This window comes from Plastoroseomonas hellenica, from assembly GCF_018129085.1.
GTDB classification, from domain to species: domain Bacteria; phylum Pseudomonadota; class Alphaproteobacteria; order Acetobacterales; family Acetobacteraceae; genus Plastoroseomonas; species Plastoroseomonas hellenica.
In genome coordinates, this window is the sequence record NZ_JAAGBB010000036.1 from 1 (window position 1) to 53,611 (window position 53,611).

General features: G+C 70.1%; 58 protein-coding genes (1 of these 58 cut by a window edge). 39 read left to right on the forward strand and 19 right to left on the reverse strand.

Features of this window, described 5'->3' with window-relative positions:
- Window positions 1-302: 302 nt before the first annotated feature.
- Window positions 303-1,304 (forward strand): LLM class flavin-dependent oxidoreductase, encoded by a 1,002-nt coding sequence (locus GXW71_RS24270; RefSeq protein ID WP_211855278.1) that lies wholly within the window; start codon window positions 303-305, stop codon window positions 1,302-1,304.
- Between the two features lie 184 nt (window positions 1,305-1,488).
- On the opposite strand, the gene ribA is transcribed toward GXW71_RS24270, so the two are convergent.
- Complete coding sequence (gene ribA, locus GXW71_RS24275; RefSeq protein WP_211855279.1) at window positions 1,489-2,679, reverse strand: GTP cyclohydrolase II; 1,191 nt, start codon at window positions 2,677-2,679, stop codon at window positions 1,489-1,491.
- Between the two features lie 296 nt (window positions 2,680-2,975).
- Here ribA and GXW71_RS24280 point away from each other — a divergent pair, with 296 nt between their 5' ends.
- Window positions 2,976-3,683 carry a response regulator transcription factor gene (locus GXW71_RS24280; RefSeq protein WP_211855280.1) on the forward strand — a complete coding sequence of 236 codons (708 nt, stop codon included), beginning with the start codon at window positions 2,976-2,978 and terminating at the stop codon, window positions 3,681-3,683.
- A gap of 65 nt (window positions 3,684-3,748) precedes the next feature.
- On the opposite strand, the gene GXW71_RS24285 is transcribed toward GXW71_RS24280, so the two are convergent.
- Window positions 3,749-4,240: a DUF2244 domain-containing protein gene (locus tag GXW71_RS24285; RefSeq protein WP_211855281.1), complete on the reverse strand. Its 492-nt coding sequence runs from the start codon at window positions 4,238-4,240 to the stop codon at window positions 3,749-3,751.
- A 125-nt stretch (window positions 4,241-4,365) separates the two neighbouring features.
- Between GXW71_RS24285 and nth the strand changes: the two genes are divergently transcribed.
- The 4 genes from nth to GXW71_RS24305 all read left to right on the forward strand — a co-directional run bounded on the left by nth (window position 4,366) and on the right by GXW71_RS24305 (window position 7,453).
- A complete protein-coding gene (nth, locus tag GXW71_RS24290) occupies window positions 4,366-5,010 on the forward strand; it encodes an endonuclease III (RefSeq protein ID WP_211855333.1) in 645 nt (214 codons plus the stop codon).
- A gap of 260 nt (window positions 5,011-5,270) precedes the next feature.
- A complete protein-coding gene (locus GXW71_RS24295) occupies window positions 5,271-6,152 on the forward strand; it encodes a sulfite exporter TauE/SafE family protein (RefSeq protein ID WP_456315995.1) in 882 nt (293 codons plus the stop codon).
- The gene (locus GXW71_RS24300) at window positions 6,149-6,925 is read left to right on the forward strand and encodes a TIGR02186 family protein (RefSeq protein WP_211855283.1); all 777 of its coding nucleotides are present in this window, start codon (window positions 6,149-6,151) and stop codon (window positions 6,923-6,925) included. Before GXW71_RS24295 ends, GXW71_RS24300 begins: the two co-directional genes overlap by 4 nt.
- Before the next feature lie 21 nt (window positions 6,926-6,946).
- Window positions 6,947-7,453, forward strand: a complete 507-nt coding sequence (locus GXW71_RS24305; protein ID WP_211855284.1) for a universal stress protein — start codon at window positions 6,947-6,949, stop codon at window positions 7,451-7,453.
- A 176-nt stretch (window positions 7,454-7,629) separates the two neighbouring features.
- Here the strand turns inward: GXW71_RS24305 and GXW71_RS24310 are convergent, their stop codons facing one another.
- Window positions 7,630-8,205, reverse strand: a complete 576-nt coding sequence (locus tag GXW71_RS24310; RefSeq protein ID WP_211855285.1) for a nucleotide exchange factor GrpE — start codon at window positions 8,203-8,205, stop codon at window positions 7,630-7,632.
- A 278-nt stretch (window positions 8,206-8,483) separates the two neighbouring features.
- On the opposite strand from GXW71_RS24310, the gene murJ reads away from it, so the two are divergent.
- Window positions 8,484-10,022, forward strand: a complete 1,539-nt coding sequence (gene murJ, locus GXW71_RS24315) for a murein biosynthesis integral membrane protein MurJ (RefSeq protein WP_211855286.1) — start codon at window positions 8,484-8,486, stop codon at window positions 10,020-10,022.
- A gap of 209 nt (window positions 10,023-10,231) precedes the next feature.
- Here murJ and GXW71_RS24320 read toward each other — a convergent pair whose 3' ends face one another.
- Genes GXW71_RS24320 through GXW71_RS24330 form a run of 3 tightly spaced genes read right to left on the reverse strand, consistent with a single transcriptional unit; the run spans window position 10,232 to window position 12,019 of the window.
- Window positions 10,232-10,729: a L,D-transpeptidase family protein gene (locus GXW71_RS24320; RefSeq protein ID WP_211855287.1), complete on the reverse strand. Its 498-nt coding sequence runs from the start codon at window positions 10,727-10,729 to the stop codon at window positions 10,232-10,234.
- Window positions 10,726-11,268 carry a cytochrome P460 family protein gene (locus GXW71_RS24325; protein ID WP_211855288.1) on the reverse strand — a complete coding sequence of 181 codons (543 nt, stop codon included), beginning with the start codon at window positions 11,266-11,268 and terminating at the stop codon, window positions 10,726-10,728. Before GXW71_RS24325 ends, GXW71_RS24320 begins: the two co-directional genes overlap by 4 nt.
- Window positions 11,269-11,320: 52 nt before the next feature.
- Window positions 11,321-12,019, reverse strand: coding sequence for a glutathione S-transferase family protein (locus GXW71_RS24330; RefSeq protein ID WP_211855289.1), 699 nt, complete (start codon window positions 12,017-12,019; stop codon window positions 11,321-11,323).
- Between the two features lie 53 nt (window positions 12,020-12,072).
- Between GXW71_RS24330 and glpK the strand changes: the two genes are divergently transcribed.
- Together glpK and GXW71_RS24340 are read left to right on the forward strand one after the other, a co-directional pair.
- The gene (gene glpK / locus GXW71_RS24335) at window positions 12,073-13,578 is read left to right on the forward strand and encodes a glycerol kinase GlpK (protein WP_211855290.1); all 1,506 of its coding nucleotides are present in this window, start codon (window positions 12,073-12,075) and stop codon (window positions 13,576-13,578) included.
- On the forward strand, window positions 13,575-14,255 hold the full coding sequence (locus tag GXW71_RS24340) for a phosphatase PAP2 family protein (RefSeq protein ID WP_211855291.1): 681 nt from the start codon (window positions 13,575-13,577) through the stop codon (window positions 14,253-14,255). The genes glpK and GXW71_RS24340 overlap by 4 nt, the downstream gene beginning before the upstream one ends.
- A 42-nt stretch (window positions 14,256-14,297) precedes the next feature.
- Here GXW71_RS24340 and GXW71_RS24345 read toward each other — a convergent pair whose 3' ends face one another.
- Together GXW71_RS24345 and GXW71_RS24350 are read right to left on the reverse strand one after the other, a co-directional pair.
- Window positions 14,298-14,894 (reverse strand): malonic semialdehyde reductase, encoded by a 597-nt coding sequence (locus tag GXW71_RS24345; RefSeq protein ID WP_211855292.1) that lies wholly within the window; start codon window positions 14,892-14,894, stop codon window positions 14,298-14,300.
- 140 nt (window positions 14,895-15,034) lie between these two features.
- Window positions 15,035-15,601, reverse strand: a complete 567-nt coding sequence (locus GXW71_RS24350; RefSeq protein ID WP_211855293.1) for a NifU family protein — start codon at window positions 15,599-15,601, stop codon at window positions 15,035-15,037.
- 282 nt (window positions 15,602-15,883) lie between these two features.
- Between GXW71_RS24350 and dnaK the strand changes: the two genes are divergently transcribed.
- The 6 genes from dnaK to GXW71_RS24380 all read left to right on the forward strand — a co-directional run bounded on the left by dnaK (window position 15,884) and on the right by GXW71_RS24380 (window position 22,710).
- A complete protein-coding gene (gene dnaK, locus GXW71_RS24355; RefSeq protein ID WP_211855294.1) occupies window positions 15,884-17,794 on the forward strand; it encodes a molecular chaperone DnaK in 1,911 nt (636 codons plus the stop codon).
- 78 nt (window positions 17,795-17,872) lie between these two features.
- The gene (gene dnaJ, locus GXW71_RS24360) at window positions 17,873-19,006 is read left to right on the forward strand and encodes a molecular chaperone DnaJ (protein WP_211855295.1); all 1,134 of its coding nucleotides are present in this window, start codon (window positions 17,873-17,875) and stop codon (window positions 19,004-19,006) included.
- Between the two features lie 224 nt (window positions 19,007-19,230).
- A complete protein-coding gene (locus GXW71_RS24365; protein ID WP_211855296.1) occupies window positions 19,231-20,256 on the forward strand; it encodes an amino acid ABC transporter substrate-binding protein in 1,026 nt (341 codons plus the stop codon).
- A gap of 57 nt (window positions 20,257-20,313) precedes the next feature.
- Window positions 20,314-21,030 carry a protocatechuate 3,4-dioxygenase subunit beta gene (pcaH, locus tag GXW71_RS24370; protein WP_211855297.1) on the forward strand — a complete coding sequence of 239 codons (717 nt, stop codon included), beginning with the start codon at window positions 20,314-20,316 and terminating at the stop codon, window positions 21,028-21,030.
- Complete coding sequence (gene pcaG / locus GXW71_RS24375) at window positions 21,027-21,626, forward strand: protocatechuate 3,4-dioxygenase subunit alpha (protein ID WP_211855298.1); 600 nt, start codon at window positions 21,027-21,029, stop codon at window positions 21,624-21,626. The genes pcaH and pcaG overlap by 4 nt, the downstream gene beginning before the upstream one ends.
- Window positions 21,627-21,741: 115 nt before the next feature.
- A complete protein-coding gene (locus tag GXW71_RS24380) occupies window positions 21,742-22,710 on the forward strand; it encodes a 2-hydroxyacid dehydrogenase (RefSeq protein ID WP_211855299.1) in 969 nt (322 codons plus the stop codon).
- A 104-nt stretch (window positions 22,711-22,814) separates the two neighbouring features.
- Here GXW71_RS24380 and GXW71_RS24385 read toward each other — a convergent pair whose 3' ends face one another.
- The 3 genes from GXW71_RS24385 to GXW71_RS24395 all read right to left on the reverse strand — a co-directional run bounded on the left by GXW71_RS24385 (window position 22,815) and on the right by GXW71_RS24395 (window position 24,893).
- Window positions 22,815-23,030, reverse strand: a complete 216-nt coding sequence (locus GXW71_RS24385) for a hypothetical protein (protein WP_211855300.1) — start codon at window positions 23,028-23,030, stop codon at window positions 22,815-22,817.
- A 97-nt stretch (window positions 23,031-23,127) separates the two neighbouring features.
- Window positions 23,128-24,459 carry an MATE family efflux transporter gene (locus tag GXW71_RS24390; protein ID WP_211855301.1) on the reverse strand — a complete coding sequence of 444 codons (1,332 nt, stop codon included), beginning with the start codon at window positions 24,457-24,459 and terminating at the stop codon, window positions 23,128-23,130.
- The gene (locus tag GXW71_RS24395; RefSeq protein WP_211855302.1) at window positions 24,456-24,893 is read right to left on the reverse strand and encodes a PaaI family thioesterase; all 438 of its coding nucleotides are present in this window, start codon (window positions 24,891-24,893) and stop codon (window positions 24,456-24,458) included. The genes GXW71_RS24390 and GXW71_RS24395 overlap by 4 nt, the downstream gene beginning before the upstream one ends.
- Window positions 24,894-24,964: 71 nt before the next feature.
- On the opposite strand from GXW71_RS24395, the gene GXW71_RS24400 reads away from it, so the two are divergent.
- From GXW71_RS24400 to GXW71_RS24420, 5 genes are all read left to right on the forward strand, one after another.
- The gene (locus GXW71_RS24400) at window positions 24,965-25,558 is read left to right on the forward strand and encodes a TetR/AcrR family transcriptional regulator (protein WP_211855303.1); all 594 of its coding nucleotides are present in this window, start codon (window positions 24,965-24,967) and stop codon (window positions 25,556-25,558) included.
- 245 nt (window positions 25,559-25,803) lie between these two features.
- Entirely contained in the window at window positions 25,804-26,742 is a 939-nt protein-coding gene (locus tag GXW71_RS24405) for a tetratricopeptide repeat protein (protein WP_211855304.1), read from the forward strand.
- A gap of 7 nt (window positions 26,743-26,749) precedes the next feature.
- Window positions 26,750-27,412, forward strand: a complete 663-nt coding sequence (locus tag GXW71_RS24410) for an LON peptidase substrate-binding domain-containing protein (protein ID WP_211855305.1) — start codon at window positions 26,750-26,752, stop codon at window positions 27,410-27,412.
- A gap of 16 nt (window positions 27,413-27,428) precedes the next feature.
- On the forward strand, window positions 27,429-27,617 hold the full coding sequence (locus GXW71_RS24415; RefSeq protein ID WP_211855306.1) for a Trm112 family protein: 189 nt from the start codon (window positions 27,429-27,431) through the stop codon (window positions 27,615-27,617).
- A 189-nt stretch (window positions 27,618-27,806) separates the two neighbouring features.
- Complete coding sequence (locus GXW71_RS24420; protein ID WP_211855307.1) at window positions 27,807-28,181, forward strand: gamma-butyrobetaine hydroxylase-like domain-containing protein; 375 nt, start codon at window positions 27,807-27,809, stop codon at window positions 28,179-28,181.
- Window positions 28,182-28,185: 4 nt separating this feature from the next.
- Here GXW71_RS24420 and phhA read toward each other — a convergent pair whose 3' ends face one another.
- On the reverse strand, window positions 28,186-29,067 hold the full coding sequence (gene phhA, locus GXW71_RS24425) for a phenylalanine 4-monooxygenase (protein ID WP_211855308.1): 882 nt from the start codon (window positions 29,065-29,067) through the stop codon (window positions 28,186-28,188).
- Between the two features lie 95 nt (window positions 29,068-29,162).
- Between phhA and GXW71_RS24430 the strand changes: the two genes are divergently transcribed.
- Entirely contained in the window at window positions 29,163-29,633 is a 471-nt protein-coding gene (locus GXW71_RS24430) for an Lrp/AsnC family transcriptional regulator (RefSeq protein WP_211855309.1), read from the forward strand.
- A gap of 72 nt (window positions 29,634-29,705) precedes the next feature.
- Here the strand turns inward: GXW71_RS24430 and GXW71_RS24435 are convergent, their stop codons facing one another.
- Window positions 29,706-30,917, reverse strand: coding sequence for a UbiH/UbiF/VisC/COQ6 family ubiquinone biosynthesis hydroxylase (locus GXW71_RS24435; RefSeq protein ID WP_211855310.1), 1,212 nt, complete (start codon window positions 30,915-30,917; stop codon window positions 29,706-29,708).
- Window positions 30,918-31,124: 207 nt separating this feature from the next.
- On the opposite strand from GXW71_RS24435, the gene GXW71_RS24440 reads away from it, so the two are divergent.
- From GXW71_RS24440 to GXW71_RS24455, 4 genes are all read left to right on the forward strand, one after another.
- Window positions 31,125-31,463, forward strand: coding sequence for a P-II family nitrogen regulator (locus tag GXW71_RS24440; protein WP_211855311.1), 339 nt, complete (start codon window positions 31,125-31,127; stop codon window positions 31,461-31,463).
- A gap of 41 nt (window positions 31,464-31,504) precedes the next feature.
- Entirely contained in the window at window positions 31,505-32,833 is a 1,329-nt protein-coding gene (locus tag GXW71_RS24445; RefSeq protein ID WP_211855312.1) for an ammonium transporter, read from the forward strand.
- 274 nt (window positions 32,834-33,107) lie between these two features.
- Window positions 33,108-33,668: a hypothetical protein gene (locus GXW71_RS24450; protein ID WP_211855313.1), complete on the forward strand. Its 561-nt coding sequence runs from the start codon at window positions 33,108-33,110 to the stop codon at window positions 33,666-33,668.
- 87 nt (window positions 33,669-33,755) lie between these two features.
- A complete protein-coding gene (locus tag GXW71_RS24455) occupies window positions 33,756-36,380 on the forward strand; it encodes a DNA translocase FtsK (RefSeq protein ID WP_211855314.1) in 2,625 nt (874 codons plus the stop codon).
- 28 nt (window positions 36,381-36,408) lie between these two features.
- Here GXW71_RS24455 and GXW71_RS24460 read toward each other — a convergent pair whose 3' ends face one another.
- Complete coding sequence (locus tag GXW71_RS24460) at window positions 36,409-37,128, reverse strand: YopT-type cysteine protease domain-containing protein (protein WP_211855315.1); 720 nt, start codon at window positions 37,126-37,128, stop codon at window positions 36,409-36,411.
- Between the two features lie 135 nt (window positions 37,129-37,263).
- On the opposite strand from GXW71_RS24460, the gene GXW71_RS24465 reads away from it, so the two are divergent.
- The 10 genes from GXW71_RS24465 (at window position 37,264) to GXW71_RS24510 (ending at window position 45,628) form a co-directional block, all read left to right on the forward strand.
- Entirely contained in the window at window positions 37,264-38,232 is a 969-nt protein-coding gene (locus tag GXW71_RS24465; RefSeq protein ID WP_211855316.1) for a Bug family tripartite tricarboxylate transporter substrate binding protein, read from the forward strand.
- A gap of 293 nt (window positions 38,233-38,525) precedes the next feature.
- Window positions 38,526-39,593, forward strand: coding sequence for a TauD/TfdA family dioxygenase (locus tag GXW71_RS24470; protein WP_211855317.1), 1,068 nt, complete (start codon window positions 38,526-38,528; stop codon window positions 39,591-39,593).
- A 144-nt stretch (window positions 39,594-39,737) separates the two neighbouring features.
- On the forward strand, window positions 39,738-40,370 hold the full coding sequence (locus tag GXW71_RS24475) for a DUF4412 domain-containing protein (protein ID WP_211855318.1): 633 nt from the start codon (window positions 39,738-39,740) through the stop codon (window positions 40,368-40,370).
- A gap of 76 nt (window positions 40,371-40,446) precedes the next feature.
- Entirely contained in the window at window positions 40,447-41,136 is a 690-nt protein-coding gene (locus GXW71_RS24480; protein WP_211855319.1) for a LolA family protein, read from the forward strand.
- Between the two features lie 339 nt (window positions 41,137-41,475).
- Window positions 41,476-42,279, forward strand: a complete 804-nt coding sequence (locus GXW71_RS24485; RefSeq protein WP_211855320.1) for a gamma-glutamyl-gamma-aminobutyrate hydrolase family protein — start codon at window positions 41,476-41,478, stop codon at window positions 42,277-42,279.
- A gap of 56 nt (window positions 42,280-42,335) precedes the next feature.
- Complete coding sequence (locus tag GXW71_RS24490; RefSeq protein WP_211855321.1) at window positions 42,336-42,593, forward strand: hypothetical protein; 258 nt, start codon at window positions 42,336-42,338, stop codon at window positions 42,591-42,593.
- An 87-nt stretch (window positions 42,594-42,680) separates the two neighbouring features.
- A complete protein-coding gene (locus GXW71_RS24495; protein ID WP_211855322.1) occupies window positions 42,681-43,367 on the forward strand; it encodes a fumarylacetoacetate hydrolase family protein in 687 nt (228 codons plus the stop codon).
- Between the two features lie 143 nt (window positions 43,368-43,510).
- A complete protein-coding gene (locus GXW71_RS24500; protein ID WP_211855323.1) occupies window positions 43,511-44,320 on the forward strand; it encodes an exodeoxyribonuclease III in 810 nt (269 codons plus the stop codon).
- A 187-nt stretch (window positions 44,321-44,507) separates the two neighbouring features.
- A complete protein-coding gene (gene tsaB, locus GXW71_RS24505; RefSeq protein WP_211855324.1) occupies window positions 44,508-45,173 on the forward strand; it encodes a tRNA (adenosine(37)-N6)-threonylcarbamoyltransferase complex dimerization subunit type 1 TsaB in 666 nt (221 codons plus the stop codon).
- Window positions 45,170-45,628, forward strand: coding sequence for a GNAT family N-acetyltransferase (locus GXW71_RS24510; protein WP_367617363.1), 459 nt, complete (start codon window positions 45,170-45,172; stop codon window positions 45,626-45,628). The genes tsaB and GXW71_RS24510 overlap by 4 nt, the downstream gene beginning before the upstream one ends.
- Window positions 45,629-45,665: 37 nt before the next feature.
- On the opposite strand, the gene GXW71_RS24515 is transcribed toward GXW71_RS24510, so the two are convergent.
- Entirely contained in the window at window positions 45,666-45,923 is a 258-nt protein-coding gene (locus tag GXW71_RS24515) for a sulfurtransferase TusA family protein (RefSeq protein WP_367615871.1), read from the reverse strand.
- 92 nt (window positions 45,924-46,015) lie between these two features.
- Between GXW71_RS24515 and GXW71_RS24520 the strand changes: the two genes are divergently transcribed.
- From GXW71_RS24520 to GXW71_RS24530, 3 genes are all read left to right on the forward strand, one after another.
- Window positions 46,016-46,465: a MucR family transcriptional regulator gene (locus GXW71_RS24520; protein ID WP_211855326.1), complete on the forward strand. Its 450-nt coding sequence runs from the start codon at window positions 46,016-46,018 to the stop codon at window positions 46,463-46,465.
- A 315-nt stretch (window positions 46,466-46,780) separates the two neighbouring features.
- Window positions 46,781-47,179 carry a Fur family transcriptional regulator gene (locus GXW71_RS24525; protein ID WP_246526853.1) on the forward strand — a complete coding sequence of 133 codons (399 nt, stop codon included), beginning with the start codon at window positions 46,781-46,783 and terminating at the stop codon, window positions 47,177-47,179.
- Window positions 47,179-47,985, forward strand: a complete 807-nt coding sequence (locus GXW71_RS24530; RefSeq protein ID WP_211855328.1) for a GNAT family N-acetyltransferase — start codon at window positions 47,179-47,181, stop codon at window positions 47,983-47,985. Before GXW71_RS24525 ends, GXW71_RS24530 begins: the two co-directional genes overlap by 1 nt.
- A gap of 135 nt (window positions 47,986-48,120) precedes the next feature.
- On the opposite strand, the gene GXW71_RS24535 is transcribed toward GXW71_RS24530, so the two are convergent.
- Complete coding sequence (locus GXW71_RS24535; RefSeq protein ID WP_246526854.1) at window positions 48,121-49,455, reverse strand: LLM class flavin-dependent oxidoreductase; 1,335 nt, start codon at window positions 49,453-49,455, stop codon at window positions 48,121-48,123.
- A gap of 122 nt (window positions 49,456-49,577) precedes the next feature.
- Complete coding sequence (locus GXW71_RS24540; protein ID WP_211855329.1) at window positions 49,578-51,158, reverse strand: ABC transporter substrate-binding protein; 1,581 nt, start codon at window positions 51,156-51,158, stop codon at window positions 49,578-49,580.
- Window positions 51,159-51,314: 156 nt separating this feature from the next.
- Between GXW71_RS24540 and GXW71_RS24545 the strand changes: the two genes are divergently transcribed.
- Complete coding sequence (locus GXW71_RS24545; RefSeq protein ID WP_246526855.1) at window positions 51,315-52,646, forward strand: LLM class flavin-dependent oxidoreductase; 1,332 nt, start codon at window positions 51,315-51,317, stop codon at window positions 52,644-52,646.
- Here the strand turns inward: GXW71_RS24545 and GXW71_RS24550 are convergent.
- Window positions 52,639-53,532, reverse strand: a complete 894-nt coding sequence (locus GXW71_RS24550) for a YihY/virulence factor BrkB family protein (RefSeq protein WP_211855330.1) — start codon at window positions 53,530-53,532, stop codon at window positions 52,639-52,641. The genes GXW71_RS24545 and GXW71_RS24550 overlap by 8 nt on opposite strands.
- Before the next feature lie 51 nt (window positions 53,533-53,583).
- Window positions 53,584-53,611, reverse strand: the final stretch of a protein-coding gene (locus GXW71_RS24555; protein WP_367617364.1) for a transglycosylase domain-containing protein. 2,183 nt of this gene lie beyond the right edge of the window; the window shows 28 of its 2,211 coding nt (coding positions 2,184-2,211); its start codon lies off the right edge, out of view; it ends in the stop codon at window positions 53,584-53,586.

A 53,611-nucleotide genomic window follows, 5' to 3' on the forward strand; every position in this document is an offset into this window, starting at 1 on the left:
GAGCGTGACCCGCCCGCAGACCACCGCGCCGGCCACCGCGCCCCAGACCCAGGCGCGGCCGGCGACGCCCGCGACCCCGGCCAGCCCGGGCACCCGCGTCAACTGAACGGAGCCGGCGGCGGGGCCCACTTCCTGCACAGGACTTTGTTGATCGCGTGATTCAGACTTTTCGGCCGAACCGGCCTCAAGTCATCACGCTCAGGTCCCGCCGCCACCCTGTGACCCGCCCGGCCGCGAGGCCGGGCGGTTTTCGTTCGGCCCGGCCGCGCCTCCCGCTCTTCGACGGCGCCCATATGGGCTGCATGATCCCGCTCTCGGTCCTCGACCTCTCCCCCGTGCCGGACGGCAGCGATGCCGGCCAGGCCCTCCGCAACTCCCTCGACCTCGCGCGCCATGCCGAGGCCCTGGGCTATGCCCGCTACTGGATGGCGGAGCATCACAACATGCCCGGCATCGCCAGTGCCGCGACCGCGGTCGCGCTGGCGCATGTCGCGGCCGGCACCAGCCGCATTCGCATCGGTGCCGGCGGCGTCATGCTGCCGAACCATGCGCCGCTGCTGATCGCCGAGCAGTTCGGCACGCTGGCCGCGCTGCATCCCGGCCGCGTCGATCTTGGCCTCGGTCGCGCGCCGGGATCGGATCAGATCACCGCCCGCGCCATGCGCCGCAACCTGGCGGGCGATGCCGACGACTTCCCGCGCGACGTCATGGAGCTGATGGCCTATTTCCGCCCGGTGCAACCGGGCCAGGCCGTGCAGGCGGTGCCGGGCGCCGGGCTCGCGGTGCCGGTCTGGATCCTGGGATCCTCCACCTTCGGCGCCCAGCTCGCGGCGGCGCTCGGGCTGCCCTATGCCTTCGCGTCGCATTTCGCGCCCGCCCAGATGGCGGAGGCGGTCCAGGTCTACCGCGCGCAGTTCCGCCCATCCGAGCAGCTCGCGGCGCCGCATGTGATGCTCGGCGTCAATATCTTCGCGGCGGAGACGGATGCGGAGGCGCGCTTCCTGTTCTCATCCCTGCAGCAGGCCTTCATCAACCTGCGCACCGGCCGCCCGGGCAAGCTGCCGCCGCCGGCCCCGGATTTCGATGCCGGGCTCGACCCTTATGCGCGGGCGATGCTGGACAATGCGTTGTCGTGCTCGATCGTCGGCGGACCGGAGACCGTGCGCAGCGGCCTCAAGGACTTCATCGCCCGCACCGGCGCCGATGAATTGATGGTGACCGCCCAGATCTTCGACCACACCGCCCGCCGCCGCTCCTTCGCCATCCTGGCCGAAGCGCATGGCGAGATGGCGAAGGCGGCGTAGCTAGCCAGTCCACCCGGCATTCGCTCCGCGGCCGCAGGCCGCTACCCGTCCCGGCGGGCTGCGAGGCGAAGCCGATGCAGACCGGGGCCGCGAATGCGGCCCCGCGCGCGAGCAACAGCCGCCGTCAGTGCTCCGCCGACAGCGCGAAAGCCAAGCAGCCGGAGGCTGCGCCGGCGCCTGAGGCCTACAATAAGTGTCCGAAGCGCCGGGCCTTGGTTTCCAGATAGTGGTCGTTGACGCCATTGGCCTCGAACTGATGGGCTTCGCGGCCCTCGATCTCGATGCCGCAGGCGGCGAGGCCGGCGAGCTTGTCGGGGTTGTTCGTCAGCAGCCGCACCTTCGGCACGCCGAGTTCCCGCAGCATGGTGGCGGCGACCAGGAAGTTGCGCTCGTCGGCGCCGTAGCCGAGGGCGCGATTGGCGTCGAGCGTGTCGAGCCCCTGGTCCTGCAGGGTATAGGCGCGCAGCTTGTTGACCAGGCCGATGCCGCGCCCCTCCTGCGCCAGGTAGAGCAGCACGCCGGCACCATCGGCGGCCATGCGCTTGATGGCGCCGCGGAGCTGCGGGCCGCAATCGCAGCGGAGCGAGCCGAGCAGGTCGCCGGTGAAGCATTCGGAATGCGCACGCACCAGCGGCGCGCCGCCCGCGGCGGCCACCTCCTCGACCCGGCCGATCAGGATCGCGAGATGCTCGATGCCACCATCGGCGGCGCGGAAGGCGACGATGCGCGCATCCGGCGCATCCTCGAGCGGCACCTGCGCCGAGGCAACGTGCCTGAGCGAGCTGGCCGCGGAGGCCGGATAGTCGAGCACGTCGGCGACCGACACGGTCAGCAGGGACAGGCGCTGGGCGATGCCTTCCGGTACCGGCGCAGCGATGAGCGCCGGCAGCAGCCGGCCGAGCTTGCCCAGCGCCAGGGCGGCGCGGGCGAGCGGCGGCAGCGGCGCCCGCTCTGGCGCTTCCGGCAGCAGGTCCTCGACCACTGGGTCGGCCAGCCGCCGCAACGAAACCGGGTCGAACAGCGCCGGCGGCAGGCGGATCGCCACCGCGCCGACCTCTTCAGCCTTGTCGGCCTGGGCCTGCGGCACCGGCCGGTGCAGGACCGCGGCCGCGCGCGCGGGCGCCAGCAACAGCACTGGCGGCGTCAATGCCGCCTCCGAGAGCGTCGCCAGGCCAAGGGCGCCGACGGTCTCCGCTGCCGCGACGAGCAGGGCGCCCTCGGCGCCGTGGATCAGCACAGGCGTGCCGCGTCGCAGGTCGGAAACCGCCCGATGCACTCCCCGGAGGGCCAGGATCTGGGGGTCCGGGCCCGTGGAATCAGCGTCACGCCGGGACGCGGCAAGGCTGCTGGAGGCGAGGTTGCCGGGGCTGGTCATGGTTATTTATGGCGTTCCATTCTGCACTATGCCGCTCCGCGAATGTGGCATCGCAACGGCAGAGGCCCAGGGGGGCGGGTGAAATATCGGGATGCCGCGGCGGCTCACGGTGGCGTGGGCCTTGCCCTGGCTTCTGCCGCAATGGCACCATTTTGCGGGGGCACCATATCTCTGCCCTGTCGCAACTCTGTGAGCGGCAGTCGCGTTGCGTTCGCATCGTTTGTGAAGCATGCCCGTCCGAGGCGCGTTAGCGTCGGGCCGGTGCACGCCGATCGCCGCTGAGGTAAGGAGTTCCAATGCCGGGTCCGAGGCCAGTCCTGATCGTGGATGACGATGAAGCGTTGCGCGGCACGCTCGCGGAGCAGCTCGCCATCGACCAGGAGTTCCACACGGCCGAGGCCGGCACCGCCGCGGAGGCGGAGGCCATGCTGACTGCGGCCGATCGCCGGTTCGACGCCGTGCTGCTCGATATCGGCCTGCCGGACGGCGACGGGCGGGAGCTCTGCACCCGGCTCCGCCGGCACGGGCTCAGGATGCCGGTCATCATGCTGACCGGTGCGGATGCCGAGGCGGATGTCGTCCGCGGCCTCGATGCCGGGGCGAATGACTATATCGCCAAGCCGTTCCGCCTGAACGAGCTGCTGGCCCGGCTGCGTGCGCAGCTTCGCGTCTTCGACAATTCGGAGGATGCGGTCTTCACCATCGGCCCCTATGTCTTCCGCCCCTCCGCGAAGATGCTTCTGGAACAGGCGCGCAACCGCAAGATCCGGCTGACCGAGAAGGAAGCCGCGATCCTGAAGTACCTCTATCGCGCGGGCGGCCGGCCGGTGCCGCGCCAGATCCTGCTGAACGAGGTATGGGGTTACAACTCCGCCGTCACCACGCACACGCTGGAGACGCATATCTATCGCCTGCGCCAGAAGGTGGAGCCGGATCCGACCGCGGCGCGCCTGCTGCTGACCGAAGGCGGTGGCTACCGCCTGGATCCGACCCCGGCCGAGTAGGACCCGCGTACCTATCAGTCTCGGAGACCGTTTGGAAATGGCGGCCGCTGTTTCCAAACGGCTTCTCAGCGCAATTGCGGGTTGTCGAAGTCTGGCCGCCGCCAGCGTGCCAGCGCCGCTGCCAGGGCATCGGCCAGTGCTTCGCGCTCCTCCTCCGCCAAAGGAAGCCCGATCGCCGTGCTGCGGTCCCGCTGCAGCAGGGCGGGGCGTCCGCCGGCATCGCGGCCGAGCCTTGCCCAATAAGGGTCGATGCGGATCGTCTGGCGCCGTCCCCGATGGTCGGTCCTGCTGATCGTCAGCCCGCCCCGGGTCAATACCAGCGTCTCGCTCACCCGGCGCGCCCCGCGGGCCTGCAGCGCGACGAGGCTCAGCACCAGCGCCACCTCGCCGCCCAGGAAGCCCAGCACCGGCCAGGCACCGAGCAGCAGGAACAGCAATGCCGGCACAGCGGCGCAAGCGATCAGCAGCACGGCCAGCACACGAAAGGCGCGCGGCGTCAGGCTGCGTGGCGGCGTGCAGACCGCCTCGAACAGGACCGGTTCCGGGCTGGCTGACATCGACCCCCATTCTAGGCTAGCTCCTGGATCACGCCACCATGTCGGTACCCCCAGCCCCAAGCCAGGTCCGCAAGCGCGCGAAGCCGCTCCATGGCAGTGCCGCCGCACCCCGCCGAGCCCGGATGATGGGGACGGAGCAGGCGGCCGCCTTCATCCGCGCCCTCGCCGACGCCAACCCGGCGCCGGAAACGGAGCTGCTCTACACCGATCCCTTCACGCTGCTGGTCGCCGTGGTGCTTTCGGCGCAGGCGACGGACGCTTCGGTGAACCGCGCGACGCCCGACCTCTTCGCCGCGGCGCCGACGCCGGACGCGATGGCGGCGCTCGGCGCCGAGGGCATCGGCCCCTACATCCGCCGCATCGGCCTCTGGCAGGGCAAGGCGCGCAACGTCGCGGCCCTGTCGCGCCTGCTGGTCGAACGTCATGGCGGGCAGGTGCCGGCCGATCGCGCCGCGCTGGAGGCCCTGCCAGGCGTCGGCCGCAAGACCGCCAATGTCGTGCTCAACGTCGCCTTCGGGGAGGAGGCGATGGCCGTGGACACGCATATCTTCCGGATCGGCAACCGCACCGGGCTCGCGCCCGGCAAGACGGTGCGCGAGGTGGAGGACCGGCTGGTCGCCCGCTGCCCGCCTGAGTTGCTGCGGGATGCGCATCACTGGCTGATCCTGCACGGGCGCTACACCTGCAAGGCGCGGACGCCGGAATGCTGGCGCTGCCCGGCGATCGCCTTCTGCAATTACCGCGACAAGGTGCTGAAGCCGGGCGGCTGAGCGACCGTCTGGAAACAGCGGCGGGTCGGTCTGGCGAGCGTTGCGCCGGATGACGATCATGAGAGACGCAACTCCCCGGTGATGCTCCCGCGCTACGGAGAAGCGCGCACTCCGGATGCAGCACGCAGCAACAATTTTTTCGCGTCACCGGGTTCCGCATCGGGTTGCGCCGCAGCGCCGACCGGTCCAAACCGGCCTCTTAGCTTACTCTAGACCCGAGCCGCACGCCCGCGATGCAGGTCTACCTGCCTATCGCTGAAATGACCGTCGATGCCCTGCTGCTGCTTGGCATCGGTTTTGGCGTGGGCTGGCTCTCGGGCCTGTTCGGCGTCGGCGGCGGCTTCCTGCTCACGCCGCTGCTGATCCTGATCGGCATCCCCGCGCCGGTCGCGGTCGCTTCCGGCGCCAACCAGACCCTCGGCGCATCGGTGTCCGGCCTGATCGCCCAGTGGCGGCGGGGCAATGTCGACCCGCGCGTGGGGGTCGTGCTGCTGTGCGGCGGGTTGCTTGGCTCGCTCTCCGGCGTGCAACTCTTCGCGGCACTCAGGCGGATGGGGCAGGTCGATCTGGCCGTGGCGCTGTTCTACGTCGTCGTGCTCGGCACCGTCGGCATGCTGATGGTGCGCGAAAGCGTGCGCGCCATCATCCGCCGCCGGCGGGGCACCGCGCAGAAGGCGCGCGAGCACACCTGGTTGCACGGCCTGCCCTTCAAGATGCGCTTCCGCAAGTCGCGCCTCTACATCTCCGTCATTCCCGTCGTGCTGGTCGGCTTCTCGATCGGCGTGCTCTCGGCGGTGATGGGCGTCGGCGGCGGCTTCATGCTGGTGCCGGCGATGATCTACCTCCTCGGCATCCCGACCGCGGTCGTGATCGGCACATCGCTGTTCCAGGTGGTCTTCGTGTCGGCCAACGTCACGCTGCTGCAGGCCTGGCAGGTCGGCAGCGTCGACATCGTGCTGACCATGCTGCTGCTGGCCGGCGGCGTCGCCGGCGCGCAGTTCGGCGCCGCGATGGGCCAGAAGCTGCGCGGCGAGGAGACGCGCGTGCTGCTCGGCCTGCTGGTGCTTGGCGTCGCGGCCGCGCTGCTGATCGATCTGGTGCGGGTGCCGGCGCACCTCTTCGTCATCGGGCCGCTGCCGTGAGGGGGCTTTTCGCACTGCTCCTGCTGCTGCTCCTGCCCGGGCTCGCCGCCGCGCAGGCGCTCGAGGCCCCGCAAGTGCCCGACACTGCGCGCCCGACCCTCGCGGCCGGCATCTCGACCCGCCTGGTCGAGGTCACGACCGGCTTCACCGGCGCCTCGATCCTGGTCTTCGGCGCGGCCGAACGGCCGCTCGGCGGCGAGACGGGCGATGACGTGCTGGTGGCGGTGCGGGGCCCGCGCCAGCCCCTGGTGGTGCGCCGCAAGGTCGAGGTGCTGGGCGTTTGGATCAACGGCCCCTCGGCCCGCTTTCGCGACATCCCCGGCTTCTATGCCATCGCCGGCACCCGCCCGGTCTGGGAATTGCTGCCGGAGGAGGACCGGCAGCGCGGCATGCTCGGCCTCGATACCCTCCAACTGATCCCGAGCGGTGACCGCAACCCCGCCTTCCGGGCCGCACTGCTCGAGCTGAAGCAGGCGGATGGGCGCTGGCAGGAGCATGCGGTGCCGGTCGAGGTGAATGGCGGCCGGCTGTTCCACACCCGCATCCCGTTGCCTGCCACCGTGCCGACCGGGGATTACCTGGTCGAGGTGCTGCTGGTGCGGGAGCGGCGGGTGGTCGCGCAGCAGACGCTGAACCTCAGGGTGGAACGGGTGGGTACCGCGGCATCCATCGCGACCGTCGCGCGGGACGCGCCGCTTCTCTACGGTGTAGGCTGCATTATCCTGGCGGCGGTGGCCGGCTGGCTCGGCAGCGTCGTGTTCCGGCGGGGCTGAGCGGAGAACAGGGGGTACCCCATGCCGAATTCGGAGGAGGCCGCGGCCGCGGCCACCCAGGCGAAGCGCGACCGCGTCTTTCTCGTGGTCGTGGACGACAGCCCGGAACGGGCGGTGGCGCTGCGCTATGCCTGCCTCAGGGCCCGCAAGGGCGGTGGGCGTGTGGCGCTGCTCAGGGTGATCGAGCCTGCCGGGATCGTCGAATGGGCGGGCGTCGGCGCCATGATGGCCGAGGAAGCGCGGGAGGATGCCGAGAAGCTGCTCTCCTCCCTCGCAATCGAGGTCAACGCCATCACCGGCGGCCTGCCGATCCTGCTGATCCGGGAGGGCAATGCGCGCGACGCGCTGCTGGCCCTGCTGGAGGAGGAGGCACGGATCTCGATCCTCGTGCTGGCATCCTCGACGGGAAGCTCCGGTCCCGGACCACTGATCTCGGCGCTGACCGGGCGCTATGCGTCGCGGCTCAGGGTGCCGATGACGATCGTGCCTGGCAATCTGGATGATGCGGAGCTGGAGCGTGTGACCTGATCCCGGTGCGTAGCGCCGGGGATCAGATTTTGTTTGCCTCAGGCGCCGGCGCGGCCTCCGGCCGCTTGGCTTGCGCGCTGTCAGGGCGCGCCCGGCGCGGCTGATAGTCGTGCGCGGGGCCGCATTCGGAGGCGGCCTGCGGCCGCGGGGTCGCGGCTGCGGGGAGTGACGCCGAACTATTCGGCCTTGCCGGCGACAACGACCATGGCGGGCTTCAGCAGGCGGCCGTTGAGGGTCCAGGCGGGGGTCCAGGCCTGGATCACGGTGCCGGGCGCGACGCCTTCCGGCGCCGGCTGCTCCGCCATCGCCTGGTGCAGCTCAGGGTCGAAGGGCTTGCCGGTCGCATCCTGCCTCTGGATGCCGTGGCGCTCCAGGATACCGAGGAAGGCGCGCTCCACCCCCTCGAAGCCGCCGCGCAGCTTGCCGAACAGCTCCGGCTCCTGCTCCGCCGCTGCAGGGATGGCAGCCAGGCCGCGGGCCAGGTTGTCGGCCGCCTCGACCACATCCTTGGCGAAGCGCTGGATGGCGAAGTTGCGCGCATCCGCGACCTCGCGCTGGGTGCGGGCGCGCAGGTTCTGCATCTCGGCCTCGGCGCGCAGCCATTTGTCGCGCATCAACGCGACCTCGGCCTCCAGCGCCGCGATGCTCTCCTCCGCGGTCGGCTCGGGCCGGGTCTCGGGGGTCGCCGCCGTCTCCGTGCTCTCCGGGGCAGGGGTTTCCGCCGCCGGCTTGATCTCGTTCTGTTCGGTCATGCCCAATCGGATGCTGGTTGTGCGGCCATGCCGCGCGTGGCCCTTCACCTAAGGGGCCGACGCGGCCGGGGCAAGCCGCCACAAGGCTGGCATGCCATGAGAGACACGCTTGCCGGCATTTTAGCCCCTGTCCAGGCAAGGCTGCCTGACACCAGATAGAGCGGATTCGCGCCTCCGGGCGATTCCGCCCTTCAAAGGATCCGCAGCTTTGGCTTGGCCAGAGCGGATTCACGCTTCCGGGCGATTCCGCCCTTCAGCGATCCGCTCTATGGAGGCGCATGCTCCGTTCCGTCCTGACCGTCGGTGGCTGGACCATGGCCAGCCGCATCCTCGGCTTCGCGCGCGATATGCTGATCGCCGCCAGGCTCGGGACGGGGCCGGTGGCCGACGCCTTCTTCGTGGCGCTCCGCCTGCCCAACCTGTTCCGACGCCTGTTCGGCGAAGGCGCCTTCAACGCCGCCTTCATCCCCGCCTTCTCCGGCACCCTCGTCACCGAAGGCCGCGTCAGCGCCAAGGAACTCGCCGAGCGTCTGGCCTGCCTCATGACCCTCTGGCTCTCGACGCTGGCGATCCTCGGCATCGCCTTCATGCCGCAGGTGATCGGCGTGCTGGCGCCCGGCTTCGGGCGGGAGCCCGAGAAATTCGCCCTCGCCGTCGAGATGACGCGGATCGTCTTCCCCTACCTGGTCTTCATCTGCCTCGCCGCCCTGGTCTCCGGCGTGCTGAATGGGCTCGACCGCTTCGCCGCCGCCGCGGCGACGCCGATCCTGTTCAACCTGCTCTCGATGATCTCGCTGCTGACCCTGACGCCCTATGTCGCGACCCCGGGCCATGCGCTCGCCTGGGGCGTGGTGATCTCCGGCGTCGCCCAGCTCGGCCTGGTCTGGCTGGCCGCCGCCCAGGCGGGGATGGCGCTGAACCTGTTTCGCCCGCCGCGGCTCACGCCGCCGGTGCGGATGGTGCTGCGGCGGATGCTGCCGGGGATGCTCGGCGCCGGGGTCACCCAGATCAACCTCGCGATGGACACCATCATCGCGAGCTTCCTGGTCTCCGGCTCGGTCTCCTATCTCTATTACGCTGATCGCGTCGGGCAATTGCCGCTCGGCGTCATCGGGGCCGCGGTCGGTACCGCGCTGCTGCCGCTGCTCTCGCGTCAGCTTCGCGCCGGGCAGCGCCTGCAGGCGCACCGCTCCGTCAACCGCGCGATCGAAATGGCGCTGCTGCTGACGCTCCCCTGCGCCGTCGGCCTCGCAGTCACCGCGGAGCCGATCGTCGCCGCCCTGTTCCAGCGCGGCGCCTTCGGGCCGGACGCCACCATCAAGACCGCGCTCGCGCTCGTCGCCTATGCCGCCGGCCTGCCGGCCTTCGTTCTCATCAAGGTCGCCGCCCCCGGCTTCTTCGCCCGCGGCGACACCACGACCCCGGTCCGCATCGGCATCGCCTCGGTCGCGCTGAACCTCGGTCTCAACCTGGCGCTGATGGGCCCCCTCGGCCATGTCGGCGTGGCGCTCTCCACCACCCTCTCCGCCTGGTTCAACCTGACCCTGCTCGCCGTTCTGCTGGCGCGCCGCGGCCACCTCCACCTCGACCGCCGCTGCCGCCGGCGCCTGCCCCGCTTGCTGCTCGCCAGCATGGCCATGGGCGCCGCCGTCGCACTGCTCCTGGCCATCGCCCCCGAACCCACCGGCGGCAGCGGCCGCGCCCTGCTGGTCGCTACCCTCATCGGCACCGGCGCCCTGGTCTTCGCCAGCGTCGCCCTGGCGCTGCGGGCGGTGGAGCCCGGGGAGATGCGGACGCTCTTGCGGCGGCGGCGGTAGCTGGGAAAGGCTCCGCCCTTCCCAGACCCCACCCGCAAGGAGCCTGGAGGCTCCTTGACCTGCTTCACTTGGTGCCCTGATTGCGAAGGGGGCTTCCCGGCGGACAACGCCGGGAAGCCCCCTTCGCAATCAGGGCTCTAAAAATGATCGGGGTCCAGGGGTCCTAGGCTCCTGGTGGGGTGGTCCGGGAGGGGCAAAGCCCCTTCCGGCTATCTCTCCACCGCGAGTGCCTCCACCCCGAGGCTCAGCACCCGCCGCAGGTCCACGAGTGACAGGGCGACGCAGCCTTCGGTGGGAGCGTAGTCGGGTCGGGCCAGGTGCAGGAAGATGGCGCTGCCGCGGCCGCGGACCACCGGGGCGTCGTTCCAGCCGAGCGGCACGACGACGTCATAGAGCGCGTCGCCGCGCCAGAGGCGTTCGTGGCGGGCGGGGTGCGGCAGGGTGATCTGCCGGTTGTAGTCGGGGTGGGCCGGGTCGTCGCACCAGCCGTCCTCGGCGCCGATCGGTTCGCGCCGCAGGGCACATTCGGGCGCGGCGACGCGGTCGGCGCGGTAGAGCAAGCGTCGCAGCGGCAGCAGGCCTGTCGGGGTCGCGCCGTCGCCTTCGCTCTTGTCGGCACGGACGCCCCCCTTGCCGAGGGCGCAGCGGAAGACCTCGCCGCGGAAGATCAGGCGCCCTTCGGGCAGCACGCGCGCCGTTGCGGTCATCGGCGGTCCCGGACGTAGTCCCAGAAGTTGAAGGCGAAATCCTGCTGCGCGCGGGTGCCGAGGTGGCAGGTGAAGCAGGCCTCGACGGGGGCGTTGTTGCGGCTGCCGTCGCCGTTGAAGCGTGCGTATTCCCATTCGCCGTTGCGGATATTGGCCGCATAGCCCTCGCCCCAGCCCTGGCGCTTTTCCTGGGCCGCGATCGCGATCCAACCCGGCTCGGGGATGAAGCGACCGCTCTGGTCGAGGAGCGGGTTGCCGTCGGCGCCGAGGCGCGCGCGCTGATCCGCCATGACGATCAGCGTGCCATAGGGCAGCGGTTGGCCGGGCCGGGCGGCAGCGAGCGCGTCCGGATTGACGTAGAGGTTGCGGATGATCTTGCGCGCCGCATTGTCCACGGTGGCGTAGCGGATGAAGCGTTGTTGCCAGTCGGCCGGCAGGTCGATGTTCTGCGGGCCGGGCATGTAGTGGGTCTGCGCCACGGCGGCAGCGCCGATTGCGCCGGCGACCGCGGCCGCCAGCAGGTACCTGGTCCAGGACATTGGTCCCTCCCCCATCCCGTGGCGGGATGAAGGCACGCGGCGCGGGTGCGGTTCAAGCGGCTTCCTGGGCGGGCACCTCGCGTGCCATGCCGCCGAAGAGGTCGAGCATCCGCGCCCGCCAGGCATGCACGACATCATCCGGCTCCAGCAGCGTGAAATTGCTGACGCAGCGCGCCCACTGGAAGGCACCGAAGACCGTGTAATCGGCATAGGTCGGCGCCGGGCCGCCCAGGAAAGGCCGCTCCTTCAGGGTGGTGCGCAGCGGGTAGAGGGCGCGGCGGAACTCCGCCACCCGCTCCTCCCGCCCCGCCACCACCTCGGCGAGCGGCTTGCCGAAGCGCTTCTCGCGGGAGGCGATGAAATAGGCGTGGTCCTCCGGCCCGAGATGGGTCGCGATATCGGCGACGACGAAGCCGACGATCCCCGCTTGCACCACGCTGTCCGTCCAATGGCCGAGGAAGCGGCAGAGCGCCCGCCCGCCGGCGCCGCCGAAGAGGGAGGGCGCGTCGGGATAGGTGTCTTCCAGGTATTCGGCGATCGCCCAGCTATCGGCCACCACCCGGTCGCCATCGACCAGCACCGGCACCTTGTCGGACCCCGCGAAGGCGATGCGGTCCTTCTCGGTGAAGCGCCAGGGCAGGGTTTCGTGCTCCAGCCCCTTGTGCGCCAGCGCCATGCGCGTGCGCCAGCAATAGGGGCTGAACAGCCGTGCCGGGTCCGCGCCGCAGAGTTCGAAAAGCTGTCGTGCCATTTCCGGGCCCTCCTGGCCCGAGTATCCTCGGGGTCGAAGAAGGACGCCAGGGCATGACCGACGCGCTGCTGGTCGCGATCGACCAGGGAACGACCTCGACCCGCAGCATCCTCTACGATACGGGGCTGGTGCCGCGCGCGACGGCACAGCAGGAACTGCCACAGCATTTCCCGAGTCCGGGCTGGGTCGAGCATGAGCCGGAGGATATCTGGGCCGGCACCCTCGCCACTCTGCGGCAGGTACTGTCCGGGGTTGATGCGGCTGAGGTCGCGGGCATCGGCATCACCAACCAGCGCGAGACGACCCTGCTCTGGGACCGCGCGACCGGGCGGGCGCTGCACCGCGCGATCGTCTGGCAGGACCGGCGGACGGCCGAGCACTGCGCGCGGCTGGCGGCCGAGGGCGCCGGTGACCTGATCGCGGCGCGCACCGGGCTGCTTCCGGACCCTTATTTCTCGGCGACCAAGCTCGCCTGGATGCTGGATGCGGTCCCCGGCGCGCGGGCGGCGGCGGAGCGGGGTGCGCTCTGCTTCGGCACCGTCGACAGCTTCCTGCTGTTCCGCCTGACCGGGGGACGGGTGCATGCGACGGATGCGGCGAATGCCGCGCGCACCCTGCTCTTCGACATCCATCGCGGCGCCTGGGACGAGGAGCTGCTGCGCCTGTTCGGGATTCCCGCGGCGCTGCTGCCGGAGGTCAGGGACAATGTCAGCGCCTTCGGCACGACGGAGCCGGCGCTGCTCGGCGCCGCGATCCCGGTGCGCGGCATGGCCGGCGACCAGCAGGCGGCGATGATGGGCCAGGCCTGCTTCGCACCGGGCATGGTGAAATCCACCTACGGTACCGGCTGCTTCGCGCTGGTGAACACCGGCGCGGTCGCGGTCGCCTCGCGCAACCGGCTGCTGACGACCATCGCCTGGCAGCTCGAGGGCCGCCGCGCCTATGCCCTGGAGGGAGCGATCTTCACGGCCGGCGCGGCGTTGCAATGGCTGCGCGATGGGCTCGGCATCATCAGCCATGCCTCGGAAGCGGATGGGCTGGCGCGGGCAGCGGACCCGGCGCAGAGCGTGCACTTGGTGCCGGCCTTCACCGGCCTCGGGGCGCCGCATTGGGATGCGGCGGCGCGCGCGGCCATCTTCGGGCTGACCCGCGGCACCGGCCGGGCGGAGATCGTGCGGGCGGCGCTGGAGAGCGTCGCGTTCCAGACGCGCGACCTAATCGAGGCGATGGAGGCGGATATGGCGGCGGCGGGCGCCAGCGGAGCGCCGGGCCGGGTGCTGCGCGTCGATGGCGGGATGGTCGCGAGCGACTGGACCATGCAGTTCCTCTCGGACCTGCTCGGCGCGCCGGTCGATCGGCCGGCGGTGATGGAAACGACGGCGCTCGGCGCCGCCTGGCTGGCCGGGGTGGGCGCGGGCCTCACCGCGCCGCCCGGGGGCACCGCCTCGCATTGGCGGCTCGACCGCCGCTTCCAGCCGGTGATGGAGCGCGCGGAGGCGGACCGGCGCCAGGCGGGCTGGCGCGATGCGCTGCGCCGGACCCTGGGGGCGGCGCCATGAGCAGCCGGCGGGCCTATCCGCAGACCGTGCCGGCGGTGTCGCGCCGGGGGGAACCGCCGCGGCCGGCGCGCCGGCCGCGTGCGGGCGCCATCCTGGCGATGCTGCTCGGCATCGGCGGCTTCCTGGCCGTCTTCGCGGCGCGGCGCGGCGGCGATGCCCTGTACTGGAACAAGTGGCTGATCGCCGAGCTCGCGCGCGAGGTCGAGCGGCTCCCGGCCTGGGCGCCCGAGGCGGTGCGCGACATCGCCGGCCTCGGCTCGCCGGCGGTGCTGGCGGTGGTGGCCGCCGCGATCTTCCTCGCGGTCATGGCGCGGGACGGGCTGGGCCCGGCGATCGGCGTGCCGCTGATGCTAGGCTTCCTGGCGGTGGCGGCCGCGCTGCTGAAGCTCGGCTTCGTCCATTCGGGGCCGGCGGCGCCCGACCTGACGACGCAACTCCTGCAGGCCGGCTTCCCCTCGGCTAATGCGCTGTTCGCGGGCGTGCTCTGGGCGCGGCTGTTCCGGCTGCTGGGGGAAGGCGCCTTCCTGCCCTTTGTCGGCTGGCTGCTGGCGGGCGTCGTCTGTCTCGCGCGGATCAGCCTCGGCCAGCATGCGCCGGCCGATGTGGCGGCGGGGCTCTGCGCAGCCCTCGTCGTGCTGGGCGCGCTCGCCTGGGCGGGCGCGGCGGGTAAGCGTTGAGGGGCAGGCGGGCGGGAAGACCCGCCCGCCCGCAGAGACGTCTCAGACCAGCTTCACGGCCTCGTCGAAGGGCAGGCGGGGCAGGCGCTCCTGCACGCCGGCCGGGTCGCCATAGCCGATGTTGACCAGGAAATTCGACTTCCAGCCGCTCTCGGCCAGGAAGAGCTCATCGACCTTTGCATTGTCGAAGCCGCTCATGGCGCCGACGTCGAGGCCGATGGCGCGCGCCGCGATCATCAGATAGGCGCCCTGCAGGCTGCCATTGCGGAAGGCCGTGGTCTCGGCCAGCGCGGCGCTGCCGGCGAACCAGGACCGGGCATCGGCATGCGGGAAGAGGAAGGGCAGGCGGTCGTAGAATTTCGGGTCGTAGGCGACGATGGCGGTCACCGGGGCGGTCATGGTCTTCTCGGTGTTGCCGGCCGAGAGCGCCTGCTTGAGCTTCGCCTTGCCCTCCGAGGTGCGCACGAAGACGAAGCGCGCGGGGGAACCGTTGGCCGAGGTCGGGCCCCACTTCAGCAGCTCGTACAGCTCCTCGAGCTTGCTGTCCGGCACCGGGCGGTCCTGCCATTTGTTCTGGGTGCGGGCGACCCGGAAGATCTGGTCGAGGGCGCCATCGGCGAGGGCGGCGTGATCGGTCATGGGCGTCGGTCTCCGCGTGCGGACAGGATTGCTGCACCGCATATGAGACCATTCCGACGATGCCGCAAACGCCGGCGCCGGTGATCGCCGCCATCACCGATGGCAATGATGGCCGCCGAGCTCCGCGCCGTGACGGAGCGTCAGGCCTCGACCTGCTCCACCGCCACGACCTCGGGGATGTAGTGGCGCAGCATGTTCTCGACGCCGTGCTTCAGCGTAGCGCGGGAGGAAGGGCAGCCGGAGCAGGCGCCCTGCATGCGCAACCGCACGATGCCGTCCCGAAAGCCCCGGAACACGATGTCGCCGCCGTCGCCGGCCACTGCCGGGCGCACGCGGGTATCCAGCAATTCCTTGATCTGCAGGGCGATTTCGGCGTCGGCCGGATCCACGTCCTCAGCCTCGTCATCCGCCTCCACGCCTTCCATCACCGGCAGGCCGGCGGTGAAATGCTCCATGATGGCGCCGAGCACCCGCGGGCGCAGCATCTGCCAATCGGTCTCGTCGGTCTTGGTCACGGTCACGAAGTCGGTGCCCAGGAAGACGCGGGCCACGTCGCCGGCGGCGAAGACCCGGGCGGCCAGCGGGCTGCGATCCGTCGCGTCCTCGGCGGTCGTGAAGTCGGCCGTGCCACGGGCACCCATCACGTCCCGGCCAGGCAGGAACTTCAGCGTGGCGGGGTTCGGGGTGGCTTCCGTTTCGATGAACATGCGTGTTTCCAGGGCTTCGCCAGGGGCTTCGAACAGGGGGTGGGCGCCCATACCCGACTGCCCCGGTCCGGTTCGCGGCGTATGTGGGCCCGTCCGGGCGCCGGCGCAACAGGAACCAGGAGACCGGTCGGAACGTAACCCTTCCTGTCACACGGGGACTTGTCCTCCGCCGCGCCGCTGAATACATGCGCGGTATCGAAAATCACCCCATCCGCAGTGAAGGGGGCGGGAGCGGTGCCGCGATCTGGGCCGCACCCGTCAGCCAAAGGAGAGTACCCCCGGATGAGCAAGGTCATCGGCATCGACCTCGGCACCACCAATTCCTGCGTCGCCGTCCTGGAAGACAAGGACGTCCGCGTCATCGAGAACGCGGAAGGCGCCCGCACCACCCCCTCCATGGTCGCCTTCGCCAAGAATGGCGAAAGGCTGGTCGGCCAGTCGGCCAAGCGCCAGGCGGTCACCAACCCGACCAACACCCTCTATGCCGTGAAGCGCCTGATCGGGCGCCGCTTCGAAGACCCGATGGTCAAGAAGGACATCGGCCTGGTCCCCTACAACATCGCCCGGGCCGACAACGGCGATGCCTGGGTCGAGGTGGACGGCCAGAAATACGCGCCGCAGCAGATCAGCGCCAATATCCTCACCAAGATGAAGGAGACCGCCGAGGCCTATCTCGGCGAGAAGGTGACCCAGGCGGTCATCACCGTCCCCGCCTACTTCAACGACGCCCAGCGCCAGGCGACGAAGGAGGCCGGCGCCATCGCGGGCCTCGAGGTGCTGCGCATCATCAATGAGCCGACGGCGGCCGCCCTCGCCTACGGCATGGACAAGAAGAACACCGGCACGATCGCGGTCTACGACCTCGGCGGCGGCACCTTCGACATCTCCATCCTCGAGATCGGCGACGGCGTCTTCGAGGTGAAGTCGACCAACGGCGACACCTTCCTGGGCGGCGAGGATTTCGACCAGCGGGTGATCGACTACCTGGCGGACGAGTTCAAGCGCGAGAACGGCATCGACCTGCGCGGCGACAAGCTGGCGCTGCAGCGCCTGAAGGAAGCCGCCGAGAAGGCGAAGATCGAGCTCTCCTCCTCGAAGCAGACCGAGATCAACCTGCCCTTCATCACCGCCGACGCGTCGGGCCCGAAGCACCTGGTGCTGCAGCTCACCCGCGCGAAGCTGGAAGCGCTGGTCGACGACCTGATCGCCCGCACGATGGAACCCTGCCGCTCCGCGCTGAAGGATGCCGGCCTCTCCGCCGGCGAGATCGACGAAGTGATCCTGGTCGGCGGCATGACCCGCATGCCCAAGGTCATCGAGGCGGTGAAGCAGTTCTTCGGCCGTGAGCCCGCCCGCAACGTCAACCCGGACGAGGTCGTGGCGATCGGCGCCGCGATCCAGGGTGGCGTGCTGAAGGGCGACGTGAAGGACGTGCTGCTGCTCGACGTCACGCCGCTGTCGCTCGGCATCGAGACGCTGGGCGGCGTGTTCACGCGCCTGATCGACCGCAACACCACGATCCCGACCAAGAAGTCCCAGGTCTTCTCGACCGCCGACGACAACCAGACGGCGGTGACGATCAAGGTCTTCCAGGGTGAGCGGGAGATGGCGGCCGACAACAAGCTGCTTGGCAACTTCGACCTGCAGGGCATCCCGCCGGCGCCGCGCGGCGTGCCGCAGGTGGAGGTGACCTTCGACATCGACGCGAACGGCATCGTCAGCGTCTCGGCGAAGGACAAGGCCACCGGCAAGGAGACCCAGATCAAGATCCAGGCGAAGTCGGGCCTCTCGGATGCCGATATCGAACGGATGGTACGCGAGGCGGAGGCCAATGCCGATGCCGACAAGAGGCGGCGCGAGGCGGTGGAGGCGCGCAACCAGCTCGATGCGCTGGTGCATTCCACCGACAAGACGCTGAAGGAGAATGCGGAGAAGGTCCCGGCCGGCGAGAAGGCCGAGGTCGAAGCCGCCCTCGCCACCGCGCGGAGTGCCGTCGAGGGCCAGGACATCGATGCCATCAAGACCGCGACCGAGGCGCTGTCCCAGGCGGCGATGAAGATGGGCGAGGCGCTCTACAAGACAGGCCAGGCGGCGGAAGCGGCGCCGGATGCCGCCGGCGCCAAGCCTGCCGATGGCAAGGTGGTGGACGCCGAGTTCGAGGAAGTGGACCCGACCAAGAAGAAGCCGTCCTGAGCCGGCACCTGGTGATGCCCGCCCGGCGCCCCGGCCCGGGCGGGCCTGTCTTGATCGCTTGAGAGGATCATCCCGACGATGGCGAAGCGGGATTACTACGAGGTCCTCGGCGTTTCACGCGACGCGAGCGAGGAGGACCTGAAAAGGGCCTACCGCAAGCTCGCGATGCAGCACCACCCGGATCGGAACCAGGGGAATGCGGCGGCCGAGGCCAAGTTCAAGGAGGCCGGCGAGGCCTACGAGGCGCTCAAGGATGCGGAGAAGCGCGCGGCCTATGACCGCTTCGGCCATGCCGCCTTCGAGGGCGGCCAGGGTGGCGCCGGCGGCGGCAGCCCCTTCGGCGGCGGTTTCGAGGATATCTTCGAGGAGATGTTCGGCCGCTTCGGCGGCGGCGGCCGCCAGCGCGCGGCGGCCGGCCGCGGCTCCGACCTCCGCACCCAGGTCGAGGTGACGCTGGAGGAGGCCTTCGCCGGCACCAAGAAGACGATCCGCGTCCCCTCCTCGGTCTCCTGCGATGCCTGCAAGGGCTCGGGCGCCGAAGGCGGCACCGCGTCGGCCAGCACCTGCACGACCTGCAACGGCCAGGGCAAGGTGCGGGCGCAGCAGGGCTTCTTCCTGATCGAGCGCACCTGCCCGACCTGCAACGGCACCGGGCGGATCATCAAGAACCCCTGCAAGGTCTGCCACGGCGCCGGCCGCGTGCACCGCGACCGCAACCTCGCCGTGACGATCCCGGCCGGGGTCGAGGACGGCACCCGCATCCGCCTGGCCGGCGAGGGCGAGGCGGGGCTGCGGGGCGCGCCGGCGGGCGACCTCTATGTCGATATCGCGGTGAAACCGCACCCGATCTTCCAGCGCGACGGCGCCTCCATCCTGGTGCAGGTGCCGCTGCGCATGACCCAGGCGGCCCTCGGCGGCCATGTCGAGGTGCCGACCGTCGATGGCGGGCGCGCGCGCGTGACGATCCCCGCCGGCACCGGCACCGGCGAGCAGTTCCGCTTGCGCGGCAAGGGCTTCTCCGTGCTGCGCTCGGCGGCGCGGGGCGACATGTACGTGCAGGTGGCCGTCGAGACGCCGCAGAACCTGACCGCCAAGCAGCGCGAGCTGCTCGAGCAGTTCGAGGCGGAGGCGGAGAAGTCGGGCCGCTCGAGCCCCGAGAGCGAAGGCTTCTTCGCGCGGGTGAAGGAATTCTGGGACGGCCTCGGCCGGTAGAGCGTGATGACTTGAGGCGGAATCGCCGAAAAGTCTGAATCACGCGATCAAACAAGGGGCTGGAGCATGATCCGTGAGCGCTTGCGAACGCATCATGCTCCAGCCGGGTTCCCGTTGCCCATTCGGCCGCGCGCGCCCGAGCGGGCGATGCTCCGACATCACTTGCCCGTGGGTGGCCCGCGGGTGGAGACTGCGCCCCTCTGACGAATCCCAAGGGGGGAAACATGATCCGGAAATTCGCGGTCGCGGCGCTCGCCGCGATCGGCGTCGTCGTCGCCGGCACCGCCGCTCAGGCGGGTGCGACACTCGATGGCGTCAAGCAGCGCGGCATCCTGGCCTGCGGGGTCAATGTCGGCGTCGCCGGCTTCTCCTTGCCGGACAGCCAGGGCGTCTGGCGCGGGATGGACACCGACCTCTGCCGCGCGGTCGCCGCCGCCGTGCTCGGCGATCCCACAAAGGTCCGCTTCGTGCCGCTCACCGCCGTACAGCGCTTCACCGCATTGCAGTCGGGCGAGATCGACGTGCTGATCCGCCAGACCACGCTGTCGATGACGCGCGACACCAATCTCGGCCTGCGCCTGACCATCGCGAACCTCTATGACGGTCACGGCTTCATGGTGCGTCGCGATTCCGGCGTCACCAACCTGCGCGGCATGGATGGGATGACGATCTGCCTGTCGCCGGGCACCACGAACGAGGTGGTGACCGCCGACTATTTCCGCACCAACAACCTGCGCTTCACGCCGCTGCTGCAGGAGCGGATGCAGGACAACGCCACGTCCCTCCAGGCCGGGCGCTGTGACGCGATCGGCACGGATGCGACGCAGCTCGCGGCGCTGCGCAGCCAGTTCACCGCGCCGGGCGACTTCGTCATCCTGCCCGAGCGCATCAGCAAGGAGCCTTACGGACCCGTGGTGCGCCGCGACGATCAGGAATGGTTCGACGTGGTCCGCTGGACGATCAATGCGCTGATCCAGGCGGAGGAGCTCGGCGTCACCGCCGCCAATGCCGAGGAACAGCGCCGCACCGCGCAGAACCCTGACATCCGCCGCCTGCTCGGCGCCGATCCGGTGCTCGGCCAGGCGCTGAAGCTCGACCCGGCTTGGGCCTACAACGCGATCCGGGCGGTTGGGAACTATGGGGAACTCTACAACCGCACCCTCGGCCCCGACACCCCGATCGCCTTGCCGCGCGGCGCCAACGACCTCTGGACCCGCGGCGGCCTGATGTACGCTTGGCCGATGCGGTGATGCTATGACAGCCGGTGCCGCGCCCTTGGCGCGGCACCGTTGATGGGAGCGGGTGGCATGGACCTTGACCTCGAATTCGCCCCGCGCGATGCGGCCGCGCATCCGCCGGCGCTCGCGCCGATCTATCGCAGCACGCTGCTGCGCGCGCCGCGCCAGCCCCTGCTCTCCCTCCGCAGCACGCTCACGGAGATCACCGGGCCGATCTTCGGGGAGAGCGAGCTCGATCCGATCGACGCGGACCTCACCCGCAACCATGCCCGGGACGGCGATCCGATCGGGGAGCGCATCACCCTGCATGGCCGGGTGCTGGACGGCGATGCGCGGGCGGTGCCGGGGGTGCTGGTCGAGATCTGGCAGGCCAATGCCGGCGGTCGCTACCGGCATACCAATGACAGTTTCACCGCCGCGATCGACCCCAATTTCGGCGGCTGCGGTCGCGTCATCACCGATGCCGAAGGCCGCTACCGCTTCCGCACCATCCGCCCGGGCCCCTATCCTTTTCCGAACCGGGAGAATGACTGGCGCCCGGCGCATATCCACTACTCGGTCTTCGGCCAGGGTTTCTCCCAGCGCCTGATCACCCAGTCCTATTTCGAGGGCGACCCGCTGATCGCCCGCGACGCCATCCTCGGCACCATGCCGGATGTGGCGGCGCGGCAACGGCTGGTGGCGACGCTCGACATGGAGGCCTCCGCGCCCTTCGAGGCGCTGGCTTGGCGCTTCGATATCGTGTTGCGCGGCCGCGGCGCCTCCCGCTTCGAGAGCGTGGCATGAGCAAGCTGCCTGAGACACCCTCCCAGACCGCTGGCCCCTACGTGCATATCGGCCTGATCCCGCGCCAGGCCGGCTTCGACATCTTCGAGAACAACCTCGGCGCCGCGATGCTGACGCCAGAGACGAAGGGCGAGCGCATCCGCATCGAAGGCCGCATCTTCGATGGCGCCGACGCGCTGGTGCGTGACGCGCTGGTCGAGATCTGGCAGGCCGATGCGGGCGGGCGCTTCGCGCATCCGGCCGACCGCCAGAACGGGCCACCGCCCGACCCGCATTTCCGCGGCTGGGGTCGATCGGGGACCGATTTCGCGACCGGGGTCTGGGGCTTCGACACCATCAAGCCGGGGCGGGTGGGCCCGATGGCGCCGCATGCCAGCCTCTGGATCGTCGCGCGCGGCATCAACACCGGCCTCGCGACGCGGGTCTACTTCGCGGATGAGGACGCGGCGAATGCCGAGGATCCGGTGCTGCGCATGGTCGAGCCGGCGCGCCGCTTCACGCTGATCGCGCCGCGCGCGCTGCGCGGCGGGATACCCGTCTACAGCTTCGACATCCGCCTGCAGGGCGACGGCGAGACGGTCTTCCTCGACGTGTAGCGAGCGCTTCGCGGCGCGAAGGTGGACGGGCTGTCATCGCGCTCCGCGGCGCACCGGCTTGCCGGAATGCAGGCCACGGCTATCCTGGCGGCAAGCAACCCCAGGGACGAGACGCATGGCCCCCCGCATCCTCATGATGGACAGCCCGTTGAGCGCGATGGAAATCGCGCGCGAACTCGTGCCCTCGGGCATGGAGATGGTGGTGGCCCCGCTCGGCAGCGCCGAGTTCAAGGCCGCGGCGCCGACGGCGGATTTCCTGGTCGGCTTCGGCAATCGCGCGATCGATGCCGGGTTCTTCAGGACGGCGCCGCAGCTCAAGCTGTTCCAGCTTCTCTCCGCCGGCTACGACACGGTCGATATCGAAGCGGCGCGCGGCGCCGGCGTCCCGGTCTGTAACAATGGTGGTGCCAATTCCACCGCCGTCTCCGAACACACCATGCTGCTGATGATGGCGGTCTGCCGGCGCCTGGTCTGGCAGCATGAGAGCGTGGTGACCGGCCGCTGGCGCGGCAACAACCCGGGCTCCGTCAAGCTGTTCGAGTTGCGCGACAAGGTGCTCGGTCTCGTCGGCCTCGGCGCCATCGGCAAGAAGGTGGCCCGCCTTGCCAATGCCTTCGGCATGCGGGTGCAGTATTACGACATCCGCCGCGTCTCGGAAGCGGAGGAGGATGCGCTGAGCGTCCGCTTCCGCCTGCTGAACGAGATCCTCCGGACCTCCGACATCGTCTCCCTGCACGTGCCGCTGACGCCGGCATCGAAGCACATGATCGGTGCGGCGGAGCTGGCGTCGATGAAGCCCAGCGCCTTCCTGGTCAACACCTGCCGTGGGCCGGTGATCGACGAGCGCGCACTGACCGCGGCGCTGGAAGGCGGCACCATTGCCGGCGCCGGCCTCGACGTCTTCGACCAGGAGCCGCCGCCGGCCGACAACCCGCTGTTCAAGCTGCCGAATGTGATCCTGAGCCCGCACTATGCCGGCCCGACCTGGGACAATCAGCAGGCGCGCTTCCGCAACGCCTTCGACAATTGCCAGCGCGTCGCCCGCGGCGAGAAGCCGCTCTGGGTCATCCCGGAGCTGCAGTAAGCGCCGGCCTCCTCGCCGATGCCACCAGCATCGGCGAGGAGGCCGCCACATCAGGGACGAAAAATCCCTCGACAGCCCTCCGCGCATCTCTCTCGGACAGGTTCCTAGTGCCTGGTCGACAGACCGCGCAGTGGCTCCCAGAGCGATAGCTGGCGGCCGTGAGTGTCATAGGCGATGGCGCAGGCCGCCCAGATGCGGGTGACGAATTCCTCCACGCCCTTCTGCTCCCATTCGTCCGAACAGGGCACCATCTCGCGAAGGGCATCCACGCCCGCCTTCAGCATGTCGGGCGTCAGCTCTGTGGGGATGAAGTCAGCCATGCGCCTCTCTCCGCCTCGCTGCGGACGTTCGGGCAGCTGACGTGCCGGCAGCATAGGCAGAGAGATCGCTAACACAGGGTGAACTGGAGAGCGGCCTCTAGGACTTCCCCGGCCAGACGCCTGGCCGGACGGCGGCGGCCGTGACCAGCCCATAGGCGGTGATGCCGAGCGCGACGCCGAGGAAATGGCCCTCCAGCCCGAAGCCGAGGGGCACGCCCAGCACCCAGCCGAGCCCGACCGCAAGCCCGATGCGCGATAGCGCGGCGGCCACCGGCCAGCGCATCCGTCCCGCACCCATGGATGCGAAGTAGAGCGCCATGCCAAGCCCGAAGCCGCCGAGCGCGGGCCCGATGATCGCGATCGCGCGGGTCGCGATCGCGGCGACCTCCGGATCGCGGGTGAAGGCGCCGGCGACCAGCGCCGGCTGCAGCCCGACGAAGGCGCCGACGCCGCCCGCGACGGCGAGCGCCAGCAGCCCGCCGGCCCAGGCGATGCGGCGCGCGGTCGCCCAGTCCCCGGCGCCGACCGCACGCCCGACGAGCGCCGTCAGCGCCGAGCCGATGCCGAAGGCGAGCGGGATCATCAGGAATTCCAGTCGTGCCGAGATGCCATAGGCGGCGACCGCGGCGGCGCCATGGCTCGCGATCTGGATCGTCACCATGATGGTGGTGAGGTTCGCGATGGAGGCCAGCAGGCAGGCGACCAGCCCGACCGACAGGATGCGCTTGAACAGCGCGCCGGAAATGCGGGCGCGCCGGTCAGGCACGAAGCCGGCGCCGCCGCGCAGCACCACCATCGCCATGATGAGGGAGGCGACCCAGAAGACCAGGGCGAAGGCGATGCCGATGCCGGTCAGGCCGAGACCCGCCGGCTCCGCCAGCAGCCAGGAGATGGCCGGGATGGCGATCCAGACGCCGGCCATCACCCGCGCCGCCAGCCCGTGCCGTCCGCCGCCGCGCAGCACGGAGGCCAGCGTGTTCGCGAGCCAGGCGGGCAGCGCGCCGGCGCCGAACAGCCAGATGGCATAGGGCGCCGCCGCCACGGCTGCGGCCTCGCCGGCGATGGCGCCGAGGATGCTCCGCGGAAAGCCGGCGAGCGCGATCGCGAAGACCAGCGCCGCGGCGGTCGCGATCAGCACCGCATGCACCACGAGGGCGGAGGCCTCCGCGTCCCGCCGGCCGCCGAGGGCGCGGGCGATCGCGGAGACGACGCCGCCGCCCATGGCGCCCGCCGACATCTGCTGGAGCAGCAGCGCGAAGGGCAGCACCACCGCCCAGCCTGCCAGCGCTGCGGTGCCCTGGCGTGCGGCCAGCCAGGTCTCGAAGAGCTGGGCCGCGGCCTGCAGCAGCGACATCAGCATGGTCGGCGCGGCGAGCGCGCCGATGCGGCGCAGCAGCTCCGACGGCGCAGGCGCCGTGGTCGCGCTCATGCCGGCGCCGCTTCCAGGATCAGGCAGGTCTCGCTGCCATGCGCGACCAGACGGCCCTCGGCGTCGAAGACCTTACCTTCGGCGCGCGCGACGCGGCGGCCCATATGCACCAGCCGCCCCTCGCAGCGGAGCGCCCCGGTATCCTCGACCACGGCGCGGACATAGCCGGTTGTCATGTCGATGGTGGTGTAGCTCTGGCCGGGCCGCAGCGCCGAATGCACGGCGCAGCCCATGGCGCTGTCGAGCAGCCCGGCGATCCAGCCGCCATGCACGGTGCCCTGCGGGTTGTAGTAGCGGCGGGAGGGTTCGCCGATGAACACCACCTGCCCATGCGCGACCTCGGTCAGGCAGATGCCGGTGGCCTCGGCGAAGGGCGGCGGCGGGCGGGCGCCCGACAGCAGCGCGCGCAGTTGTTCGAGCCCGTCGAGCGGCATCGGCGGCGTTCCCCGTTGAGGCGGTTAATCATGATGAGTATAATTTAAGCGGTCAAGCGCAGGAGCGGACGATGAAGGTGTCCCGCGAAGTGGCGGCAGCGAACCGCGAACGCGTGCTGAAGGCGGCGGCACGTCTGTTCCGAGAGCACGGCATCGACGGTGTCGCGCTCACGGACGTGATGCGCGAGGCCGGGCTGACCCATGGCGCTTTCTACGGTCAGTTCGCCTCGAAGGAGGCGCTGGCGGCGGAGGCGGCGCGCCATGCGATGGAAGCGTCCGCCGCGCGTTGGGCGCGGCGCGAACCCGTCGATCTCCCGACCTTCGCCGCGGCCTATCTCTCCGCCGAGCATCGCGATCGGCCGGACCGCGGCTGTCCCTTGCCGACGCTCGCCGTGGAGGCGGCGCGGCGGGGTGGTCCGGTCGGAGAGGCCATCGCGGAAGCTGTACAGGGCGCTGCGACGCGGCTTGCGGCGCGGATGGCAACGACACCGCCCGAGGACCGGCCCGATGCCGCGCTGGCCGCGCTCTCGACCCTGGTCGGCGCCGTGGTGCTTTCCCGCGCTGTGGGTGACCGGTCACTCTCCGACCGCATCCTCGCGGCAGCGCGGGCCGCGGTCGAAGAAGCGGAGGCGCGCCGTGCGGGGAGTTTGCCCAACGGCGCGTAAACCCTGATGGTGCAATGCAAGCGGCCGCAGGCCGCCATAGGTTTCTGCGGCGGCGAGCGCAGCCGATGCCCAGCGGCCGCGGGTGTGGCCGCCGGCGTTTGAGGTCCAGCGTGACGCTTTCCGCCTTGCGTCCAGGCCCGTGCAGCGCATCTATGGGATGATTGAGTCCGCCGGGCGGGCCGGTGCCGGTCCTTGGTGCCGTGCGCGATCCGGGCGGCCTCGAACCACCGAGGAATGCTGGCCCCATGGATGTGATCTTCGACCCGAACCGCCAGGCTGCCCCCACTGGCGGCCCCGATCCGGTGAAGGACGGCGACCAGAAGACCTTCATGCAGGACGTGATCAACGCCAGCCGCGAGGTCCCCGTCCTCGTGGATTTCTGGGCGACCTGGTGCGGCCCCTGCAAGCAGCTCACGCCCACGCTCGAGAAGGTGGTTCGCGCTGCGCAGGGCCGGGTGCGGCTGGTCAAGATCGACATCGACCAGAACCGCGCCCTGGTGCAGCAGCTCAGCCAGATGGGGCTGCCGCTGCAATCGGTACCGACCGTCGTCGCCTTCTGGCAGGGCCAGATCGCCGATCTCTTCCAGGGTGCACTGCCCGAGGGCGAGGTGAAGAAGTTCATCGAGCAGCTCCTGAAGACGGCCGGCGGCCAGATGCCCGCCGCCGATCTGCTGGCCGAGGCCAAGGCGGCTGCCGAGGAGGGCGACCACCAGGGCGCGCTGGAGCTCTTTGGCGCCCTTGCCCAGGCCGAGCCCGAGAATGCCGAAGCGCTCGCCGGCGTCGCCCGCAGCCTGATGGCGCTCGGCGAGGAGGAGCAGGCGCTCGCCGTCCTCGGGAACGTGCCCGCCAAGCTGCACGACCATGCCGAGATCGCCTCGGTCCGCTCCGCGCTGGAGCTCGCGGCCGAGGGTCGCCGGGCGCGGGAGAAGTTCGGCGAGTTCGAGGCGCGGCTTGCCGCCGATCCGAATGATCACCAGGCCCGCATCGACCTCGCGGTGGCGCTCAACGCCGCTGATGAGCGCGAGAAGGCGGTGGATGCCCTGCTCGAAGCCTTCAAGCGCGACCGCGCCTGGAACGAGGAAGCGGCGCGCAAGCAATTGCTGAAATTCTTCGAGGCCTGGGGCTTCTCAGATCCCGCCTCGGTCGCCGGCCGGCGCAAGTTGTCGTCGCTGTTGTTCCGCTGAGGAGAGCATGCCCGCCTTCCATCCCCGGCTCGAGGCGCTGCCATCGGAGATCGCGGTCTTCCCGCTCTCCGGCGCGCTGCTGCTGCCGGACGGGAAGCTGCCGCTGAACATCTTCGAGCCGCGCTACGTGGCGATGGTCGAGGACAGCCTGGCGAATGGACGCATGTTCGGCATGGTTCAGCCGGATCCGGCCGCCGGGGGCTGCGGGAACGGGCCTTGCCTCTACGAAGTCGGATGTCTCGGACGCCTGTCCTCCTTCAGCGAGACGGAGGACGGGCGATTCCTGGTCACGCTGTCCGGTCTGATCCGCTTCAAGGTGGCCGAGGAACTGGCGATGCGCCGCGGCTACCGGATGGTGCGGCCGGACTATGCCGGCTTCGAGGCGGATCTGGCACAGGGCGCCAAGCTGCCGCCGGTCGACCGGCCGGCGCTGATGGGAGCGCTGCGGCCCTATTTCCGGGCCCGCGGCATCGAGGCGAACTGGGATGCGGTGGAGCAGACGGCGGACGCCATGTTGGTAACGACGCTCTCCATGGTCTGCCCCTTCGAGGTGCCGGAGAAGCAGGCCCTGCTGGAGGCGCCGGACGCCTGCAGCCGCGCCGCCATGCTGATCGCGCTGATGCGCATGGGGGCAGCCGGCTGCGCATCGACGGAAGGGCGGCCGAGTTGAACGGAAGGTGCGTGCGATGAGCGGCGATGGGACGGTCGCGGTCGATCCGCGGTTGCTGGAGATCCTGGTCTGCCCGGTGACCAAGGGGCCGCTGCGCTATGACCGTGAGGCCGGGGAGCTGATCAGCGACAAGGCGGGCCTCGCCTTCCCGATCCGCGACGGCATCCCGATCATGCTCCCCGACGAGGCCAGAAAGCTTGATTGAGCCTCAGTCGCCGGCGCCGGCATCCGCCGGCTTGGCTGACGCGCTGTCAGGCCGCACCCGGCGCGGCTGATGGTCGCGCGCGGGGCCGCATTCGCGGCCCCGGAGCATCGGCTTCGCCTCGCTCCGCAGGAACCGGTGGCGGCCTGCGGCCGCAAGAGATCCGAGGATGGGAAGGGAGGTTCCCGACGCATGCCCAATGCCACGGAGATCCGTCTCCGGCGTGCCGAAAATATCTTGGACGTCGCCTTCGACGACGGCAGCCGCTTTGCGCTGCCGGCCGAGTATCTGCGCGTCGAGAGTCCTTCGGCCGAGGTGCAGGGGCACGGGCCGGGGCAGAAGGTGATCCTGGCCGGGCGGCGGCATGTCGGCATCATCAGAGTGGAGCCGGTCGGGCACTATGCGGTGCGGATCGCCTTCGACGACCTGCACGATACCGGCATCTACTCCTGGGATTATCTCCACCAGCTCGGCCGCGACCAGGCGCGGATCTGGACGGAGTACGAAGCGGCGCTGGCGGCCCGTGGCCTTTCGCGCGATCCGCCGGTCCGCGGCCGGCACCCTTGATCCACTACTCGGCGGCAGGCTTGCCCGCGAGCGCATGCGCCTGGCAGCCGCGATGGAAGATGCGGTCGCCCTCCACTATGGCGTCGGTCGCAATGTCCGGGGCGGTGTCGAGCGCGCGGTAGAGCGGCGCGAAATCGGTGTCGAGCGTCTCCCGCAGCAGCGCCTCGAAGCTGTCGATGACGAAGTAGGTCTGCTGGTAGTCATCGATGCGGTAGCGGGTTCGCATCACGCGCTGCAGGTCGAAGCCGATGCGGTTCGGCGAAGGATCGTCCAGCGCGAAGAGTGACTCGCCGTGGCTGGAGGCGATGCCGGCGCCATAGATCCTGAGCGCGTCGCCGTCGCGGATGAGGCCGAACTCGACCGTGTACCAGTAGAGGCGCGCCAGCCGGTGCATGGCGCCGAGTTCCAGGGAACGCAGGCCGCCTGCGCCATAGGCTTGCATGTAGTCGGCGAAGACCGGGTTGGCGAGCAGCGGCACATGGCCGAACACGTCGTGGAAAACGTCGGGCTCCTCCAGATAGTCGATCTGGTCCGGCCGCCGGATGAAGCGCCCGGCGACGAAGGTGCGGTTGGCCAGGTGGCGGAAGAAGACGTCGTCAGGCACCAGCCCCGGGACGGCGACGACCTTCCAGCCGGTCAGGCCGGTCAGGCGCTCGGACAATTCGCCAAAATCGGGAATGCCGGGCTTGGACATCCGCAGCACATCGAGCCCGTCCAGGAAGGCCGGCACGACCCGGCCGGGCAGCATGGCGGACTGCCGCTCAAAAAGGCGGTCCCACATCGCGTGTTCGGCCGGGGTGTAATCGCTCCAGGCTTGCGGGATCGTCCAGTCCGCCGCCGCGCCGGGCGGAGGGGTTGCGGGCAGGGTCGCCTTGGCGTCGCTCATGGAAACAGCCTGCGCGCAACCTGGCGGAAATTTGGTTCCAAACTCGCGCCCATATGCGCATTGTTTGGATGCTTGTTTCGAGATTTCCCCTAAAGATGAACCCAGCATTCCAGATGGACGAGGTCGATCGCAAGATCCTCCGGGCGCTGCAGGAAGATGCGGGCCTCAGCCATGCCGCGCTGGCCGAACGCGTCGGCGCCTCGCCCACCTCGTGCTGGCGACGGATCAAGGCGTTGGAGGAAGCGGGCGTGCTGCGCGGCGCGGTGCGGCTGGTCGATCCGCGGAGCGTCGGGCGCGGGGTGAACGTCATGCTCCAGGTCCGCATGAAATCGCACGCGCCGGAGATGCGCCAGGCGTTCGAGACTTTCCTTCGGGCGCGGCCGGAGATCATGGAATGCTACTCCATGTCCGGCGAATGGGATTATCTGCTGCGCATCGTCGTGGCCGACGTCGCGGATTACGAGCGCTTCCTCATGCGCGAGCTGCTGAACCATCCCAACGTGGCGGTATCCGCCTCGCACTTCGCCTTGAGCCAGGTGAAGTACACGACGGCCGTGCCGGTCTGATGCCACGGACCGGTTGCTTGACCGGTCCGTGGCCGCGAATGCGGTGCCCGGTGTTTGAGGCCGCTGGTATGATCAGGTCACGCCCATCGCTTGGCGGATGAAGAAGCGCTTCAGCGGCGGTATGCGCCCGACCGCCGCGATGCCGAGCCGGCGCGCGATGCGGAGCGGCCCGAAATCATTGCCGAACAGCCGCTCCAGCGCATGGGTGGCGCCGAGCATCATCAGCGCGTCCGGCCGCCGCTTCGCTTGGTAGCGCGCGAGCAGCGCGGCGCCGCCGGGATCCTCGCCGCGCGCCAGCGCTTCGGCGATCAGCGCCGCCAGGGCACCGACATCGCGGAAGCCGAGGTTGAGACCCTGGCCGGCGATCGGGTGGATGCCATGCGCCGCATCGCCCACCAACGCCAGGCGCGTGTCGGTGTAGCGATGCGCATGCAGCGCCGAGAGCGGGTAGGACCAGCGGCGGCCGATGGGCGTGACGCGGCCCAGGTGATCGCCGAGGCGCCGGGCGATCTCCCGCCCATAGGCGGCGTCATCCATGGCGAGTGCGCGCTTCGCGATCGCGGTGCGCTCCGACCAGACGATGGCGCTGGCATGCGGATGCTCCGGCGTGCCGGCGATCGGCAGTTGCGCGAAAGGGCCGTTGGGCAGGAACTGCTCGAGCGCGGTGTTGTGGTGCGGCTTCTCATGCGCGATCGCGCCGACCATGCCGAGGCAGCCATAGTCGAGCGTGGAGACGCGGATGCCGGCCTGGTTGCGCAGCGGGCTGTTGCGGCCCTCGGCGGCGACGACCAGCCGGGCGCGCAGATGGGTGCCGTCCGACAGCGCGATGCGGGCGCCATCCGGCGTGCGGGTGACCTCGGCCCGGGCCGGGGCGTGGATGCTGAGGTTGGGGAGGGAGGGCAGGCGCGCGTTCAGCGCGACGCGGAGCGCGCGGGCCTCCACCATCCAGCCGAAGGGCGTGTCCCCCGCCTCCGCGTGGTCGAAATGCAGCGAGAGGGGGGAGGCGGGCTCGCCCGGGCGGCCATCGGCCACGCGGATGTCGAGGATCGGGCAGGGCGGCTCCGGCAGCCGGTCCCAGACGCCGGCGCGGGCGAGGATGCGCTGCGAGGCGGCCGCGATCGCGTAGCACCGCCCGTCGAAGGCCGGCAGCTCCATCGGCGGCAGCGGCGCGGCGTCGACGACCGCGGCGGCCACGCCCTCGGCAGCCAGCAGCGCCGCCAGCGTGGCGCCGACCGGCCCGGCGCCCACGATGCAGACGGCGACCTCATTCTCCTGCTCCGACATGGCGTCCCGGTGAGCTGTTGCTGCGCGAGGATATAGCGCGCCCGGCTGTGCGCGGCAGGGGCGCCGAACTGCTCCATTCTTGGGCAGTCAAATTGCACAAAACTTGTGCTGTTTGTTGTGCCGGAAGCGATTCCACCCGCAAAGGGGCATGGCACGGCTCTTGGATAGTCCAAGCCCCGACGGCCGCAGAGAAGGAACGACGGCGCCATGAAGATGGTCATTGCCATCATCAAACCCTTCAAGCTCGACGAGGTGCGCGAAGCGCTCACCCCGCTCGGCGTGCAGGGCCTGACCGTGACCGAGGTGAAGGGCTTCGGTCGCCAGAAGGGTCAGACCGAGATCTATCGCGGGGCGGAGTACCAGGTGAGCTTCCTCCCCAAGGTGAAGATCGAGGTCGCCGTCGCGGACGAACTGGTGGATGCAGTGGTCGAGGCCATCGCGAACACCGCTCGCACCGGCAAGATCGGCGACGGCAAGATCTTCGTGATGGACGTGGAGCGCGCGCTCCGCATCCGCACCGGTGAAACCGACGGCTCCGCGCTCTGACGCAGCCGGAATGACGAACGAGAGATGGGGGAACTGAAAGCATGAAGATGCTTGCGCGCGGCGCGCTGGCCACGGCGTTGCTGGCTTCCGGGCCGGCCTTCGCCCAGGCGGAGGCGCCTAAGATCGACACCGGCGACACGGCATGGATGCTGGCGTCCACCGCCCTGGTGCTGATGATGACCGTTCCGGGCCTCGCGCTCTTCTATGCCGGCATGGTCCGCAAGAAGAACGTGCTGGCGACGATGATGCAGTCCTTCGCCATTGCCGCCCTCGTCTCGGTGGTCTGGTGCGTGATCGGCTACTCCATCGCCTTCGGTGAGGGCGGGGCCTATTTCGGCGACCTCTCGAGGTTCCTGCTGAGCGGCATCGCGGAGAACTGGGACAAGCCGTTCACGCTCGGCAGCGGCGATGCCGCCGTCGCGACGACGATCCCCGAGACCGTCTTCGTGATGTTCCAGATGACCTTCGCCATCATCACCCCGGCGCTGATCACCGGCGCCGTCGCCGACCGTATGAAGTTCTCGGCCCTGCTGGTCTTCACGACCCTCTGGTCGGTGCTGATCTATGCGCCGATCGCGCATTGGGTCTGGCACCCGAACGGCTGGATCTTCGCCCTCGGCGCGCTCGACTTCGCCGGCGGCACGGTGGTGCACATCAATGCGGGTGTCGCCGGCTTGGTGGCCGCGATGGTCCTCGGCAAGCGTGTGGGCTACGGCAGCGAGAATCTCTCGCCCTTCAACCTCGGCCTCGCGGTCATCGGCGCGGCGCTGCTCTGGGTGGGCTGGTTCGGCTTCAACGCGGGCTCGGCGGTCGGTGCGAATGGCCGCGCCGGCATGGCGATGCTCGTGACGCAGCTCGCAGCGGCCGCGGCGGCCCTCGCCTGGGTGTTCGGCGAATGGGCGACCAAGGGCAAGCCCTCGGTGCTGGGGGCGATCTCCGGCGCGGTGGCGGGCCTCGTCGCCATCACCCCGGCGGCAGGCTTCGTGCTGCCCGGACCGGCGCTGATCATCGGTATCGTCGCGGGCCTCGCCGGCTTCTGGGGCGCGACCGGCCTCAAGCATGCGCTCGGCTATGACGACAGCCTGGACGCCTTCGGCGTGCACGGCATCTGCGGCATCGTCGGCGCGCTGCTGACCGGCGTCTTCGCCTATGGCCCGCTCTCCGCGACGACGGCGTCGCCGGCCGGCACCTCGGGCGGCATGGATACGCTGCTCATCCAGGTCTATGCGGTGGGGGCGACGCTGGTCTTCTGCGCCGTCGGCACCTTCATCCTGCTCAAGATCGTGGATGCCATCGTCGGCCTCCGCGTCGCCGAGGAGGAGGAGCGCGAGGGCCTCGACGTCTCGCTGCACGGCGAGCGCATCGCCTGATAGCGTTCTATCGCGGCCTTGATCGCTGCGGCGATCAAGGCCCCCTCAGGCGCCGGGCGGCCGGCATCCGCCGGCCTTGGCGTCGTGCGAGGAGCACGCTCTTCGCGTGGCGCCGGACTACCGGCGGCGCCCATTCGGGCGCTCGGCACGAGCGAAGTGCTCGTGCCGCTGAGTATGATATCTGTGCGGCGGGCGCGGGGGGAGACCTCCGCGCCCGTTGCGTTTTGCGGTGCGCTGGCGGAGGAATGCGCGCGGTCGGTGGGGGCTGGGCGGCATGGCGATGCGCGTGATGGCGGTGTGTTGGGGTGTCGCACTCTGCGGCGCCGCCTTGGCGCAAGGTGCGCCGACACCGGTCTGGGAACGGCGGCAGGGTGACTGGACCGTGGCGCTCACCGGCGGCGATCGGCGCTGCCTGATCGCGGGCGTGACCGAGGCGCCGGTGCATCAGGTGCGGATCCTGGCCCGCCCAGCCGCGGCGGCGCCTCCACCGGCACGCCCGGGCGCACGTCCTTCGGCGGCACCCGCGGCGCGGCCGGCGGAGCGCCCGACGCTCGAACTGGCCGAACATATCGGCGGCGCCAATGTCAGCCTGCAGCCCGGACAGCCCGTCGCCCTGCTGGCGGGTGGCCAGGCCTATGGGCTGGAAGTGACCACCGCCTTCCCGGGTGGCGTGCAGGCGGTGTTCACCACGCCCTTCAACATCGACTGGACCCGTTCGCGGGAGATCTACCTGGATACCGGGCGGGCATCGCCGCTGCGGCTGGCGACGACGGGCCTCGCACAGGCCGGGGCGGTGATGGCGGAGTGCCTGGCCGGGCGGGCACCGGCGCGGTAGCCGCCGGACATCACGCCATATTCTCCTGCCTTTCCAGGGCCGTCCGCTGTAGATTTCGCGCGCCATATCAGCGACCCTGGCCGAACCATGCCCCGTGCTGCCTCCAATGCCGATCCCCGTCCCGCCGCCAATGGGCGGCTCGACCCGCGCCGCTTCGCCTCGCCGGCGGTGCGCGCCGTGCTGCGGCGCCGGATGGGGGAGCTTGTCGGGGTGCTCTTTGCGCTGATGGCGCTGGCGCTGGCGGTCGCGTTGCTGACCTATGATCCGGCGGACCCCTCGCTCAACACGGCGACCTTCCACGCCACGCGCAACCTGGTCGGGCCGGCGGGCGCGATCACCGCCGACCTGATGCTCCAGGGCTTCGGCCTGGCCGCCGGCCTGCCGGTGCTCTGCCTGCTCGCCTGGGCCTGGCGGCTGGCGACGCAGCGCGGGCTCGGCACCTTCCCGCTGCGGTTGATCGGCTTCCTGGCCGGGCTGCCGCTGGTGGCCGCCGCGGTCGCGCTGCTGCCCCTGCCGGGCCATTTTCTGGTGCAGGCCGGCCCGGGCGGCGCGATCGGCTCGCCCGTCGCCGCAGCGGTCGTGAACGGGCTCACGGCCGCGCTCGGCCCCTTCGGCACCCTGATCGGGAACGGGCTGATCGCGATCCTGGCGCTGCTCGCGGTCTTCCTGGCCTGCGGCCTCAGCGGCGGCGAATGGCGGGGCGCCGGGCGGGCTGCGCTGGGCGGTGCCCGCGTGGCGGCCGGGGCCGGGGTGATGGCCGCCGGCGCGGCCGGGCGGCTCGCGCGCGCCTCCGCACGCGGGATCGGTGATCTACGCGGCCCTGGCCATGAGGATGACCGGCCCGAGCCGGAAGCGGCATCCTACCGCGCCGCGCCGCCGCCCGAGGCACCGGCCGTCCAGCCGCGCCGGTCCGGCTTCTTCCGCCGCGGCCTCGATGCGCTGCTGAGCCGCCGCGCACGTCCCGCCCAGGTGCCGCTGCACGAAATGCTGCGCAATGCCGATGCCGCCGCGCGCGTGATCCCGCCCGATGCGCAGGAGCCGCCCCTCTCCGCGCATCGCGGCCGGCCGCCCAGCATGCCGGATGAGGAAGAGGATGAGGCGCCGCCGCCGCGGCTGCCGCCCGCGTCCCGCCCCAAGGTCGCACCGCCGGTCGAGGCGCGGCGCAGCAAGGCAGTGCAGCCGGCGCTCGATCTCGGCGAAGAGGGCTTCCGCCTGCCGCCGGTCGATCTGCTGGTCGCCGCACCTGCGCGCCGCTCCGGCGGGCCTTCGGAGGAATCGCTGCAGGCCAATGCGCGGCTGCTCGAGAGCGTGCTGGATGATTACGGCGTCCGCGGCCGCATCGCCGAGATCCGGCCCGGGCCGGTGGTGACGCTCTATGAGCTGGAGCCGGCGCCGGGCACCAAGTCGGCGCGCGTGATCGGCCTGGCGGACGACATTGCGCGGTCGATGTCGGTGGTCGCAGTGCGCATCGCGACCGTGCCGGGGCGCAACGTCATCGGCATCGAGATGCCGAACGCCAAGCGCGAGACGGTCTTCTTCTCCGAGATGATGCTGGCCGAGGACTGGGCCCGCACCCCAGGCAAGCTGAACCTCGCTCTCGGCAAGGATATCGGCGGTGCGCCCGTGGTGGCCGACCTCGCGCGGATGCCGCATCTGCTGATTGCCGGCACCACCGGCTCAGGCAAGTCGGTCGCGGTCAACACCATGATCCTGTCGCTGCTCTTCCGGATGACCCCGGACGAGTGCCGCTTCATCATGATCGACCCGAAGATGCTGGAGCTCAGCGTCTACGACCGCATCCCGCATCTGCTGGCCCCGGTCGTCACCGAGCCTGCCAAGGCGATCGGCGCGCTGAAGTGGACCGTGCGGGAGATGGAGCGCCGCTACCGGCTGATGAGCCAGCTCGGGGTGCGCAACATCGGCGGCTACAACGACAAGGTCGGCGCCGCGCGCATCAAGGGCGAGACGCTGACGCGGCGCGTGCAGGTGGGCTTCGACCCGGAGACCGGCAAGCCGGTCTTCGAGGACCAGCCGCTGGCGCTGGAACCGCTGCCGATGATCGTCGTCATCATCGACGAAGTGGCGGACCTGATGATGGTCGCCGGCAAGGATATCGAAGCCGCGGTGCAGCGCCTGGCGCAGATGGCGCGCGCTGCCGGGATCCATGTGGTGATGGCGACGCAGCGGCCCTCGGTCGACGTCATCACCGGCACCATCAAGGCGAATTTCCCGACCCGCATCAGCTTCCAGGTCACCTCCAAGATCGACAGCCGCACCATCCTCGGCGAACAGGGGGCGGAGCAGCTTCTGGGCCAGGGCGACATGCTGCACATGGCGGGCGGCGGCCGGGTGACGCGCGTGCACGGCCCCTTCGTCTCGGATGCCGAGGTCGAGCGCGTGGTCGAGTTCCTGCGCGAGCAGGGCGAGCCCGCCTATGTCGAGGAAGTCACCGAGGTCGCCGAGGATGAGGACGGCGCCGCGGCCGGCCTGCTCGGCGGCAACACCGATGCCGAGGCCTCGCTCTTCGACCAGGCGGTGGCGCTGGTCTCCCGCGAAGGCAAGGCGAGCACCAGCTTCATCCAGCGGCACCTGTCGATCGGCTACAACCGCGCCGCCAAGCTGATCGAGCAGATGGAGAAGGAAGGCATCGTCGGCCCGGCCAACCATGTCGGCAAGCGCGAGGTGCTGACCCGCAGGAGCGGTGACGAATAGGGCCGCGGCCTGACCGCGCCGGCGCCTATTAAAAGGCCTTGCGCGTCATGCGCAGCGCATAGCCGCGGACGAAGTCGAGGTTGTCGGCCTGCCTGTAGCAGGACAGCAGCCGCGCGAAGCTCCAGCGGAACTCGGTCGAGTTCTTGTAGTGCAGGTGCCCGATATTGGGGTCGAAGAAATCCACCCCCGAAGTGAAGGCGCTGCTGAGCACGTGGATGGCGACCGCATGCGAGCCGCCCGACGGTATCGCGATGGAGAGGTAGTAGAGGCCGTATCCGCGCACCGCGACTTCATGGGCGAAGTCTTCGCCGCGCTGGTCGGACCAGGTCATCGCCTCCATGCCCGGATCGAGGATCAGGTTGAATGCCGGGGCCGTCGCGTTGAGCGCGCCCCGGATCTGCATCAGGTTGTTGGACTGGACGCCCAGCTTATCGCCCATGATGCCGCGCCCGATGGTGGCGAAGACGTTGGACTCGCCCATCGCCTTCTCGTTGCCGGCCACGTATTTGCCGTAGGTGTCGGAGGCCTTCACGGCCAGCGCCACGCCGTCCGCGCTGGCTTGATCCTTGGGCCAGGGCTGGTTGGTCAGGCGCAGCGAGAGCCAATGCAGGGTCAGCCCGGCGCAGTAGCCGTTCTTGTTGAGCGCCACCGTCTTGAAGGGCACCGTCTCGGCCTGCGCGAATTCGGCGACGACCTGGCCGTTGCGGCGGGCATCGGGCAGGAACAGGTTCTGCAGCGGGGTTGTCATTGATCGGCCTCCTCGCCTGATCCCATAGTCCGTCCGGTGGAAAACCGATACGATAAAAGAACGCTCGCGGCGACTTGACCCTTCGCAGGTGCGGTACTGTGATGATGACCTCCGCGTGACGAAAGGCTCCTCCGCATGACGACCCCCGCCATCACGCGCCGCGCGCTCGGCGCCCTTGGCCTCGGTCTCGCAGCGCCCGCCGTCGCGCAGCAGCCGGCACGGAGCATCCGCTTCGTGGTGCCCTGGCCGCCCGGCGGGCTGAACGACGTGATCGCGCGCACCTTCAACGACCGGGTGTCGCGCCTGCTCGGCCAGACCATCGTGAACGACTTCAAGGCCGGCGCCGGCGGGCGGATCGGGGTCGCGGAGGTGGCACGTGCGGCGCCGGACGGGCTGACCATCGGCATGGGCAATCTCGGCCCGCTGACGATCTTCCCGAACCTCTACCGCGACATGCCCTTCGACGTGGCCCGCGACCTGGCGCCGATCACCATGTTCGCGGCCTCCCCCCTGGTGCTGGTGGTCGCGAAGGATGCCCCGGCGCAGACCATCGGCGAGCTCGTCGCGCTGGCCCGCGCGCAGCCGGGGCGGCTGAACTATGCCTCGGTCGGCGTCGGCACCGCGCAGCATCTGATCTTCGAGATGCTGCGCGGGCAGGATGGGGTGCAGATGGAGCATGTGCCCTACCGCGGCAATGCCGACAGCCTGATCGCGCTGCTGCAGAACGACGTGCAGGCGATGTTCGACACGCTTCCCACCATGCTGCCGCCGCTCCGCGACGGCCGCGTGCGGGCACTAGCGGTGACGACGCCGACCCGGGTGCCGCAGCTCCCGGACGTGCCGACATTGAAGGAGAGCGGCCTCGATATCGATGTCGCCACCTGGTACGCGGTCATCGCCCCGGCCCGCACGCCGGAGCCGGTGCTGACGACGCTCTACGACACCTATACCCGGGTGTCGCTGATGCCGGAGGTGCAGGCTTTCCTGGCCGAGCAGGGCCTGATCTACCTGCCGAACACCCGCGCCGAATTCGCTGCCCGCATCGCGGCCGAGACCGCCCGTTGGGGCCAGATCATTCGTGACCGAGGGATCAGCGTAACCTGACGGACACGCGCAGCGCGTCCGTCAGTTTTGCCTGCCTCAGTCGCCGGCGCCGGAGTTTTCATCGCCCTCAAGCGCCGGCGGCCGCATCCGCGGCCTTGGCTTTCGCGCTGTCAGGTGTGTGCCGGGCGCCGCTGATGGTCGCGCGCGGGCCGCATTCGCGGCCTCGGGGCATCGGCTTCGCCTCGCCGCCGCAGGGACCGATGGCGGCCTGCGGCCGCGGAGAGGTTTGATGTCGCGGCTCGCGCCGAGCGTTCGGCGCGCTATGCTGCGCTCCTCTTGCCGAGGAAACGCACATGGAACCGGACATGACCCCGATCGGCGGCCGCGCTGCCTGGCGCGGTGAGGAATTGGCGCGGAGCCCCTATTGGGGCCGCCGCTTCACCGGCGACGAGATCGCGGCCCTCGATGCCGCGCTGGACGCGGCCCGGGCGCGTGGCATCGCGCCGCCGCGCATCGCTGCCGCGGATTTCGCCATCCCGACGCTGCGGCCGCTGCTCGACGGCATCGCGGATGAGCTGGAGCAGGGCGCCGGCGTGGTGCGGCTCTCCGGCCTGCCGGTCGATCGCTGGGACGCGGCGGCGCTGCGCACGGTGTTCTGGGGCATCGCCGCCAATCTCGGCACGCCGCTGTTCCAGAACACCACCGGCGAGGTGCTGGCCGAGGTGAAGGATGAGACCGGCACCGGCGCCGCGATCACCGGCGCCACGGCGGATGGCGCGGTGCCTTCGGCACGGGCGCGGTCGCGCTCCACCGGGCCGCTGCGCTTCCATACCGACAAATGCGACGTGCTGGCGCTGCTCTGCGCCTCGAACGGCATCGCGGGCGGAGTGTCGCGGGTGGTCTCCACGGTCGCGATCCACGACGAGATCGCGCGCCGCGACCCTGCGCTGCTGCGCGTGCTCTACGAGGATTTCTGGCGCATGCGCCCGGCCGACGAGGAAGGCGACCAGCACGCCGACCGGGTCTTCCGCATGCCGGTCTTCGCACGCGGGCCGGGCGGGGAATTCACCAGCCAGTACAGCCGCACCTATGTCGAGATGGCGCATGCCGAGCCGGGCGTGCCGCCGCTCACGCCGCAGCAGCTCGCGGCGATGGACCTGCTGGCGGCGGTAGCCGATGAGGTCTGCCTGGAAGCGCCCTTCACGCCGGGCGACCTGCAGCTCCTGAACCAGCATGTCAGCTACCATGGCCGCACCGCCTATCAGGATGGCGCCGAAGGCCGGCGGGTGCTGCTGCGCATCTGGCTGGCGACGCCCTTCAGCCGCGCGCTGCCGGAGGGCCATGCGGTGCAATGGGGCGATTCCCGTCCCGGTGCGCTGCGCGGCGGCGCCATCCTGGGGCGAAGCGCCATCGCGGCGTGATGATTGGCCAAGCCCGGCGCGCGCGCTTGACCGCCGGCCGCTGGGCTGGTGAAGCTCCGCGCCCGCTGGAGCACGATTCGTCCGCTGACGCTCACGGATAGGCTCCAGCGACCTTGATCATCACGCTCGACCGGAGATGACGCCATGCGCCACGCCCTCGCCGCGCTTCTGCTCGGGCTGCCTGTGGCTGCCCTCGCGCAGCCATCCCAGCCACCGCTCTTCCCGACGCGCGACGTGGCGGTGACCTACCGGACGTCCGGCGGCCCGCAGGGCGCGCCGCAGGACGTGCAGATGTCCTGGCTGGTGTCGCAGCGCCTGATGCGCGTCGATCTGCCGGCCGGCGCCCAGGCTGGGCCGATGTCGGGGGGCTGGATGCTGCTCGACCAGCGCAACAACCGCGCGCAGGTGGTGATGGAGCAGCAGCGCATGGTGATGAATGTCGACGGCCATGCCGTGCCGGGCGGGCAGGGCTTCAACCCCTCGCCCAATGCCCGCTTCGCGCGGGAAGGCAGTGAGCGCATCGCCGGCACCGCCTGCACCGTCTGGCGGGTCGAGGATGGGTCGAACCGGGCGCGGGCCTGCCTTACCGATGATGGCGTGCTGCTGCGGGCCCAGAACGACGCGCAGCCGGGGCAGGTCCTGGAAGCGACGCGCGTCGCCTATGGGGCGCAGGACCCGGCGCGGTTCCAGGTGCCGGCGGGCTTCCAGCCGCTCGACATGCAGCGGATGATGCAGGGCATCCAGCGGGGCGCGCCGCCGACCCCGCCGGCCCGCTGAGCGCCTCCGTCCCGCATCCCTTGCGCCGGACGATCCGCCCTTTTCGTCCGGGCCGCGCGCTGCCACATCTCGGCCCATGCACCGTCGCGCCCTGATCGCCCTCGCCGCCGCCCTGCCGGCGTTGCCCGCCACCGCGCAGTCCCAGCGCGGGCGCGCCCCGCGGCAGGAGGCGCCGCCGCCACTCGGCGGTGCGGAGGTCGCGGAGCCCGAGCGCGCCCAGGCGCTGGCGCGGGTCGAGGCCTATCTGAACGGGCTGCGCACCCTGAAGGCGCGCTTCCTGCAGACCGCGCAGAACGGTCAGACCGCCCAGGGCACGGCCTGGATCGCGCGGCCCGGGCGCATGCGCTTCGACTACGACCCGCCGGTGCCGCTGCTCCTGGTCGCCTCCTATGGCCAGTTCATCCTCTATGACCGCGACCTGCGCAGCCCGAGCACGGTGCCGACCAGCGCGACGCCGCTCGGCGTGCTGCTGCAGGAGAATTTCCGCTTCGCCAACGCGATCACGGTGACCTCCGTGATCCGCGATGGCGGCTTCCTGCGGGTGACGCTGTTCCGCAACTCCCAGCCCGGCGAGGGGCGGCTGACCCTGATCCTGCAGGAGAATCCGATGGAACTGCGCCAATGGGTGGTGCTGGACGCGCAGGGGCGGCAGACCCGGGTGACCTTGTCCGCCATCGAGGTCGGCGGCCGTTTCGACGACCGGATCTTCGCCTTCAACAACCCGACCTTCTTCGAGCCTGGCGGCTTCGGCCAGCCGCAGAGATAGAGGCCTCAAGCGCCGGCGGTGAAGTTTTTCATTGTCCTCAGACGCCGGCGCGCGCGTCCGCGCGCTTGGCTTCCGCGCTGTCAGGGCTGCATCGGCGGCCACGGTCGGTCGCGCGCGGGCCGCATCGCGGCCTCGGGGCATCGCTGCGCTCGCCCCGCAGAAGCCAGTGGCGGCCTGTGGCCGCGTGGTACGCGCCCGCCGAAGCCTTGGTGAAGGCAGGGCCAGGGGCCACTTCGCTCGCCCTACAGACCGTTGGTGCCCAGGACGCAGGGCTGGCTGGGCGAAAAAGCAGCGCTTGAGCCTTGATCCTGCCGCACGGGCGCGCGAGCATCGGTACTCATGCGGCCCCTTATCGGCATCTCCTGCTGCGTCAAGGCTTTCGGCGTCTTCGCGACCCCGAATCACGCCGCCTCCGGCACCTATGTGCGGGCGGTCATGGGGCCGATCGGCGGGCTGCCCGTCCTGCTGCCGGCCGCCGGCGCGGATATCGTCGCCGAGCTGGTGCCCCGGCTGGACGGGCTGATCCTGACCGGCAGCCGCAGCAACGTCTGGCCCGGTCATTACGAGGGTCCCGATCACGCACCGGGCACGCCCGAGGATCAGGAGCGCGACGCGACCACGCTGCCGCTGATCCGCGCCACGGTCGCCGCCGGCGTTCCTCTGCTCGCGATCTGCCGCGGCATGCAGGAACTGAACGTCGCCCTCGGCGGCAGCCTGGACCAGCGTATCCAGGACCTGCCGGGGCGCATGGACCATTCGACGCCATCGGACCAGCCGATCTCCGCCGTGCGCACCGGCAAGGCGCATGCGGTGCGGCTGGCGGAAGGCGGCAGGCTCGCGGCCATGCTCGGTGTCGGTGGCGAGATTCCGGTGAACTCCCTGCACAACCAGGGCGTGCGGCGCCTGGCCCCGCGGTTGCGGGTGGAGGCGCTGGCGCCGGATGGCACCATCGAGGCGGTCTCCGCGCCGGATGCCCCCGGCTTCCTGCTCGGCGTGCAGTGGCATCCCGAATATGACTGGGAACAGGATCTGCGCAGCCGGCGCATTTTCGAAGTGTTCGGCGAGGCGTGCGACGGTTGGGCGGCGCAGCGCCGGGCGAAGGCGCCGAAGTTGAAATCGGATTTGCAGGTCGCCGCCGAATAGGAATGCCGAAGGGATGGTGGCGCCAGCCAGGCCGCCATCACGCCCGCGTGCAGTGAATGGCACGCCTGCGTTTGCGCATGGAAGTCACGCAATCGCTTTTTGATTCGGCGGTCTTCAACCGCTATTATCTGCGTACCGGCAATCTCAACGCCGGAGGTCGAGTCCCGGTGTCCCCTGCCGGCTCGCCCGACCATTCCGATCGGAAATACGGTACGGCGCCCGGTCACCCCCCTGACCGGGCGTCTTTTTTGCCGATCCCGGCCCGCCAGGCGGGCGGTTCCGCCTTTCCGCGATCCACGCTGCTGTTGATTTGACGAGCAGATTCACGCCTGTGGGCGATTCCGCCCTTCGGCGATCTGCTCTATCGTCCGCGCCTCTCAGCTCCGGAGCGTCCCCGGCCCATGCCGAACTACGTCCTTTCGCCGCCCCCCGTCGCCGCCCTGCCGATCAAGGGCAGCGATGCGCTGTTCCCGGTCAGGCGCATTTTCTGCGTCGGCCGCAATTACGCCGAGCATGCGATCGAAATGGGCAGCGACCCGACGCGCGAGCCGCCCTTCTACTTCGCGAAGCCGGCCGATGCGCTGGTCACCGGCGGCGCCGACATGCCCTACCCGCCGGCCTCGAAGCAGCTCCACCACGAGATGGAGCTGGTGGTCGCGATCGGCGTGGGCGGCAGCAACATCGCCGTCGGCGATGCGCTGAAGCATGTCTGGGGCTATTGCGCCGGCCTCGACATGACGCGGCGCGACCTGCAGAACGAGGCGAAGAAGACCGGCCGCCCCTGGGACATGGGCAAGGGCTTCGACCATTCCGCGCCGATGGGCGCGCTGGTGCCGGCCGCCGGCATCGACGTCTCCAAGGGCGTGATCGAGCTCAAGGTGAACGGCAAGGTCCGCCAGACCTCGGACCTGTCGAAGCTGATCTGGTCGGTGCCGGAGGTGATCGCGAACCTCTCCGGCCTGGTCGAGCTCGCCCCGGGCGACCTCATCATGACCGGGACGCCCGAGAATGTGGCGGCCGTCGAACGCGGCGACCTGCTGGAAGGCGTGGTCGAAGGCGTCGGCACCGTCACGGTGAAGATCGTCTGACGGGGACAGCGAGCCGCGCTGGCGCATTTTCCGCTCGACACGGCTCACTCCGAATGCGCCAGCCCTTTGTTTTTACCGAGCATCTTCACCTGTTCAGATGATTCCATCTGAACAGGATCTGCTCTAACGGCCCCTCGATCACCATGGCATCGCTCCGCATCGCGACCTGGAACATCAACTCCGTCCGGCTGCGCTTGCCGCTGCTGGGCGAGGTGGCGCGCAGCCTCGAACCCGACATCATCTGCCTGCAGGAGACCAAGTGCCCGGATGAGCTGCTGCCGCTCGACGGGCTGAAGGCGCTCGGCTTCCCCTATGTCGCGGCGCGGGGGATGAAGGGCTATAACGGCGTCGCCATCCTCTCGCGCATTCCCTTCGAGACCCGGACGAATGATCCCGACTGGTGCCTGAAGGGCGATTGCCGGCATCTCGGCATCACGCTCGACGCGCCGGGCGGGCCGATCGAGCTGCACGACTTCTACGTGCCGGCCGGCGGCGATATCCCGGACCGGGCGGCCAATCCGAAATTCGGCCACAAGCTCGACTTCGTGGCCGAGGCCACGACCTGGAGCGTGGCGCGCGGGGAGAATCGGCGCAGCGTCATGGTGGGCGACCTGAACATCGCGCCCCTGGAGCAGGATGTCTGGTCGCACAAGCAGTTGCTCGATGTGGTGTCGCACACGCCGGTGGAGGTGGCGGCACTCGGCGCCTGGCAGCGCGCCGGCGCCTGGCACGATGCGGTGCGCCACTTCGTGCCGGAGGACCAGAAGCTCTACACATGGTGGTCCTACCGTGCACGGGACTGGCTGGCGGCGGATCGGGGCCGGCGGCTTGACCATGTCTGGGTCAGCCCCGACCTGGCGGGCACGCTCCGCTCCCACGCCATCCTGAAGGCCGCGCGCGGCTGGGAGAAGGCCTCGGACCACGTCCCGGTCATGATCGAGCTGGCGCTGTAGGGCTTGCCTGGAGTGTGATGACTTGAGGCCGGTTCGGCCGAAAAGTCTGAATCACGCGATCAAACAAAACCCTCGAGCATGATGCGTGAGCGCATGCGAACGCATCATGCTCGAGGGGACGCTACAGTCACCGGACATCGGGATGGGCGAAGCCCGTTCCCACCGCGCAGCTTCCCCTGGAGTGGCCATGATCATTCTTGCCCTGGATGGCGCCCTCGCCCGCTGCTCGGCGGCGGTGCTCGCCGATGGTGCGGTGCTCGCGGAAGCGCGGGAGGACGCGGCCCGTGGCCAGGCCGCGCTGCTGCCGCCTATGGTGGACGCGGTGCTGGCGCGCGCCGGGGTCGCGGCCCCGGCGCTGTCCGCGGTCGCCGTCGGTGTCGGTCCCGGTGGCTTCACCGGGCTCCGCGCCGCGCTCGCCCTGGCGGAAGGCATCGCACTCGGGGCGGCCGTGCCGTTGATCGGCGTGACCACAGGGGAAGCCCTGGCCGCGGCCATTCCTGCCGAGCGGCGCCTGGGACGGGCGCTCTGGTCCGTGGTGGACAACCGCCGCGGGCGCGTGGTGCTGGAGCGTTTCGCGCCGGGCGCCATGGTGCCGGACGGTCCGCCGGAGGCTTTCGAGGAAGCTGCGCTGCCGGCGCCGCCGGGCCCGGTCGTGATCGCCGGCGACGCGGCGGCAGCGGTCGCTGCGCGGCTGGCCGCGCAGGAACGCGACGTGCTGTTGAGCGATGCGCGCCTGCCCGAGGCGGCGGCGCTGGCCAGGGTCGCGGCGGCGCGGCTGGCCGGCGCGCTGCCGCCGCGGGACGCGGTGCCGCTCTATGTCGAGCCCCCGGCGGTGCGGGCCTCGGCGCCGTGATTCTGCGGGCCGCGCTGGCGCATGAAGCGGTGGTGCTGGCTGCCATCCATGCCGAGGCTTTCGCGCCGTCGGATCGCTGGGGGGCTGACGCCATTGCACTGATGCTGGATGCGGCGGGGGGCTTCGGCGTGCTGGCGCTCGACGGCGCGCCACCCTTCGGAGAAGAGCCGCTGGGCTTCGGCCTGGCCCGCGCCATGGCCGGTGAAGCGGAACTGCTGACGCTCGCCGTGCGCCCCGCGGCGCAGCGCCGCGGCATCGGCCGCGCACTGTTCGGCGCGCTGGCCGGGCAGGCCAAGACCTTCGGCGCGGACATGCTGTTCCTTGAAGTCGCGGAGGGCAATCTGGCGGCGCACAGGCTTTACACAACGGCAGGTGCCATGGAAGTCGGGCGCCGCCGCCGCTACTACACCGATGGCAGCGACGCCTTGGTGCTGCGGCTGGCACTACGCCCCTGACCCTCTCCGGCGGAATTCCATGCAGCCAAGAAAAGATTCACGCCTTCTTGCGGATGACGAGGTGCAGGATCCCATCGCCACGCTCTTCTTGCTGTAGCACCGTGTGCCCCTGCTCGGTGGCCGTGCGGGGAACATTCAAGCGCGGCTCCTCGCCTTTCAGCAGCACCCCCAGTTCGGCGCCCGGTTGCAGACGGTCCAGGGCGAGACGCACCCGCACGAAGGTCATCGGGCAGGTTTCTAGTGTTATGTCGATTTCTCGCCTGGCGAATGCGGCTTCTGGTGAGGATGAATTCACGGAAACGTTCCCATTTTACTTAAGTCGCTGTTGCGAAACGGGCACAAGCATGCGTATACCACGCCTGTTATCGCAGGGATGGACAATCAATCATGGCTGACAACGCCGCCAGCGCGGATCTCCTTGGGCTCACTGCTGAAATCGTCGCCGCGCATGTCTCGAACAACGCCGTCGCGCTGCCTGATCTCGCTGGGCTGATCCAGGATGTCTATCGCACGCTGTCGAATGTCGGCGCCCCGCCCGCACCAGCCGCGGAAAAGCCGCAGCCGGCGGTGCCGGTGAAGAAGTCGATCACCCCCGAATACCTGATCTGCCTTGAAGATGGGAAGAAGCTGAAGATGCTGAAGCGGCATCTGAAGACGGCTTACAACCTGACGCCGGAACAATACCGTGAGCGCTGGGGCCTGCAGTCCGACTATCCCATGGTGGCACCGAATTACGCCAAGCATCGCTCCACCCTGGCGAAGAAGATCGGGCTTGGCACCAAGCCGCGCGGGCGCCCGGCGCGGGGCGGCCGGCAGGCGGTCGGCAAGTCGGCCTGAAACGGCCCGGGAGCGTGATCGTCGCCGGCTGAAAATGGCCCACGACGGGAACCGCGCTCCCAAGCAGGGACGCTGGACCTTGCCCGGTTCAGCCTAAACCGGTCGCGGCCAGCGTGGAGAAGGTTTGCCGGGGCGCGGCGCGGGGCTATGGTCCCGATCCGCGCTCCGCGCCGACCACGAGGAAACCGTTCGCTCCGCATGGACACACGTCCGCCACCCCGCCGATCGGAACCCCGCGCCGAGGCTTCCCGCCCCGAACCGGCGCGATCCGAACCTTCGCGCATTGAGCGTCTCTGCATCGAGCGCGGCCTGAAGATGACCGGCCAGCGCCGGCTGATCGCTCGCGTGCTGTCGGAGTCCGAGGACCATCCCGACGTCGAGGAGCTGTATCGCCGCGCGCTCGCGCTCGACAGCAAGATCTCGGTCGCCACCGTCTACCGGACGGTCCGGCTGCTGGAGGAGAAGGGCATCCTGGAGCGCCGCGACTTCGGCGGGGGCCGGGCCCGTTACGAGCCGACCGAGCACGGTCACCACCACCATCTCATCGACGTGGACACCGGCCGGGTCATCGAGTTCGCGGACGAGGAATACGAGCGGCTGGCGCAGGCGATCGCCGAGCGGCTGGGCTTCACGCTGGTGGATTTCCGCCTGGAGATCTTCGGCCGTCGTCCTGCCGTGGAGGAGAAGCCTGCCCCCCGCAAGGCCAAGCGCTGATGCTGGACGAAGGCTCGGGTTTCGGCGAGCTGCGCTCGCTCAATCTCGGGGTGCGCCTGGCCGAGACCGCCGCCGAGATCGACGCTGCCCAGGCGCTGCGGTATCGAATCTTCTATGAGGAGATGGGCGCCCATGCCGATGCCGCGACCGCGGCTTCGCGGCGCGACACCGACGAATTCGACGCTGTCGCCGACCATCTGCTGGTCCTCGACCACGATCGCGGCGAAGGCGCCTCGGGCGTCGTTGGCACCTATCGGCTGATCCGCCGCGAAGGCGCGGCGCGAATCGGGCGCTTCTACACCCAGGCGGAATACGATATCGGGCCGCTCGCCGCCTTGCCCGGCCAGATCATGGAACTCGGCCGGTCCTGCGTGGATGAGGACTACCGCACCCGCGCCGTGTTGCAACTGCTGTGGCGCGGCATCGCCGCCTATGTCTTCAAGAACGAGGTCGAGATCATGTTCGGCTGCGCCTCCCTGCCGGGAATCGACCTCGATGCGCTGGCGCCGCAGCTCACCTATCTCCATGCCAATCACCTGGCGCCGGAGGGTCTTCGGCCCCGCGCGGTGCCGGAGCGCTTCGTGGAGATGCGCCGGCTCGACCCGGCCGCGATCGACACCCGCAGCGCGGCACTCTCGCTGCCGCCGCTCGTGAAGGGTTATCTGCGGCTGGGCGGCTATGTCGGGGACGGGGCCGTCGTCGATCCGCAGTTCAACACCACCGATGTCTGCATCGTGGTGAAGACCGACAAGATCACCGACAAGTATTACCGCCACTACGAGCGCACCACCGGCGAACGCGACTGAGGACACGGGGCCGGCGCCGGTCGGGATGGCCAGCGCTTCGCCCATTATTCCACCAAACGGAAGACCGCTCCGTAACGCTTCCGGGGAATGAGCTGGCCGGCCGCGCAATGCCTTTGCAAAAGGGCTGCGTGATCCTCAATCCGCGGCGAAGCGGTTTGGCGGCACCGGGATGCCGAGGTGTTCGCGCAGGGTGTGCCCCCGGTACTCGGTGCGGAACAGGCCGCGGCGCTGCAGCTCCGGCACCACCAGCGCCACGAAGTCCTCGAGCGGCGTCGGGTAGTAGGGGAACATCAGGGTGAAGCCGTCGCAGGCGCCTTCGCGCAGCCAGGCCTCCATGCTGTCCGCGATGCGTGCGGGCGTGCCGACCAGAAGCTGGTGGCCGAGCGAGGTGCCGAGGTAGCGCGCCACCTGGATGATACTGAGGTCTTCCCGCTTCGCCTTCTCCATCAGGTGCCGTTGCCGCGCCTTGGCGGCGTTGCTCGGCGGCAGCTCCGGCAGGGGCGCGTCGGGCGGCAGGCTGTGGATGTCGAGATCGCCGCAGAGCCGCGCCAGCAGGCGCATGGCGTTGGCGTCGTCGAGCAGGCGCTGGAGCGCCTCATACTTCTGCTGCGCCTCGGCTTCGGTGCGACCGATGATGGTCATCAGCCCGGGCATGACCTTCACATGCGCGGGGTCGCGGCCGTGCCGCGCCGCGCGTGCCTTGAGGTCCGCGGCGAAGGCTTGGGCTTCGGACATGTCGCTCTGCGCGGTGAAGACGAGGTCGGCGGTGCGGGCGGCGAGCTCCATCCCCGCATCGGAGGAGCCGGCTTGGGACACTATCGGGCGCCCCTGCGGGCAGCGCGCCATGTTCAGCGGACCGCGCACCGTGAAATGCCTGCCGCGATGGTCGAGGAAATGCAGCTTCGCGGGGTCGATATAGTCGCCGCTCGCCTTGTCACGGATCAGCGCGCCATCCTCGAAGCTGTCCCAGAGGCCGGCCACCACGTCGTAGAATTCCTCGGCGCGCTCGTAGCGCAGCGCATGCTGCATGTGGTGGTCGGCGCCGAAATTGCCGGCCTCGTCCTCGATCTGGGAGGTGACCAGGTTCCACCCGGCCCGGCCGCCGCTGATATGGTCGATCGAGGCGAAGCGGCGGGCGATGTTGTAGGGCTCGTTGTAGGTGGTGGTCGCCGTCGCGATCAGGCCGATGCGCGATGTGACGGTGGCGAGCGCCGCCAGCAGCGTGGTCGGTTCCAGATAGGCTTGGCGGCCCTGCTTCGGGCGGAAGCGGCTGACGCCGTCGAGTGCCGCGCTGCCGTTCACCGCGACGGTGTCCTGGAAGAAGATGGTGTCCAGCTTCCCGCGCTCGGCTGCCTGCGCGATGCGGACATATTGGGCGAAATCCATGTCGCATTCGGGAATGGCGTCGGGATGGCGCCAGCCGGAGGAATGGCTGCCGGGCGTGAACAGGAAGGCGGCGAGGTGCATCATGAAGGCCTCTCCTACGAACGGCGCGAGCACTTACTCGCGCCGAGCGCCCGAATGGGCGCCGCCGGGAGTCCGGCGAAGCCAAGTGCGCGGAGCGCGCGCCCGGCGTTTGAGGGCAACGAAAATTACTGCGCCAAGCGGGTTTCGGTCGCCATGGTGTACTGATCGCCGCGCGGTGTCAGCGTCAGGGAACGCCGCAGGCCCCAGCTCGAGCGCATGAAGAAGATCGGCAGCAGTGCCTGGTCGTCGACCGCGAAGCGCACCGCGCGGCGCGTCGCCGCCTCCCGCTCCGCGTCGTCGAAGGTGCCATCGGCGAGATCGAGCAGCCGGTCCAGCGCCGGATGAGAGTAGCGGGAGCGGTTCCAGCCGCCATGCGCGCGCGCCGCATTGACCGTGCGCACCAGCGAGGTCAGCCCTTCGCTGGCGAGCCCGCTGGAGGAGCCGAAGATCGAGAGATGGGCGCTGAGTTCCGGCGCGCCCGCCGGCGTCAGGGTGGCGCTGCGGCGGAGATAGACCGGCATCGGCAGCGCCTCGATCGCGGTGCGGATGCCGATGGCAGTGAGCATCTGACCGATCGACTGGCAGGTGCGGGCATCGCCCGCGAAGCGGTCCAGCGTGCAATGGACCGTGAGGTTGAAGCCCTGCGGATAGCCGGCCTCGGCCAGCAGCCGGCGGGACAGGGCCGGATCATAGGCCGGCACGCCGAGATCGGGGTCGTGCCCGCTGAAGCCCGCCGCCGCGACCTGCCCCGCCGGCGTCGCGCCACCTTCCATGGCGCGCTCGGCCAGCGCCACGCGGTTGAGCGCATGCGTCATCGCCTGGCGCACCCGCTGGTCGCGCAGCGGGTTCTGCGGCAGCGGCTGCCCATCCGCGCCGGTCGCGTTCGGAATCTGCGTGCTCATGCTGTCGAGGTAGAAGTAGTGGGTGAAGACCGAATCGCCGGAGACGAGCTGGGTCTGCGCATGGGCGCGGATGCGCTCGTGCAGGCCGGACGGCACGGTGTCGATCACGTCCACGTCGCTGGCGAGCAATGCCGCGACCCGGGCGCTGTCGTTCGGGATGAAGCGGAAGGTGACGCGGGCCCAGGGTTCGGCCGACCCGCGCCAGTTCGCGCTGCGCTCCAGCAGCACGTCCTGGTTGGGTGTCCAGCGGATCCAGCGATAGGGCCCGGTGCCGATCGCCGCGCGGCCGCCATTGAAGTCGGCGTCGGCGGCATCGGTCGCCGCGCGTTCGGACAGGATCGCGATCGCCACCAGATAGTGGGGCTGCAGCGGTGTCGGCACGCCGGTACGAACGATCAGCCTGCGCTGGTCGACCACCTCGATACCCGTGATGTTGCGCACCGCGCTGGCATAGGTGCGGGGACCCTGCGCGGCCTGGGCGCGGCGGATCGAGAAGGCGACATCATCAGCGGTCAGCGGCGATCCGTCATGGAAGAAGACGCCCTCGCGCAACCGGAACTCCCAGGTCAGCGGATCGACCGCCCGCCAGGATTCCGCAAGGCCGGGCTGGGCGCGCAAGGTCGCGTCCTGGGTGAGCAGCGTCTCGAACACATGCAACTGCACATTGCGGTTCGGCGTGAAAGTCAGATGCGGGTCGGCGCTGTCCACCGCTGCCTTCATCGCGATGCGCAGGTGCTGCGCCTGGGCGATGGGTGCCATGGCCAGGCAGGCGATGGCAAGCAGCAGGGGGCGGAAGGCCGGCATGGCGTTCGGATCCTGTGATCGCCGGCGGTGCGCTCGGCTGCGGCGATGCAACCAGCGCGGATTTTGCACTGCAATCGGCTGCGTGCCGGAAACCATGGGCTTCGCGCGCGATCTGCTTAGGATGTGGGCGGCGGCGCCCGAGAGGAGACGATTTTCATGCAGTCGATGGAACGGCAGATGCCCGCACCTGAACGCCAGATGCATATGGGCGTCTTCGTCCTCGGGACCGGCAACCACATCGCCGGCTGGCGCTACCCGGGTGCCGCGGACAGCTTCCAGAGCCTGGCGGTGATCCAGGAGATCGCGCGCATCGCCGAACGGGGGAAGTTCGACCTGCTGTTCCTCGGCGACAGCCTGACCGCCGGCGTGAACGACCACCCTTCCTTCACCGCGCGGTTCGAACCGTTGACCATGCTGGCGGCATTGGCCGCGACGACGACCCATGTCGGTCTCGGCGCCACTTCCTCGACCACCTATGGCGAGCCTTTCCTGGTGGCGCGCGCCTTCGCCTCCCTCGATCACCTCAGCGGCGGTCGTGCGGCCTGGAACGCGGTCACCAGCTCCGGCCCGAAGGCGGCGGCGAATTTCGGGCGCGAGCATCCGCGCCACGATGCCCGCTACGAGGTGGCGGAGGAATTCGTCGATGTGGTGCGCGGGCTCTGGGATTGCTGGGATGATGGGGCGATCATCGCCGACCGGGAGACAGGCCAGTACATCGATCCCGCCAAGGTGCGCACGCTCGATCACGAAGGGCGCTTCTTCAAGGTGAAGGGACCGCTCAATATCGGCCGCTGCCCGCAGGGACAGCCGATCATCCTGCAGGCGGGTTCCTCGGAGGTCGGGCTCGAGCTCGCGGCGCGCACCGCCGACGTGGTGTTCTCGGTGGTGCAGGATTTTTCCGAGGCGAAGGCGGCCTATCGGGCGCTGAAGGACCGGCTGCCGCGCTTCGGCCGCCAGCCTTCGGATGTCGCGGTGCTGCCGGGCGTGATGCCGGTGATCGGCGCGACCGATGCCGAGGCGCGCGAGAAGCTCAATACGCTGCAGAGCTTCGTCACCGGCAGCAATGCGGCGACGCTGCTCTCGAACCGGCTCGGCATGGATGTCTCCGGCTTCCCGATGGATGCGCTGGTGCCGGAGCTGCCGCTGCCCGACACCTCGCATGGCTTCGCGCGCGCGATGCTCGCCAAGGCGAAGCGGGAGCGCATGACTTGGCGCGACCTGCACAACCTGACCGGCGCGGCCCGCGGCCATTGGGTCATCTGCGGCACGCCCGCCGGGATCGCGGACACGCTGGAGGAATGGTTCCGCGGCTTCGCGGCCGATGGCTTCAACATCCTGCCGCCCTACTTCCCCGGCGGCTTCGACGACTTCGTCGATCAGGTGGTGCCGATCCTGCAGGCGCGTGGGCTGTTCCGGCGCGACTATACCGGCACCACGCTGCGCGAGCATCTCGGCCTGGCGCGGCCATCGAGCCGCTTCTTCAGTTAGCGCGGGCGTTGCGGCCGCCGGAATCGGCCGGCACAGGCGCATCGCTGCAACTGCCGTGCATATTCGCCCAGGCGCGGGTGAACTCCGCGCCCAGCAGGAAGATCACCGCGGAATAATTCACCCAGACGAGCAGCACGACCAGCGCACCCGCCGCGCCGAAGCTGGTGCCGATGCTGCTGCTGCCGAGATAGAGGCCGATCGCCGTCTTGCCGATGCTGAACAGCAGTGCGGTCGCGAAGGCGCCGACCAGCACGTCGCGCCAGGCGATGTCGCGATCCGGCAGCACCTTGTAGATGGCGCCGAACAGGAGGGTGAGGATCGCGAGCGGCACGAAAAAAGCGATCCATTGCAGCAGCACGACGGTTTCCGGCAGCACGCCGCCGATCCAGGAGCCGAGCGCCTTGATCGCCGCACTGACGATCAGGGAGACGAGCAGCAGGAATCCGGTCGCCGCGACCAGGCCGATCGCCGCCGCCTTGGCGCGCAGGAAGCGGGAGATCTGGGTGCCGGCCGGAGGTCCCGTGGTCTTCCAGATGGCGTTCAGGGCGGATTGCAGCTCCCCGAAGGCGCCACTGGCCGCGAGCAGCAACATGGTGATGCCGATCGCGGCCGCGATGCCGCCCTCCGTCGCGTCGCTCGCACCGCGCACCATCTCCTGCACCGCGACCGCGGCATCGCGCCCGACCGTACCTTCGAGCTGCCCGGCGACTGCGCCCTGCACGGCATCCTCGCCGAAGGCGAAGCCGGCGATCGCGGTCGCGATCACCAGCAGCGGCGCGATGGAGAACAAGGTGTAGTAAGCGATGGCGGCAGCCCGGCTCAGGCATTCATCCGCGATGAAGCCCATCACGGTGTCGACCGCGAGCGTCCTGATCCTGCCGAGCATGGTGCCGTCCCTTCGGCGGCAGAACGGGCCGGCGCCGCGACGGTTGCGTGGCTACTCGACAACGATCCGCACCGGGCGC

Bases quoted from the DNA above. Each gene is read 5' to 3' on its own strand.
- GXW71_RS24270 (WP_211855278.1), top strand. From the start codon at position 303: ATGATCCCGCTCTCGGTCCTCGACCTCTCCCCCGTGCCGGACGGCAGC.
- ribA (WP_211855279.1), bottom strand. From the start codon at position 2,679: ATGACCAGCCCCGGCAACCTCGCCTCCAGCAGCCTTGCCGCGTCCCGG.
- GXW71_RS24280 (WP_211855280.1), top strand. From the start codon at position 2,976: ATGCCGGGTCCGAGGCCAGTCCTGATCGTGGATGACGATGAAGCGTTG.
- GXW71_RS24285 (WP_211855281.1), bottom strand. From the start codon at position 4,240: ATGTCAGCCAGCCCGGAACCGGTCCTGTTCGAGGCGGTCTGCACGCCG.
- nth (WP_211855333.1), top strand. From the start codon at position 4,366: ATGGGGACGGAGCAGGCGGCCGCCTTCATCCGCGCCCTCGCCGACGCC.
- GXW71_RS24295 (WP_456315995.1), top strand. From the start codon at position 5,271: ATGACCGTCGATGCCCTGCTGCTGCTTGGCATCGGTTTTGGCGTGGGC.
- GXW71_RS24305 (WP_211855284.1), top strand. From the start codon at position 6,947: ATGCCGAATTCGGAGGAGGCCGCGGCCGCGGCCACCCAGGCGAAGCGC.
- GXW71_RS24310 (WP_211855285.1), bottom strand. From the start codon at position 8,205: ATGACCGAACAGAACGAGATCAAGCCGGCGGCGGAAACCCCTGCCCCG.
- murJ (WP_211855286.1), top strand. From the start codon at position 8,484: ATGCTCCGTTCCGTCCTGACCGTCGGTGGCTGGACCATGGCCAGCCGC.
- GXW71_RS24320 (WP_211855287.1), bottom strand. From the start codon at position 10,729: ATGACCGCAACGGCGCGCGTGCTGCCCGAAGGGCGCCTGATCTTCCGC.
- GXW71_RS24325 (WP_211855288.1), bottom strand. From the start codon at position 11,268: ATGTCCTGGACCAGGTACCTGCTGGCGGCCGCGGTCGCCGGCGCAATC.
- GXW71_RS24330 (WP_211855289.1), bottom strand. From the start codon at position 12,019: ATGGCACGACAGCTTTTCGAACTCTGCGGCGCGGACCCGGCACGGCTG.
- glpK (WP_211855290.1), top strand. From the start codon at position 12,073: ATGACCGACGCGCTGCTGGTCGCGATCGACCAGGGAACGACCTCGACC.
- GXW71_RS24340 (WP_211855291.1), top strand. From the start codon at position 13,575: ATGAGCAGCCGGCGGGCCTATCCGCAGACCGTGCCGGCGGTGTCGCGC.
- GXW71_RS24345 (WP_211855292.1), bottom strand. From the start codon at position 14,894: ATGACCGATCACGCCGCCCTCGCCGATGGCGCCCTCGACCAGATCTTC.
- GXW71_RS24350 (WP_211855293.1), bottom strand. From the start codon at position 15,601: ATGTTCATCGAAACGGAAGCCACCCCGAACCCCGCCACGCTGAAGTTC.
- dnaK (WP_211855294.1), top strand. From the start codon at position 15,884: ATGAGCAAGGTCATCGGCATCGACCTCGGCACCACCAATTCCTGCGTC.
- dnaJ (WP_211855295.1), top strand. From the start codon at position 17,873: ATGGCGAAGCGGGATTACTACGAGGTCCTCGGCGTTTCACGCGACGCG.
- GXW71_RS24365 (WP_211855296.1), top strand. From the start codon at position 19,231: ATGATCCGGAAATTCGCGGTCGCGGCGCTCGCCGCGATCGGCGTCGTC.
- pcaH (WP_211855297.1), top strand. From the start codon at position 20,314: ATGGACCTTGACCTCGAATTCGCCCCGCGCGATGCGGCCGCGCATCCG.
- pcaG (WP_211855298.1), top strand. From the start codon at position 21,027: ATGAGCAAGCTGCCTGAGACACCCTCCCAGACCGCTGGCCCCTACGTG.
- GXW71_RS24380 (WP_211855299.1), top strand. From the start codon at position 21,742: ATGGCCCCCCGCATCCTCATGATGGACAGCCCGTTGAGCGCGATGGAA.
- GXW71_RS24385 (WP_211855300.1), bottom strand. From the start codon at position 23,030: ATGGCTGACTTCATCCCCACAGAGCTGACGCCCGACATGCTGAAGGCG.
- GXW71_RS24390 (WP_211855301.1), bottom strand. From the start codon at position 24,459: ATGAGCGCGACCACGGCGCCTGCGCCGTCGGAGCTGCTGCGCCGCATC.
- GXW71_RS24395 (WP_211855302.1), bottom strand. From the start codon at position 24,893: ATGCCGCTCGACGGGCTCGAACAACTGCGCGCGCTGCTGTCGGGCGCC.
- GXW71_RS24400 (WP_211855303.1), top strand. From the start codon at position 24,965: ATGAAGGTGTCCCGCGAAGTGGCGGCAGCGAACCGCGAACGCGTGCTG.
- GXW71_RS24405 (WP_211855304.1), top strand. From the start codon at position 25,804: ATGGATGTGATCTTCGACCCGAACCGCCAGGCTGCCCCCACTGGCGGC.
- GXW71_RS24410 (WP_211855305.1), top strand. From the start codon at position 26,750: ATGCCCGCCTTCCATCCCCGGCTCGAGGCGCTGCCATCGGAGATCGCG.
- GXW71_RS24415 (WP_211855306.1), top strand. From the start codon at position 27,429: ATGAGCGGCGATGGGACGGTCGCGGTCGATCCGCGGTTGCTGGAGATC.
- GXW71_RS24420 (WP_211855307.1), top strand. From the start codon at position 27,807: ATGCCCAATGCCACGGAGATCCGTCTCCGGCGTGCCGAAAATATCTTG.
- phhA (WP_211855308.1), bottom strand. From the start codon at position 29,067: ATGAGCGACGCCAAGGCGACCCTGCCCGCAACCCCTCCGCCCGGCGCG.
- GXW71_RS24430 (WP_211855309.1), top strand. From the start codon at position 29,163: ATGAACCCAGCATTCCAGATGGACGAGGTCGATCGCAAGATCCTCCGG.
- GXW71_RS24435 (WP_211855310.1), bottom strand. From the start codon at position 30,917: ATGTCGGAGCAGGAGAATGAGGTCGCCGTCTGCATCGTGGGCGCCGGG.
- GXW71_RS24440 (WP_211855311.1), top strand. From the start codon at position 31,125: ATGAAGATGGTCATTGCCATCATCAAACCCTTCAAGCTCGACGAGGTG.
- GXW71_RS24445 (WP_211855312.1), top strand. From the start codon at position 31,505: ATGAAGATGCTTGCGCGCGGCGCGCTGGCCACGGCGTTGCTGGCTTCC.
- GXW71_RS24450 (WP_211855313.1), top strand. From the start codon at position 33,108: ATGGCGATGCGCGTGATGGCGGTGTGTTGGGGTGTCGCACTCTGCGGC.
- GXW71_RS24455 (WP_211855314.1), top strand. From the start codon at position 33,756: ATGCCCCGTGCTGCCTCCAATGCCGATCCCCGTCCCGCCGCCAATGGG.
- GXW71_RS24460 (WP_211855315.1), bottom strand. From the start codon at position 37,128: ATGACAACCCCGCTGCAGAACCTGTTCCTGCCCGATGCCCGCCGCAAC.
- GXW71_RS24465 (WP_211855316.1), top strand. From the start codon at position 37,264: ATGACGACCCCCGCCATCACGCGCCGCGCGCTCGGCGCCCTTGGCCTC.
- GXW71_RS24470 (WP_211855317.1), top strand. From the start codon at position 38,526: ATGGAACCGGACATGACCCCGATCGGCGGCCGCGCTGCCTGGCGCGGT.
- GXW71_RS24475 (WP_211855318.1), top strand. From the start codon at position 39,738: ATGCGCCACGCCCTCGCCGCGCTTCTGCTCGGGCTGCCTGTGGCTGCC.
- GXW71_RS24480 (WP_211855319.1), top strand. From the start codon at position 40,447: ATGCACCGTCGCGCCCTGATCGCCCTCGCCGCCGCCCTGCCGGCGTTG.
- GXW71_RS24485 (WP_211855320.1), top strand. From the start codon at position 41,476: ATGCGGCCCCTTATCGGCATCTCCTGCTGCGTCAAGGCTTTCGGCGTC.
- GXW71_RS24490 (WP_211855321.1), top strand. From the start codon at position 42,336: ATGGCACGCCTGCGTTTGCGCATGGAAGTCACGCAATCGCTTTTTGAT.
- GXW71_RS24495 (WP_211855322.1), top strand. From the start codon at position 42,681: ATGCCGAACTACGTCCTTTCGCCGCCCCCCGTCGCCGCCCTGCCGATC.
- GXW71_RS24500 (WP_211855323.1), top strand. From the start codon at position 43,511: ATGGCATCGCTCCGCATCGCGACCTGGAACATCAACTCCGTCCGGCTG.
- tsaB (WP_211855324.1), top strand. From the start codon at position 44,508: ATGATCATTCTTGCCCTGGATGGCGCCCTCGCCCGCTGCTCGGCGGCG.
- GXW71_RS24520 (WP_211855326.1), top strand. From the start codon at position 46,016: ATGGCTGACAACGCCGCCAGCGCGGATCTCCTTGGGCTCACTGCTGAA.
- GXW71_RS24525 (WP_246526853.1), top strand. From the start codon at position 46,781: ATGACCGGCCAGCGCCGGCTGATCGCTCGCGTGCTGTCGGAGTCCGAG.
- GXW71_RS24530 (WP_211855328.1), top strand. From the start codon at position 47,179: ATGCTGGACGAAGGCTCGGGTTTCGGCGAGCTGCGCTCGCTCAATCTC.
- GXW71_RS24535 (WP_246526854.1), bottom strand. From the start codon at position 49,455: ATGATGCACCTCGCCGCCTTCCTGTTCACGCCCGGCAGCCATTCCTCC.
- GXW71_RS24540 (WP_211855329.1), bottom strand. From the start codon at position 51,158: ATGCCGGCCTTCCGCCCCCTGCTGCTTGCCATCGCCTGCCTGGCCATG.
- GXW71_RS24545 (WP_246526855.1), top strand. From the start codon at position 51,315: ATGCAGTCGATGGAACGGCAGATGCCCGCACCTGAACGCCAGATGCAT.
- GXW71_RS24550 (WP_211855330.1), bottom strand. From the start codon at position 53,532: ATGCTCGGCAGGATCAGGACGCTCGCGGTCGACACCGTGATGGGCTTC.